This window comes from Streptomyces sp. SID5464 (assembly GCF_009862985.1).
GTDB lineage: Bacteria > Actinomycetota > Actinomycetes > Streptomycetales > Streptomycetaceae > Streptomyces > Streptomyces chartreusis_D.
On the sequence record NZ_WWIQ01000022.1, the window covers coordinates 182,380 to 239,063 of the forward strand.

Genomic DNA, 56,684 nt, shown 5'->3' on the forward strand with positions numbered 1-56,684 from the left:
GGACGTCCATGGCGAGCAGCGGGGCGTCGGCGAGCTGGAGGAAGAAGATCTTCTCGCCGGGGATGTCCTCGATGCCCTTGGGGTTTGAGCCGCGCGAGAGGATGTGGAAGCTGTCCAGGCAGACCCCGAGCGCGGGGTGGCCGGCCTGTTCGACGATGCGCCAGGCGTGGTCGTAGGTGCTGACGTGCCGCCCCCAGGCGAGCGCCTCGTAAGCGATCCGGATGCCGAAGTCCTGGGCCAGGTCGGCGAGTCGGGCGAGTTGCGCGGCGGCGAGGGCGTCGTCGTCCACGGCCTGCGGGGAGACGTTGGAGCACACCAGGAGCGTGTCGGCACCGAGCCTGCGCGTGACGTCGAACTTGCGCTCCGCCCGGCGCAGACTGCGTACGAACTCCGCCTCCGGAACGGCCTCGACGTCCCGCATGGGCTGGTAGAGGTCGATGGTAAGGCCGAGGTCGACGGCGCGGGCGCGGATCTCCTCCGGGGACAGGGGGCCGGCGAGCATGTCGTTCTCGAAGATCTCCACACCGTCGAAGCCGGCGCGGGCGGCGGCGGTCAGCTTCTCGGCGAGGGAGCCGCTGAGGCTGACCGTGGCGATGGACTTACGCATCCTGGTCGCACCCTTCGGCCTCTGCGATGCTGATCCAGGTCTTCCCGGCACGTTCGGCGGCGCCGGCGAACGCCTGCTGGGCCTTCTCGAGCGAGAAGCGGGCCTCGATGACGGCTCCGGGCCGGGCTGCGGGCAGCTCGGCGATCGCGGTGGTGAAGTCGCCGGGGTGGTCGTAGATCATCGATCCGCGGAGCACCAGCTGGCGCCGGACCACGTCGTCGGTGGTCAGCGGCAGTTGGTGGGGGTTGAGGCCGATCAGGACGAGGGTGGCACCGGGGGCGGCGCGGTCCACGGCCGGGCGCAGGGCGGGCGCGTGGCCGGACGTTTCGAAGACGTACGTGAACCCGGTGCGGCCGTCGTCGGGTGTCGCGCCCAGCCGCTCGGCGCGGGCGAGGCGTTGCGGGTGCGGTTCGGTGACGACCGGCCGGATGCCGAGGCGGGCCAGGATCAGGCAGACCAGCAGTCCCTGGGCCCCGGCGCCGACGACCAGACAGCGGTCGGCGGGGGTCACTCCGCTGCGCCGTACAGCGGCCCGGGCCACGGTGTACGGCTCGGTGGCGGCGAGGTCGGCGCCTGTGAGGCCGTCCGGGACCGGGTGGGCGAAGTGCGCGGGCAGGGCGACGCGTTCGGCGAGGACGCCGGGGGCGTTCAGCCCGACGATGGCCCGGTGCGGGCAGGCCGAGGTCAGGCCGGTGAGGCAGTCGGCGCACTTGAGGCAGGCGTAGTTGGGTTCGATGACGACCCTCTGGCCCACCTGGCGGTCCCGTACGTCGCTGCCGACGGCGGCGATCCGGCCGAAGCCCTCGTGGCCCATGACCCACGGGGTCGCGGGCGGCAGGCGCTTGCCGTGGAAGACGGCGAGGTCGGTGCCGCACAGGCCCACTCCGACCATCCGGACGATGACGTCGTGCGGGCCGCAGACGGGCTCCGGCCAGTCGTCGACGGTCTCGATCCTGTTCGGCCCCGTGAGGACAGCTGCTTTCACCAGAAACTCCTAGCGGTCCGCTAGACGGATCAATCAATCCACTGTGCGGTCAGAATAGAAGGCAGACGAGCCCTCAACAAGGCCGAGAGCCTCACAAGAACGAGGGCTGGACAAGAGCAAGGGGCCCCGGCGGCAAGGCGCCGGGGCCCAGAAAGCCCCCGACCCGCTCGGGGGGGGGCTCCGTCAGGCGGTCGCGTCCGCCGCCGCGGTCCGCTGCCGTACGGTCTCCGGGGCCCCGGCCACATCATCGTCGCCCCGCATGCGCAGCGCGACGAGGAAGGAGACGGCGCAGCCGAGGGCGATGTAGGCCGCCACCAGCGTCCAGCCGCCGTCCGCCCAGATCACCAGGGAACTGGCGATGAACGGGGTGAAGCCGCCGCCGACCGCGCTGGCGAGCTGGTAGCCGACGCCGGCACCGCTGTAGCGGTACTCGGGGCCGAACATGTCGGTGAACAGGGATTGCTGGACGGAGACCGCCATGTCGTGCGCGATGTTCACCAGCAGCACGGCGCAGGCGATGATCAGCACCATGGAGCCGGACTCCATCGCCCAGAAATACGGCCCCGCGCTCACGGCACCGACCAGCGCGCCCCAGCAGTACACCTTGCGCCGGCCGAAGCGGTCGGCGAGGTAGGCGAAGGCCGGGATGGTGAGGACGGCGAGTCCGCCGACCGCCAGGTTGACGTCGAGCAGGCTGTCGCGGTTCAGGCCGAGTTCGTCGGTGCCGTAGGCGAGGCCGAAGGTCGTCACGCCGTAGAAGGTGAACAGTTCGACGAAGCGCAGCCCGATGATGGCGAAGAAGCCCTTGGGGTTGGACTTGACCGCGGCGATCAGCGGCACCCGAGGCTTCTTCTCCTCGCTCATCGCGGCGACCTTCTTGGTGAAGACCTCGGACTCCTCGACCCTGGCCCTGATGATCAGCCCGACGATCACCAGGCCCGCGCTGACCAGGAACGGGATGCGCCAGCCCCAGACCCGGAAGGCCGCGTCCGAGGTCGCACCCGACATGATCTTGGTGATGAGGGTGGCGAGCAGCAGACCGACCGAGGCGCCGACCTGGACGCCGCTGCTGTAGAGGGAGCGCCACTTGGCGGGGGCGTTCTCCACCGCCATCAGCGCGGCGCCGCCCCACTCACCGCCCACCGCGAAGCCCTGCGCGGCGCGCAGCACCACCAGCAGCACGGGGGCCCAGATCCCGGCCTGGGCATAGGTCGGCAGGACACCGATAAGTGTGCTGGCCACGCCCATGATCAGCATGGTGAGGACGAGCATCCGCTTGCGGCCGAGCCGGTCGCCGAAGTGGCCGAACACGATGCCGCCCAGCGGGCGGAAGAGGAAGCCGACGCCGAAGGTGGCCCAGGCCGCCAGGGTGCCCACGGCCGGCGAAGCCCCCGGGAAGAACAGGTCGCCGAAGAGGAGGCCGGCGACGATGCCGTAGAGGAAGAAGTCGTACCAGTCGACGACGGCTCCCATGAAGCTGGCGATCGCCGCCCTTCTCGCGACGCCGGGGGCTCCGGCGCTGGTCGCGACCGGCTTCTGCGCTCTGCTCATCTCACGTACTCCCTTGGATGCTGCGGCTCCCGCGACCCGGTCGTGCCGTGCGAGCGGTGCGCGGCACGTCGGCGTCGGGACACGGATGGCTACGGTGGGGACAATTGCCTGGGCGACGGCGGCGCTCGGCGGGTGTGGAGCGGCGTCACCGGCAAACCGGGCCATCGCCACAGCGTGCGGGCGGCGACCCTCAAGACAAGGTCCATTGAGCGGACCGTTTGAACCAAGTAGCGGAAACATACGATGGGGAGTTTCCGCCATCAAGGGTCACACCAAGATTTCTTAGGCTTTACGGTTCCCGTGGTCCGCCTGGTGGACTACCGTCATGGGTGAGCGCAGCTGGCGGGCACCAGCAGGTGCCGCGCGGTGCCGACCAGTACGGGGAGGGATCCGTGAACGACAGGGATGCACAGACCGAGGCGGTCAGGGAGCAGGGCGGTACGGGCGTCCGCAGCGTGCGGCGCGCCCTGGACATCCTCGGCCTGCTGAGCGAGGAACGCCCCGTCATCTCCCTGCGTGAGATCACCGACGCCACCGGACTGGCCAAGACCACCGTCCTGCGCCTGGTCCAGACCCTGGAGGAGTGCGGCCTGCTGTGGTCGCATCCGGCCGGCTACACCGCCGGACCGGGCCTGTGGCGCTGGGCTTACCTGGCCCGCAGCCAGTGGGAGGTGCCGCACGAGACCCGCAAGGTCATGCGCGACCTCGCCGACCGGCTGGGCGAGACGGTCAACGTCTTCGTCGCCCGCGATGTGAGCCGTGTCTGTGTCGCGCACGAGGAGAGCCCGCACCCGCTGCGCCACGTCGTCGACGTCGGCGACGAACAACCCCTGTGGGCCGGCGCCTCCTCCAAGATCCTGCTGCGCGACGCCTCCGACACCCTGCTGCGCCGCATCGCCACGACCTCCCCACACGGGGAGGCGCACACCGACCAACTGCGCGCCTGGGCACAGGAGGCCGCGCACCGCGGCTACGCGGTCAGCAGCAGCGAGTGGGACGAGGGCCTGACCGCCGTCGCCGTCCCGGTGACCAGCCGCTCCGGCAAGGTCATCGCCTCCCTCTCGCTCAGCGGGCCCAGCCAACGCTTCCCCTACGAGGCCGTGGAACGCTTCGCCACCGACCTCGCGGAGTCGGCCGCGCTCATCTCCGCCCAGGGCTTCAGCCACCCGCTCAGCCAAGCCCACTGAACCCGAGAGGCGCCGTAGAGCCATGGGCCCGGTGACCCCGAACAACCGGTGCCCGGCCTTGGCACGGCGAGGAGCCCGGGCGTCGGGACTGGTGGCCGGGCTTTCGTCGGCAGCCGTGCCGGGAGGCCGGCTGCCTGTTCCTACTCGGACCGGCGCTGGGGCCTTCCGGTGTGCGGGACCCGGTTCGGACATGTTGATCACGCGGCTGAATCGGCGACGCCGCGCTCGGAACGGGCACCCGCCCGGCGTGTTCGTCAGAGGGCCGCGGCCGTAGTACTGGCGGACGAGAAGCTGGACCGTGCGGCGCGCGCGTCGCGGATCGACGAGCCGCGCCTCGCAGGATGAGGACCGGCCGGCTCAACGAGCATGCCGGTGGCGATGAGGGGTTTGCGGCCGATCCGGTCGGCGAGGTGGCCGGTGGGGCCTGTCCGGTGCCTCCACGAGATCGGGTGGAGGCCCTGTGGAAGGGAACCAGCGTCAGCACCTCGGCCGAGAGGTACGCGGCCAGGTCGCGTTCCGCGAGGTAGCGCCGATCCGCGTCGGCGGGTTGTGCTCAGGCGGGTCGGGTGGGGGCCCGTAGTTCGATCTTGTATCCGCCCTGTGGGGAGGGTTCGGCGGTGAGGGCGCCGCCCAGCAGTTCGGCGCGTTCCCTCAGGCCGATCAGGCCGTGCCGGGCGCTGGGCAGGGCGACGGACGGGCGGGTGGGGGCGGTGTTGGTGACGGTGACGCCGAAGTGCTGCGCGTCGTGCCACAGGCGCACCTCGGCGCGGGCGCCGGGGGCGTGCTTGCGTACGTTCGTGAGGGCTTCCTGGACCGTGCGGTAGACGGTGCGTTGGGCGGTGGTGCTGATGCCGGGCGGGAGCCCGCCGGTCAGGGTGGTCTCGATGCCGCTGTTGGCGATCAGCTGCTGGAGGTCGGCGAGGGTGGGCTGGGGGGTGAGTTCGGTTTCCTTGCCGCTGGAGGCGCGCAGCAGGGTGACCATGTGGCGGAGTTCGTCGAGGGTGTTCACGCTCAGGGTGCGGATGGTGCGGGCGGCGTCGCGGGCGTCGGGATCCTTGGCGGCGACCTGCAGGGCTCCGGCCTGTACGGCGATGAGGCTGACCTGGTGGGAGACGACGTCGTGCATCTCGCGGGCCAGTTGGGCGCGTTCGCGGGCGAGGACGGTCTGGGCGTACAGGGCGCGTTCGTGTTCGCGGGCCACTTCGACCTCGACGAGCTGCCGGGCCACGTCGTGTCTGGCCTGCACGAGCTGGCCGAACAGGATCGGGGCGAAGGCCGTGGCCAGCGTGTAGACGAACTGGATGAGCGTCCAGGTGCGCTCGCCGGGAAACGTGTCGCCGGAAAACGTGTCGGACAGGGGCCAGGCGAGGGTGCTCGCCGCCGCGTTCAGCAGGGCGCAACCGGCCAGCAGGGGGCGGTTGCGGGTGCGCGTGGCCAGCGTGTACAGGGCGGCGATCGGCGCGACCGCCACGTCCATGAACAGGGTCATGGGCAGGGTCGACAGGAAGACGGTCAGTGGAAAGCGCCTGCGCAGGAGCAGTCCGGCGCAGCCCAGAGCGGCGCAGGCCCACATGAACGGTGTCGCCTCGTCGTAGAGGTTGATCCAGGCGTCGAGGGCGGCCAGCACGACGAGGCCCGCGTCGACGGCCCAGGGCGGCACCCGCCGCCACCGTTCCTGAGCCGTGCTCATCATCTGTTGCCCCCTGCCCTGTCGGCGCCGCCGTCGCCGAGCAGTCCGGCCCGCTCCGCGAGGAGCGCCGCCTGGACGCGGCCGGCGACCCGGAGCTTGGTCAGGATCGAGCTGACGTGGTCCTTGACGGTGCCCGCGCTCAGATGGATGCGGGTGCCGATGTCGGCGTTGGACAGTCCTTCCGCGATCAGGACGAGGACGTCACGTTCGCGGTCGGTGAGCAGGTTCACGCGCGCCACGTCCTCCGCGACCCGGGGCGTGTCCGTCCCGGGATGGCCGCGCAGCAGAGCCCGCGAGGCCTTCGGGGACATCACCACGCCACCGGCGGCCAGGGTGCGTACGAGGTGGGCGAGTTGTTCGGGCTCGGTGTCCTTGAGCAGGAAGCCCGCGGCTCCCGAGCGCAGCGCGGTCAGGATGTACTCGTCGGTGTCGAAGGTGGTCAGCATGGCCACCGTCGGCGGCTCGGGCAGCGTCCGGATCTCCCTCAGGACGGTCAGGCCGTCCACATCCGGCATGCGGATGTCGAGGAGCACGACGTCCGGGTGCTCGCGCCGGATCACGTCGGCGGCCTGCGCTCCTTCCGCGGTCGCCACGACCTGGATGCCGTCGGCGGCGTTCAGGATCAGCTCGAACCCGGACCGCACCAGCGCCTCGTCGTCCACCACCACTACCCGGATCACCGGCGTTCCGCCTCACAATCGTCTGCTCTGTCCACCGCTGCCGTCGACACTACGTCCGGCACGGCGCGCGGCGATGCGACCGCTGTGGACACCCGCCACCCGGCAGGCCGGTTCCAGCCGGTCGGGGGGAGCGCTCCGGCCCGTCGGCGGGCGGGTGGGCGAGGCTCGGCGGATGGTGTCCGTGGTTGTCGTCCGGTGGGATCGGTCCGTGGGCCCGCCCGAGTCTGCGGGGCCGCAGTCGATTTTCCCACCACTCGAGGATCAGCCAGCCATGCCCCGCCTGTACCTGCGTCAGCCCGTCCGTGCTCTGCGCCGCTGTGCGGCGCGGCCCCATGTGCTGTTCGGAGGCGTGTACGGGGCGGTCCTGGCCAGCTCCATGGTGGCCGCCCTGACGGAGCAGGGTGAGACGGCGCCCGCCGACCGGTTCAGCAGCGCCCAGTGGCTCCTGGTCACGGCCGTCGCATCGGCCTTGGCGCACGGTTACGCACATCTGATCGCCTTGCGCGGCGACCGGACCCATCACGGTGTGCGCGCCGGGGTGCGGCTGTTGCTGTCCGAGTGGCCCTTGGTGGTGGCGACGGTGCCGACACTGGTCCTGCTGCTCGGCGCGGCCTGGGGGTGGTGGCCCTCGGCGGGCATCGAGTACGTGGCCTTCGCCGTGAACGTGGTGCTGCTGTTCGCCTGGGGCCTGCTCGCGGCCCGCGCCGCCGGTCGCACGTGGGGCTCCGCCTTGAGGATCGGCATGGTGGACGCGCTGCTCGGACTCGCGGTCGTGGTGGCCAACGCCCTCATCAAGTAGGGCAGTTGGCCGTTCGGGCCCGCCGACCGGCCGGTGCGGCGCTGTTCCGCCGGTCGGCGGGGCAGACCCGGCCGGTCGGCGGGGGTGTTACCGAAGCCTGCCGGATGGTCCGCCTCCTGACGGCACCGAAGCATTTTCCGTATGACACAGATACAGCCGTCCCAGGAGACACCGGCTCCGCAGGAGAACGCGCCTCCACGGTCCCGAACCTCGCCCGATTCGGCCGGGCAGGCCCCCGGCCGTCCCTCGATGGGGCGCCTCGTCGGGGTGGACCTGGCCCGCGCGCTGGCGGTGTTCGGCATGTACGTCGTGCACATCGGGCCGCCGCTGTCGGCCACACACGGCGTCGCCAGCTGGATCCGGTACATAGCCGACGGCCACTCGTCGGTCCTGTTCGCCACCCTCGCCGGCTTCTCGCTGATGCTGATCGCGGGCCGCTTCGAGCCGAAGACCGGCCTGGCGGGCCGGCAGGCGAAGGCCCGGATCGCGATCCGCGCCGTGATCCTCCTGGCGCTGGGCACCGTGATGGCGATGGAGTACGGGGGCGTGATCATCCTCGGCTTCTACGGCGTCTACTTCCTCCTCGCCCTGCCTCTGGTGCGACTGAGCGCCAGGACACTGGCGATCATCGCGGCGGGGCTCGCGCTCGTCACTCCGCAGCTGGCTTTCGTCCTGACCATGGGGTTGAGCGAGTCGGTCCAGCAGAGCATCAACGCCTACGACCCGCTCCGCCGCCTCAGCGAGGTGGGAGTGCTCGATCTGCTGCTCACCGGCTTCTACCCGGCGCTCACGTGGATGTCGTTCGTGATCGCCGGTATGGCGCTGGGTCGCATGGACCTGTCGGCGGCTGCCGTCCAGCGGCGCCTGGCGGCGCTCGGCGCAGGCCTCGTCGTGGGGGCCTACGGCTTGTCCCTGCTGCTGGCGGGCAAGAACGCGTTGCGGAGCACGGCCGAGGACATGTCGTCCTCCGGTGGCTCCGGGGCGGCGTCCATGGGCAGCGGGTCCATGGGCAGCGGGTCCATGGGGCCCCAGCGGTCGTTCTCGGAACTGTTGGCCGCCGGGCCGCACAGCGGCACCACGTTCGACATCATCGGCAGCGTGGGCGTCGCGATCCTCGTGATCGTGGGCGCGACGGTGCTGATGGACCGCCTGCCGCGACTGCGCCGCCTGGCGAAGCCGGTCATCGCCGTGGGCACGATGTCCCTGACCGCCTACGTCGGCCACTTCGTCGCACAGTCCGTGCTGTCCACGCCCGCCGGGACGGGGACCCAGCAGTCCTGGGTGCCGCTGCTCATGTACGTCCTCGGGGCGATCGTGTTCGCCACCGTCTGGTCCCGCTTCTTCCGGCGCGGCCCCCTGGAGCACCTGCTCAACACCGCCACCAAGCCCGCCAAGTACGTCCGGTGAGGTCCGGTCGGGGTGGCTCGGCTTCCTGCCCCACCCCGGCCTGAACGCTCTGCCGAAGCCCGCAGGGGATCTCCCTTGCGGGCTTCGGCTGTTGGGCGTACCGCGCGCACGATCCCCGCACCACTCGGCGCCCGCAGGCAGTCTCCAAGGTGCTGCCGTCGAGGGAGCTGACGGAGAAGACGGTGCGATCCACGTGGGGAGGCAGCCGGGACAGGCAGCGAAGAGCGACTCGGTGTCCCCTTCGCCCGAGGGTGTACTCCACCCTGAGGCCGGCGATGATGTGCTCGACGGGCTCGTCCGGGGTCGCGGGGACTGTCGGCGAGCAGAACGTCGAGGAACCGGCCGTGGCGGTACAGCACGGCGTATCCGGCAGATGTCCGACGCCACCATCCCGCCACCCGGCACGGCCGGCCCACGCCATGCGGCGGGGGCCGGCCGGTGGCCGACGGCCGATGGCCGACGGCACCGGCGAGCCCATGGTCAGGCCCGTCTCAGTCGCGGGGGCGTCCCGTCGAGGTCAGGAGCTGCGTCGCCGCGAGCTGCGCGTACAGCTCGTCCTTGGCCACCAGCTCCGCATGGGTGCCGACCGCGCGGACCCTGCCCGCGTCCATGACGACGATGCGGTCGGCGTCCGTGACGGTCGACAGGCGGTGGGCCACCACCAGCACGGTGGTCTCGCGTGCGGTGTCGGCGATGACGTCCCGCAGTGCCAGCTCGTTGACGGCGTCGAGCTGCGAGGTCGCCTCGTCCAGGAGCAGCAGCCGGGGCCTGCGCAGCAGCGCGCGGGCGATCGCGACGCGCTGGCGCTCGCCGCCGGACAGTTTCGTGCCGCGGTGCCCGACCGGGGTGTCCAGGCCGTGCGGGAGACGCTCGACGAGGGCGTCGAGCCTGGTCCGGGCGAGGACCTCGCGTATGGCGTCGTCGGTCGCGCCGGGCGCGGCGAAGACCAGGTTCTCCCGCAGCGTGCCGGCCAGCACCGGCGCGTCCTGCTCGACGTACCCGATGACGGACCGCAGCTCGGACAGCGGCCACTTGGTCACGTCCTTGCCGTCGACCAGGACACGGCCGCCGGTCGCTTCGTAGAACCGCTCGACGAGCGCGAAGACCGTCGACTTGCCCGCCCCCGAGGGGCCGACGAACGCGGTCATTCCGCCTCCCGGCACCTCGAAGTCCACCCCTTGGTGGATGTCCGGCAGCCGGGGCCCGTAACGGAAGGACACCCCCTCGAAGCGGACGGACGCCGGACGGGGCCGCACCGCAGGGGTCGCCGCGGGCCGCACCGACCGGTTCCGGTCCTGCTTCTCCGTCGCCAGGTGGTCCACCTGCGCGATGCGGGCGATCGCGGCCGCGCCCTCCTGGTAGTGGGACGCTGCCTCGACCAGCTTGTACACCGGCTCCATCAGGAAGAAGAGGTACAGCAGGAACGCGATGAGCGTGGACACGGGCATGTCCCCGGACGCCACGCGAGCCCCGCCGACGGCGAGTACCGCGAGGAACGCCAGCTCGACGGCGAGGTCGTCCGCCGAACCCAGCACGGCCTCCCACTTCGCGCTGCGCACGCCGTGGCGCCACGCCCTGCGTGCCGCCGCCTCGACGCGAGCGGTCTCCCGCTCCTCGGCGCCGGACGCCTTCACCGTACGGAACGCGCCGAAGACCCGCTCCAGGCCCGTGGACATCTCCCCGACAGCCGCCTGCGCGCGCTCGGCGGCCCGCCCGATCTTCGGCAGCACCAGCGCGGCAGCCACACCGACGACCGCGACCACGCCGAGCGTGACGCCCAGCAGGACGGCATCGAGGAACGCCATCACCACGACCGCCGCGACCAGCGTCACCGCCCCCGTCGCCGCGGAGACCACCGCCTGGGTGCTGACGGCCCGCAGCAGCGTGGTGTCCGAGGTCACCCGGGACATCAGATCGCCCGGTTGCATCCGGTCCACCTCCGCCAGCCGCAGCCGCAGCAACCGTCCGATGAGGCTGCGGCGGGCGGCGAGCACCACCGACTCCGCCGTCCGTTCCAGCACATAGGCGCCGAACGCCTCGGCCACCATGCTCAGCAGGACCAGAACGGTCATCGCCAGCAGGACGGTGCCGATCGTGCCACCGGACGAGAGCCGGTCGACCAGCGTCTTCGTCGCCAGCGGCTGCAGCAGCCCGCCGGCGGCCCCGGCCAGCGCGCACAGCAGACCGAGCGCGACGGCCCACCGGTGCGGACGGACGTACCCGTACAGCGCTTTGAGCGTCTCGCGGGCGCGCAGGGACTCGGCACCCGTCGCCTCCGGGGCGGATGCGGTGTTCACAGGATTCCTTTCCTATGTGTTCGGCCGCGCACCGCGTCAGCGGTTGCGGGGGGCATCGGCCCGCCGGGGGCCTTGGTGCGCGGAGATCAGGCGTACGACGGCCAGAGAGAGGCCGCCCGCGAGGCGAAGAGGTGCACCCCTGCTTCGTAGAACTCAGGACGGACGACGAAGAGGACACCGGCGCCCGCCACCAGCGTCAGGCAGATGAGTTCCAGCAATCCGCCTCCGCCAGGCTCGACGGCGGTCTCGGGCTCCTTGTCACGAACGTGCTGTGTCATGCCTTCAGGCTGGACGCCCGGCCGCTCGCCGCACATCCGGCGACTGTCCGGTCCTCCCCCGCCGATTGGCTGGAGAAGACCGGCCGGGGGCAGGAGGGGCAGCCGACGGGGGCGGGCCGGTCAGGGACCGGGCGATGACCGCCGAGCCGCCACCGTGGAGCAGCACGCTGCCGAGCACCGTCAGGGTCATGGCGTACAGGGCGGTCCAGTCGATGCCCTCGCCCACGGCGAGCACCACGGCGTTGCCGAGATCAGGCCCGGCTGACAGCACCGGCCCTTACCGCAGTCAGAGGCGTCGGGCCCCGCGCAGCCCCTGGGCGTAGTAGCCGTCGCCGTCGAGCCGTGAGGTGCCGCCCTTGTCACCCATGGTGGGGCCGCCCGCGTTCTTCCGGCTGGAGATGAAGCGCGGGTGGTCGGCGGTGTCCAGGCCGAGGTAGACACCGACGTGGCCGATCCGTTTGCCGGGCAGCTCCCGTGTTCTGAAGAAGACCAGGTCGCCGGGCTGGAGCTGCTGGATGACGGCGGGGCGGCGGTCGGTGAGGGGAATGACGGGTACGCCGAGCCGCCCGTGGGCGATCGCGTCGGGGGTCCGCTGCAGCCCGCTGCCCGCCGCGCTGTCCCGGCTGCTCAGCGGGAACTTGGAGCGGTATCCGTACACCAGCCGGACATAGCCGGAGCTGTCGACGGAGCGCGCGCGGTCCTTCTCGGGGCGGCGGGTGACCGTGTCGGGGAAGGTCCAGGGGATGCCCAGGTAGTCGTAGAAGTCCGAGCCCGTGCGCGGCTTCGCCTTCCCTTGCGCAGCACGCCCGGAGCCGCCGGCGGTGTCGGGTGTGTAGCGGGCGGCACCGCTGTATGTGACTCCCGCTGCCGTCGTCCGGACCGGGGCACCGGCGACGTAGTCGAAGGCCGTGGCGAGGATGTCGGGGTCGCGGCTGCCGAGCCGGGACGTGAGCCAGGTCCTGAACCAGCCGCTCCGCTCCGCTCCTCGGGCCCAGGGCTTGGGCAGCAACCGCACCCAGCTCTTGGTGACGACCTTGGCATCCGTCGTACGCGGCTCCGCGAAGGTCCTGCTGGGACCGGTCAGTACGGCCGTGCGGGCGCCGTCGGTGAACGTGGCGACGACGGTGCCGCTCGGGTCGCGTGCCACCGTGCGGGCGGGGTTGCCGATCCGCTCGAAGTGCAGCGGCCCGCTGCTGACCCGGATTCCGTCACCCAGTGATGCTTGCGCTGCCTGTGAAACCCTTGATGTCGTTGTTGCCGGTGAGGCATCAGGTTGGTCGGTACGGTGCTTGAGCTGCAGGGACAGCTCGCAGCTCGCCGCGAGCAGGACGGCTGTCACCAGGGACAGGACCGTGTTCCTGGTCAGGGAGAACCTACGGATTCTGGGCAGGAGGCGTTTCACTGGTCAACTCCGGATGGAGGGAAGGAGAGATGACGCCGCAGGTCGGTGCGGGGGCGGCTCATTTCGTGGGCAGGGCGCCCAGCAGCAGCCCGGACACCAAGATCACGTAGGTGGCGAAGGTGACCGCGCCGGTGGAGAGGACCGTCGCCGTCTTGGGCTGCCTCTCCAGCTGGTAGGCGATGAGCCCGGGCACGATGAACCCGAGGGCCTGATGGGCGAACAGCAGGGGGAACTCCTGCTGGAGCAACAGGGAGAGTCCGGCCTGGAGCAGGACGCCGATGAGCACGACGGCGGCGAACAGCCGCTTGCCGTAGAGGATGACGAAGCGTTGCAGCAGCTTGGTCAGCAGGTAGGTCAGGCCTGCCACGGCCGCGACCATGGCGGCGCGCCGCAGATCGTCGACGAGGGTGAGGGCGAGCCAGCCGGGGGTGATCATGCCGCCCGGTGAGAGGTTCGTGGTCAGGTAGCAGAGGAGGGAGAAGACCAGACCGAGTGCGATGCCGATGGCGGCGATCTGCGGGGTGACTACTGCGGGGATCAACGGGATGCTCCATGGGCGGAGTTGTGGTGGGCGCCGGGCGGTGTGAGGGCGTCGCTCGGATCGGCGGGGTCGGCGGCGGCGAGGTGGTCGGGCGGCAGTGCCGCGAGCCGCTCCAGGAAGAGTTCGCCCTGGCCGTGGATGTTGCCGATGGCGACGAGCGAGGAGTTGGGCCCCAGGTGAGCCAGCAGCTCCGTGGTGAGCCGGTCGGGGTCGCGGCGGTCGCCGCCGAGATCGACGACGTTCCCGGTCCAGTGCGCGGGGATGGCGTCGGCGGCCGACTTGGTGGGGTGGCCGATGAGGAACACCGTCTCCGGGTCTAGCTGGGGGATCAGCGCGCCCATCTGCCCGTTGCGCTCCACACGGTCGGGACGGCAGTTGATGACGACGTGCAACGGACGGTGGATCGCGGCCAGTTCGAGCAGCTGCTTGATGTTCATCAGCGTCGACTCGGGATCGTTGGCGGCGAAGACGTTCGCGAAGCGCAGCCGCTTTCCGTCCGGGGTGCGGTACCGCTCGACGGAGAGCACACCCGGGTCCGGGGGCGCCGCGTACATTCCCTTCAGCGCGGTCGCGCGGTCCACGCCGAGCAGTTCGGCGACCGCGATGGCGATGGCGACGTTCTCCTTGAAGGTGAACCAGCTGAAGCCGCGCAGTTCCTCGTCGGTGACGGTGTCCGGGTCGGCGTAGACCAGCTCGCAGTTCCGGGCGTCGGCCTCCTCCTGAAGGATGTGGAAGCGCTCCTTCTCGGCGGTGACACAGACGCCGCCCTCCGGCATCGAACGGCACAGGGAGCGGGCCACGTCGTCCAGCGTCGGGCCCATCTCGGCGAGGTGGTCCTCGCGGACGTTGCAGAGCACGCCGATGGTGGAGCGGATCAGCTTGGACTGGTTGATCTCCTGGAGCGCGGGCATGACGGCCATGCACTCCATGACCAGGACATCGGGCCGGTAGCCGGCGGCCCGCCGGACGATGCCGATCTGCTCCACGACGTTGGCGATGCCGAACTTGCGGTAGACCGGCTCCTCGGTGGCATCGGGGTGGATGAACCGGGCCGCGGTGCCCGTGGTCTTGGCGACGGTCACCAGGCCGCTGCCGCGCAGCGCGCCCGCGCACAGCCGGGTGATGGAGGACTTGCCCCGAATGCCGTTGACCAGCACTCGGGTGGGTATGGCGGCGAGGTTCGCGTCATGGCGGCGCTGTTCGACGATGCCTGCGACGAGCAAGCCGGCGCAGCACGCCGCGAGGACGCAGTACAGGAAGAGCATGGCAGGTCAGCTCCTGGGACCGGGGCCTGACGGGGAAGTGGAGGAGGTGGACGCCCCGTCCGGGGAACCGGGCACGGGCGGTGTGTCGGTGCGGAGAAGTCGCTGTCTGATCAGCTCGAGGCTGCGGGCGATGGATCCCACCTCGTCGTGGTAGCGCGGGTAGAGCACCGTTCGGCGGTCCCCGGCCGCCAACGCCTCGGCGCCCCGGGCGACTTCACGCAGCGGACGTACGACGACGAGGTACAGCCAGCCGATGCAGAGGGCGCCCGTGGTCACCCCCAGCAGACCGACGAGCATGATCCGCCGCTGTGCCTCGTACTCGGGCAGTCCGATCCAGAACACCGGCCTGATCGAGGCGACCTTCCAGCCGAGTGCGCCCGCGACGCCCAGCTTGTCGTTGAACGGCGCCACGGCGGCGACCGCCGGATCCCGCCGGCCGAGCAGCAGCTCGGCGGAGCCCTTGGTCGTGCGGTCGTCCTTCATCTGGGCCCGCAGCCGGCTGTCGGAGACCCGCCCGAAGGCCACGAACCCCTTGTTGGACGCGATGACCCGATGCTCGGAGTCCACCAGCCACACCGAGCCGAGACCGGGTCGGTCGAGGATGCCGGTCAGGTACTGGACCTTGAACTCGGCCACGACATAGTGGCGTCCGGATGCCGCCGTCCCACCCTTGACCGGCTGAGCGGCCACGGCGGCGAGCACCGGCTCCGTGCCGGAGGTGTTCGTCTGCCTGACCCCGGGCCTGATGCGGACCTTCGTCGGGGTACGGGGTTCGTCCCCGGCGCGGGCGAGGATCTTGCCGGCGCCGTCGACGACGTACAGGGACCGGTAGCGGCCGTGCTGCTCCAGGGACCTGTCGAGGACCTTGCGCGCCTCCTCCGACCGGGAAGCGTCGATCATGGTGGCCAGATGGGTGAGGTCCGCGTATCCGTCGTTGATCCCCCTGCGCACGCGATCCGCCGTCGTCTCGGTGCGTTGCCGCTGGTCGTCGGAGATCAGCCGGGGTACGACCGCAGCCGGGTGCGGCAAGGTGCTGCCGAGCGTCAGCAGCATCGACGCGGGCCAGGCCAGCAGAGCGAACGCGCACACCACGAGGACGGTGCGCAGTCCGAGCCGGCGCCGGCTCTTGCCGGTCCCGCGCGGAACACACGCCTTGGCCGGTGGCTGCGCGACCGTCTCCTGCGACGGCCCGCCCCTGCCGCGGAGTTGTAGGCGCAGCGCCTCCAGTGCGGCGCCGATCCGGGCGGGTTCTCCGAAGCGGGACACGTGGACGGGAGCCGTGAGGTCACCCGAGCCGAGCCGCTGCGCGTCGCGGCGCAACCGCAGCACAGGGCGCTGCACCAGCATGTGGAGGGCGGCGGTGACTCCGGCCGCGAGGGCCAGGAGCACGGCGGCGGCCAGGAGGGCGAGACGCAGGTCGCCGGTCCCTGCCCCATGGCGCTCGGTCTGCACCGTCGTGACGACCGTCAGTCCGAGTCCGCTGCTCGGACTCTCCTTCGAAGCAAGCCCCCGGGCCACTGCGGCGTACCCGACGGCGGTACGGGTGTTGCCTTCCGCCGCCCCGACGAGACTGCCGCTCGGACCGTTGAAGCCGCCGGCGGCGGTGTCCGACGGTCCCTTGCCCTGCGCCTCGCGGGCGGCGGTGCCGGCCAGCGCCTTGGCCTGCTCGGTGCCGGCTCCCGGCCCGGCCGAGGCGAGAGTGGCCCCGTCACGGTCCACGACGCCCAGCGTGTGCTGCTTGCCGACGGAGATGCCCGGCAGCTTCACGCTCTGGGAGGCGACGAGCAACTCCTGCCCGCCGCCTCGCGACAGCGTCGCGAAGGCCAGCAGCCGGGTGACGCCCGAGTCGTCCCGCACCAGTCTCGGTGGCGGGTTCGCCGGCAGCCCCCGAAGGTTCACCTTCCCGAGCGGTAGGGCCTCGCCCTGCGCGGCGAGCAGCCGACCGGTGGACTGGTCGACTACGGCGGTACCGCGCCACTTGGGGTAGGTCCGGTTGAGGCGGGTCAGCATTCCGTCCGCAGGTACGGACTTGGCGCCCGCGAAGTCCGCGGCCGCTGTCCGCAGATCGGTGACGCTCTGGTCGACGGCGCCCTGCAGCGCGACCGCCCCGTCCTCGGCGATGTGCTGCTGGGAGCTGAGGACGGCCTCGGGAACGCCGCGTTCGGCATCGCTCCCGACGGCGAACACCGTCAGGCCCGCGACGAGCGCCAACAGAACCGGCAGGGCCGCCAGTGGCGGCCGCACACCTCCTAACACCGCCATGTCCGCGCGACGCCGAGCGGAGCGCATTTTGGATATCGGGGATCGGGTGATGGTCAAGAAGAATCCTTTCCAGGAAAGAAGTTCTCGACCTGTCTGACGACGGGAATGCTTCGCCGGTTTATCGGGGAGGTGTGACGCTGCTCACCGAAAGAATTCACAGCCACCGTGACCTGCCGATTTGCACACCTGTGAGCATGGTGAATTTAGGCTTCACGAAATGCGAACAATTGCGATGGACCAACCCGAGAACAGGACGCCAATTACCCGCAAGGATTATTTTGCATTTCTTCTGCCTCGCCCATCCCGCAGTCGGCTGTTTCACCCCCGCCGATCGGCGGGGGTGCGGCAGTCGTAGAGGCCGAAGTTGCCCCTGGTGCGCCAGCCGTAGGCCCCGGAGCGGATGCGCTCGCAGTGGGACTTCACCCACGTCGTGGCGGGGGTGGTGGGTCGCAGGTGGGTGAGCAGCACGTAGCGGAGTTGGTGGGTGGCGATCAGGTTGCCGAGCTGCGGGGCGCTGGGGAAGGGGGTCTTCCCGGTGAATCCGCCCATGACGAGCACGGGTTGGGACTGAGCGCGCAGCAGACGTTCCGCGGGGTAGGCGGCCTGGGTCGCGAGCAGGTACTTCTCGCCTTTTCGGTGCGCGATGAGGTAGTCCAGCAGGGCGGCGTCGCGGGCGCTGGGCCGGCCGAGCTCGGCCCGGCGCAGGGCGCGCGGGTCGTGGAGGGCTCTGTGGTGGAACTCGCCGACCGGACCCGCTGTCGGGGACGTAGGGGCGCCCGCGTAGCGCGGGTCGAGGGACGAGACGGCCCAGCCGGCGGGTACGAGCAAAGTGGCCGCGATCCCGGCGGCCAGAGAGCCCTGGACCAGCCTCCGGGAGGCGCGTGACCCGCCGGACCACAGGCCGACGGCCCCGCACACCGCGAAGATCACGGCGAACGCCGGCAACCGGGAGACGAACCAGGTCGGCCTGTCGAGTACGAGCGCCCAGGCCACCGTCAGCACGATCGCCGACGGCAGCCACAGCCGTCGCCGGCCGCCCGCCTCGTAAGCGGACCGGAAGAGCGCGAGGCCGCCTCCGGCCAGCGCGGCGATCGCCGGTGCGAGCACGGCCGTGTAGTAGACGTGATTGCCGTTGGAGACGCTGAACACCACGGCATGGACGGCGAGCCAGCCGCCCCAGAGGAGGAAACCCGCACGCAGCGGGTCGGTCCGCGGCCGGCGGGCGCGCCAGATGAGAGCCGTGACGACGGCGAGCACGGCGAGCGGCAGGAACCAGGCGATCTGCGGGCCGACAGTGTGGTTGACGAGCATCCCCCAGCCGGTGTTCCCGGTCATACGGCCGGCGGCGGTGGCCGGAACGGCGCCGAACGCGGTGGCGTCCTCGCTGAAGCGGCTCAGGCCGTTGTAGCCGAAGACCAGGCTGAAGGGGTTGTTGTTCGACGTGGCATCGACATACGGGCGGTCGGCCGCGGGAGTCACCCACGCGATCAGCGCCCACGAGCAGGAGACGGTCAGCGTGACCGCACCGCTCAGCAGGAGGCGCAGAGCCCTCCGCAAGGGCAGGTCGGGCGCGGTGAGTTGATACACCGCGGCGAAGACCGGCAGGACGAGCCAGGCCTGCAGCATCTTCGTCTGGAAGGCGAGTCCGACCCAGACGCCACACGTGATCAGCGGGAGCAGCCGCCCGGTCCGTACCGCCTTCTGCAGGGCTCCGGCGGCTGCCACCAGCAGCAGCGTGAGTGCGGTGTCCGGGATGGTGGCCCTGTTCAGTGCCACGGTGACCGGAGTGAAGGTGAGCGTCAGCGCGGCGATCAGCGCGGCGAACGGCCCGGCCCAGGCCCGTACGATCCGGTGCAGCAGCCATACGGTGAGCACGCCCTCGATCACATGGGGCAGCGCGGCCGCCCACGTGTGCGGCCCGAAGATCCAGACGGAGACGGCGTCGGGCCAGAAGGCGCCGGGCACCTTGTCGAGGGTGATCGAACCGCTGGTGTCGAGACCGCCGAAGAAGAAGGCCCGCCAACTGGTGGCCATCGACCGTACCGCCGCGCTGTAGTAGGGGTGGATCGCGGCGTGCCCCATGCCCCAGGCGTACAGCAGTGCGGCGACGCCCAGCACCGCGGCCGGCGCCGGGCGTTCCCAGCGTGCCGGAGCTTCCAGCCGGTCGGCGCGGCGGTGCGATTCCCGGCCGAGGCCGGGGGAGCCGGTGCTCCGGGCTGTGGGGACGACGGCCATGGCGACGGTCCTTGACATCAGGGTCGAGGCGGAACACGCCCGGACTTCTGGTGGTGCCCGCCCGAGGCTCAGCGGACGCGATTCGCCAGTTTCGTGGCGCTGTTGAGCAGGTACTCCAGCGGTCCGCGTCGGAAGAAGCGGGACCAGATCGCCGCGAACACGGTGGCCCCGGCGATGAAGCAGAGCAGCAGCGCGGCGGAGGCGGACTGCGGCGGGGTGGCCGCTTCGCCGGGCAGGGCGAGGATCACCAGGATGTGGCCCACGTACAGGGTCAGGGACATGGTGCCGACGGCGATGACCGGCGTTGCCAGGCGACGCAGCCACGGCAGTCGGTCCAGGGCCACCGTCAGGCACAGGAGCACGGTGATCGCGATCCCGATGCTGCCGATGAGGTCGAACGTGGAACCGGTGTGCGGCTCGGCTGCCAGGAGCCCCCATGCGTCGGGGCCACCCAACCCACCACCGACGGGCGAGTCGAAGGATCCCGATGCCATGGCGGCGTCCTTCATGGCACCTGGGTCCTTCATGGCGCCGAAGTCCTTCATGTCAGGCATCCCGGCCATGATCTTCTGAGCACCACCGGTCAGCCGGAGCGCCAGCCACGAGACGCCGTATCCGAACGCGATCAGCGCGGGACCGACGACGGCCAGCCGCCGCTGGACCGTGCGGGAGGTCAGGTCCAGCCGGCCCAGCGCCATACCGGTGACCACGAACGTCATCCAGGTGATCGCCGGGTAGAGGCCGAGGAGCAGGAGGTCGAGCACGCCTACGCCGGACAGCCGCGCGATCGGGTCGTACGAGTCGATGCTGTTCACGATCGACTCGGTGAGCAGCGCCCGGATCACATACGCCACCTGCGGCGTGACGACCGCCAGCGTGACCGCGATGGCCGCGAGCGTCCTGGCCCGCAGCCGCAGCAGGGGCAGGGCCAGCAGGAAGTACAACGCGTAGAAGTTGAGGATCCCGGCACCGCCGAAGTTGGTCATCGCCAACGCGCTGCCCAGCACCAGCAGGATCACGGCCCGGATCACGATCCGGGCCCTCGCCTGCCGGCCGGCCAGTCCGGTCTTCGGCTCGAAGCGGCCCGCGATCAGCATCAACGAGAAGCCGGCGAGCGTGGCGAACAGCGCCGACGCCCGGCCGCTCGCCAGCTCCAGGAACCAGTCGCCGACGCCGCCGCCTGGCGTGGGTGCGGGGCCGACGTGCACGGCGAACATCCCGAACACGGCCAGTGCACGGGCGAGGTCCACCCCCACCAGCCGCGCCAACGGCGTGGGGCGTTCCATCGCCGTGTCGGACCCGGGTGAGGGTGAGGGCCGGGAAGACGTCTTCTTGGCGCTTTCGATCTCGGTCACCGGGACAACCCTGCCGAGGCGGTGGGCGGTCGACCATCCGCCGGGCTTCGGGAGGTGCCCCGCCGGTCGGCCGACCGATCCCCTCCGACTGGCGGGGGACGGTGGATGGGGCGCCGGCGCTGCCGTCCCTCCGGAGGCGCCTGCAGCTTCTGCTGCCCTCTTGTGTTCGATTCATCGACTCCTAAGGTCGTCGACGCTCCCGAGACCGCTGCTGATCTGCGGACTTACGCGCGGAAGCGCTTCGACAACCGTGTGCCGACCGGGCCCTCCGACTACCCCGCACGTCCTCGCCGCGCCCTCCCTGAGGGTCGACTGAAGCCTGGAGACCTCATGCAAATGTCCCGTCGTGGCGTTCTGATCCTCGGTGCCGCCGGCGCGGCCGCCGCCGGCGGCCTTCCCGCGGGCTCGGCCCGGGCCGCCGAGACGGCCGACGCAGCGGACGCCTCCGCGCGCACCGAGCGCCTGTATCTGTCCGGAGAGGACGCCGACCACCCGGTCGACTGGGACTTCCTGTGCACCAGCGGGCGGCGCAGCGGCAGTTGGGGCAGCATCCCGGTGCCGTCCAACTGGGAGTTCCACGGATACGGCACCTACAACTACGGGTGGAATCTGCGCCCGGAGGAAAAGGGCCGCTACCGGCACACCTTCACGCCGCCCGCCCACTGGCGTGACAGACGCGTCTTCCTCGTCTTCGAAGGGTCGATGACCGAGACCGAGGCGTGGATCAACGGCGAGTCGGCCGGGCCCGTCCACCGCGGCGGCTTCTACCGGTTCCGTCACGAGGTGACCGACAAGCTGCGTCCGGGCCAGGACAACCTCCTGGAGGTGACCGTCAGCAAGGAGTCCACCGACGACTCCGTCAACCGGGCCGAACGCCTGGGCAACTACTGGAACTTCGGCGGCATCTACCGCCCCGTTCACCTCGAGGCGTTCCCGCTCCAGCACATCGAGCGCATCGCCGTCGACGCCCGCGCCGACGGCACGCTGCGGATCGACGCCCATCTGTCGGGTACCGGTACCGCCGACCGTCTCGTCGCACGGGTCACCGACCTCTCCGGGCGCCCGGTCGGCGCCCCGTTCACCGCGGCCGTCGCTCCCGGCGACACGACGGTGACCCTCAGGACCGCTGTCGACTCCCCCCGCCAGTGGACGGCGGAGACCCCGCACCTCTACCGTGTCGAGGTCGCGCTCCGCGCCGACGACCACCGCACCGTCCACCGCGTCGACGAGAGATTCGGCTTCCGCACCGTCGAGGTGCGCCCCGGCGACGGCGTGTACGTCAACGGCGTCAAGGTCCTCCTCAAGGGAGCCAACCGGCACACCATCTGGCCCACGTCCGGCCGGGCGACCAGCGCCCGCATCAGCCGCAAGGACATCCTCCTGATGCGGGAGATGAACATGAACGCGGTCCGGATGTCCCACTACCCGCCGGACACGCACTTCCTCGACCTCGCCGACGAACTCGGGCTGTACGTGCTCGACGAACTGGCCGGCTGGCAGAAGTCCTACGACGAGGAGGCGGGCAGACCTCTCGTCGCCTCGATGGTCACGCGTGACGTCAACCACCCGTCGATCCTGTTCTGGTGCAACGGCAACGAAGGCGGCTGGAACACCGCCCTCGACGACGACTACGCCCGGCACGACCCCCAGCAGCGCACCGTTCTCCACCCCTGGGCGAACTTCGGCGGCATCAACACCGACCACTACGAGACGTACGACAGCACGCGCCGCATCCTCCAGGAACACGGCGACGTCTTCATGCCCACCGAGTTCCTCCACGGCCTCTACGACGGCGGCGCCGGCGCCGGGCTCGACGACTACTGGGAGCTGATGGGCCGTGAACGGCTCTCCGTCGGCGGCTTCCTGTGGTCACTGATCGACGAGGGCATCGTGCGCGACGACCTCGACGGTACCGTCGACGTGGCGGGCAACGCCGCACCCGACGGCATCCTCGGCCCCTTCCGCGAGAAGGAGGCCAGCTTCTACACGATCAAGGACATCTGGTCTCCGATACAACTCGCCGAACCGGAGCGGTTCACCTCCGGCCTGCCCAACGACTTCGACGGGCGGATCGCCCTCACCAACCACTACGCCTTCACCAACGCCCGTGCCTGCCGGTTCACCTGGCGGCTCCTGGACTTCCGCACCCCGTCGCAGCGGCGGGACGGCCACACGGTGCGTGCCCAGGGCACCGCCTCCGCTCCGGACATCGAGCCCGGCGCGCAAGGAGTGCTGCGCCTGCCCCTGCCGTCCGGCTGGCGACGCGCCGACGCCATGGCGCTCACCGTCACCGATGCCGACGGCCGCGAGATCCGCAGCTGGACATGGACCATCACGTCCGCCGCCGACCAGGCCCGACGGCTGGTACGGACGGGCCAGGGACCGGCCGTACGCGGCTCGCTGGTGGGCAACACCCTCACCCTCACGTCCCGCCACACCACGGTCACCCTCGACGCCACGACGGGGATGCTGGCCGGCGTCACCCACCGGGGGGCGGACTTCGCGCTGTCCCGCGGCCCGCTGCCCACCACCGGAACGGCCGACCTCACCCGCCTGACGCACGGGCCCGACGGCAACGGCTACACGGTGGAGGCCGAGTACTCCGGCGTCCTGCGCCACGTCCGGTGGCGGCTGCACCCCGGCGGCTGGCTGCAGTTGGACTACCGCTACCACCTCACCGGCGAGCACGACCTCTTCGGCGTCGGCTTCGACCACCCCGAATCGCAGGTGACCGGAGTGACCTGGCTCGGCCACGGACCCCACAGGGTGTGGAAGAACCGGCTGCGCGGCGTCGCGACGGACGTCTGGACGAAGCAGTACAACGACACCGCGACGGGTGCCGACGGCTGGGTGTACCCGGAGTTCAAGGGCTACCACGCGGGCGTCCGCTGGGCGTCCCTGCACACCACCGCCGGACGTCTCACCATGGTCTCCGAGGACGAGAACCTCTACCTCCGCCTCTTCACCCCCCGCTTCGGACCCGACCCCCGCCACACCGCGCCGCCCTTCCCGCAGGGCGATCTCTCCTTCCTCGACGCCATCCCGGCGATCGGCACCAAGTTCGACCCACCGGCCTCGCTCGGCCCCAGCGGCGGCCCCACCACAGCGACGGGCGACTACGGTCGAACCCTGTACTTCTCGTTCTCCCACTAGGCCCTTTTCGGTTGGATCAGGGCCTCTGTGAGGTGCGGTGCCTTCCGGCCGACCCGAGCGGGTCTGGTGCGTGCCAGACCCCGCGACGCCGGGCTGATCCAAACGACGGGGCCTAGCGCGCGCCGGTGGCGGCCAGGAACAGTCAGCTTTCGGCCGTGAGAGCGGTGGTGCGGGCGCTCGATCCCTCACTGAACGGATCCACTTGAGGAAGACGTCGCGGAGCCGATCGCGGTCGTCCGACTCGGGGACCATCTGTCACACCGGCCCCTCCACCTACGGCGGAAAAACTTCGGCTATGCGATGGATTGGATCGACTCCTCTTCACGCCAGGAGGCCACTTGGACAGGGAAAACGCAACTTCGACAGGACCCGCGGAGGCAGCTACCTTCACCTGGCCTTGGGCGATCGCCCACGGTCGCACAGGAGTTCCTTCAGGGAGAGACGCATGCCCCATCTTGCGCTGTACACATTCGGCGTCCTGAAGTCACCTCTCGCCGATCCCGCACCTCTCACGCGCGAGTTCTACGACGTTGGTGAGGCCGTCTACCGGAAGATCAGTCAGCACCCCGGGTACCTCGCGCGTGCTGAAGCGGCAGACGGTGACCGGGGCATGCTCTTCGAGGCGGACTGGGGTGCATGGGGAGAGTTCGCCGTACCGACTTGGTACGACAAGGGCCGTACGGTGGAAACCACCGCCCTGGCCGCGACCCTCTCACTCTGGACCGACCTGCGCCCCGCCTTCGACGCCGTCTACACCGGTCTGCACCGTGAGGCGCTGAACAGGCGTTACGACTGGTTCGAGAGGACAAGGCACCCGAATTACGTGATGTGGTGGGTCTCCGACGGCGTGATACCCACCTGGCAGGACGGGGTTTCCAGGCTGGAACACCTCCACGACCACGGCTCCGCGCCGCACGCCTTCACCTTCCACCACTCGTTCGCCCCGGAGGGAACGCCGACCAGGACCAAATGACGGCGAACAGATGCGTCTGCGGTACGGCGGATCCGCTGGATCTCCGCCATGCACTGCTCCTTGGGCCGGTGGTCCCGGGGCTCAGGCCACCGCGTTCAACAAGTCGGCCGGCACGTCGGGTCGTTCCAGGGTGATGAAGTGGCCGGCCTTCCGTACCTGCGTGAACTCGGCGGCCGGCAGCAGCCGCTTGTCGGCCTCCCGGTCCGAGGGCCGGGACCAGTCCTTCTCGCCGTAGACGAGGTGGACGGGCGCCTTGACCTCCGGGTAGCGCGAGCGGGCCGCGATGAGGCTGGGCAGGGCCTGGTACACACCCCGGGCGACGGTCGGGTAGCCGGGGCGGCGGCCCACCTGGAGGAGCTCGTCCACGTAGTCCTCCCGCAGCGCGCTCTTGTCGCCGAGGCCGCCCTGAAGGATCTTGCGGAGGGCGGGCTTGGGTTCCACCCCGGCGATCACCGGGCCGACTCCGGGGGTGAGGACACCGCTGACCACCACGCGGGCGAGGAGGCTGGACCGGGCGATTCCGCCGGGGAAGTCGTAGGTGTTGACCGCGACGACGCGCCGTACCCGCTCCGGGAGATCGGCGGCGGTGGTCAGGGCGAGCACCGCCCCCATGGACTCCCCTACCAGCGTCACGTCGTGGAGGTCGAGTCCGGTGAGGAGCCGCTCGACGCCCGCGCGCATGGCCGGCTCGTCGTACGACGCGCCGGGCACGATCTCGGAGTAGCCCATCCCCGGCAGGTCGAGGGCGTACACGGTGTAGCGGTCCGCGATCAGCGGGATGAGGAGTCGGAAGTGCTCGGCCTGGGTGCGCACGGTGTGCAGCAGGACCAGGGGAGCGCCGGTGCCCGCCGTGAGGTAGCGCAGGGTTCCCTCGCGGCCGTCACGTCCCGCGCGCGGGGCGATGGTGTGGCTGGTGGTCCCCGGAATGTGGATCGTGGGACGTGCCTCGTGGCTGGGCATCTCGCCGGCTCCTGGTGAGTGAAGGGGTTACTTCGCCAGCTGGGCGTACAGTCCCGCCAGGTCGCCGGCCAGGCCCGCCTTGACCTGCCGCGAGATGTCGTCGGCGAGCACCTCGTACGCGCCCGTCTCGACCCCGTCGAGGGCGAGGGCGGCGACGTCACGAGGGTCGGACTTGGGTGCGTCGACATCCGCCGCCAGGTCCGTGTCGACGTAGCCGACGTGCAGTCCGGTGACGGCGATGCCGCGCGGCTGAAGCTCCAGGCGCAGGGAGTTGGTCTGCGACCACAGGGCTGCCTTGGAGGCGCTGTAGGAGCCGCCGAGGGCGAGCCAGGAGAGCACGGAGTGCACGTTGAGGAGGTGGCCGCCGCCGTTGCGCTCGATGACCGGCACGAAGGCCCGGGCGACCAGGAGTGGACCGTAGAAGTTGGTCTCGAACTCCCGGCGGATGTCGTCGACCGGGGAGTCGAGGAAGGACGCGCCGACCGCGGCGCCCGCGTTGTTGATCAGAACGGTGACGTCTCCCGCCTGCGCTGCGGCGGCCGCCACGGAGGCCGGGTCGGTGACCTCCAGCGCGACCGGGACGGCGTCGGGGTGCGTCACTGCGCGCGGGTCGCGGGCCGTGGCGTAGACCTTGCCGGCACCGCGCGCGTACAGCTCCTCCACCAGCGCCTTGCCGATGCCGCGGCTGCCGCCGGTGACGAAGACGTTCGCGCCCTTCAAAACGGTCATGACTCTCTCCACAGAACGGGAAACCGATCGGTTTCCAACACCGTAAACCGATCGGTTTCCAGGCGCAAGTCGAGCGGAGCTCGGCGCGGCTCCGTCTGAGCCCGCGGCCGGGCGCCGACGGGGCACCGGACCCCGCTCGCAGGGTTCAGCCCACAGCGACGGCAGCAAGGTGCACACCCCCGGCGGGCACTGCCGGCCCCTGGCGCATCGGCGCCGCTGACCGGGCGGTTGAGGGACGGGGCGCTGAGCAGTGCGGAACACCTCTCAGCGTGCCCTGCTTTCACGCGAGCCTGCCTCACCGGGCCGAGGGATTCGCGCGGGGCGTGCGCGGCGTGCGGGCTGCCAGTTCCAGCAGTTCGTCGACCGACCACTGGTCGTAGACGTGCTCGCCGTACTTGGCGGCGAGCACGCGGCCGTCGGACGCGATGAGTAAGTCGGCGGGAAGCCCGAGCCGGCCGCCGTGCGGGCTGGTCGAGGGCAGGTGCTCACGCCCGCGGGCGACCTCCCGTACGCCGCTCAGGACGGCCCGGACGATCGCCCCCCAGGCGCGCGGGTCGAGCAGGGCGCGGGGTGACCGATCCACGCCGAACTCCGCGTACAGGCGCTTGCCGGGGTCCGCGACGACAGCGAACGGCAGGTCGGTGGTGTGGGGCAGCAGTTCATCCGCGGGCGAGTGGAAGACCACCACCTCGCGTACACCGGCCGCCTCTATCTCCCCGTGCCGCCGTACCACCGACCTCAAGTGCAGGTTGCAGACCGGACAGCCGGCGAACCGCCGGAACTGGAGGTGGGTCAGCCGGCCAGGAGCGGGAACGGCCACCTGGTCGCCCGAGACAGTGGTGACACTTCGCTCGTTCACGGTGGAACCGGGCTCAACGTGACTACGGGACATGCGCATGACGTTCCCCTCTGTAAGCGTACGACATACGCCTATGTAGGGTAGGCGTATGCCGTACGCTGTCAAGCGTCATGCCGCGCCCACGTTCACTCACCCAGGAGCAGCTGGCCTCCGCCGCTCTCGCCGTCATCGACCGCGACGCGCTCGCCGGACTGTCGATGCGCGCAGTCGCCCAGGAACTCGGCATGAGCACCATGGGGCTCTACCGATACGTCGATGACCGCGAGGAGCTCGAAAGGCTGGTCGTCGAGCTCGTGCTAAGCGCCGTGGACACCGAGCCGCCGGACCGCGACGCGTCATGGCGCGAGCGGATCGAGGTCATGGCGCGGCGCCTGCGTGACACCGTGGGCGCCCACCCCGCGGTGGTGCCCCTCACCATCACCCATCGGCACCGCTCCCTCGGAGTGCTGCGCTGGTCGGAAACCGTGCTCGGCGTCCTCACCGAGGCCGGCATCGAGGGCGAGCGGCGGGTCGTCGCCCTGCGCGGCCTGCTCAGTTACGTCATCGGGGCGATCCAGCTGGAACACCTCGGGAGCCTGTCCGGTCCAGGCACGGTGGCCATCAGCCAACTGCCCCCCGCCGACTTCCCGCACATGGCCGAGACCGCCCGGCACGCCCGGAACGTCGGCCCCGACCAGGAGTTCCTGGGAGGACTCGCCATGCTGCTCGACGGCCTCGGCGCGTGAAGCCGCGCCTCAGCCCGCTCACGCGCCGATCAATCCTGCCCGGCCTGCCTTTGCACCTGCTCCAGGACCTGTTTCGCGGAGCTCGCCCCGCTGAAGAGGTCGGGGCCGTACTGGTTGAGCAGTGCGTTGACCCGCTCCCAGTGTTTCGTCGTACGCAGCGGGGTCGCCGCAGCGTTGGCGGCTTCGAGAACCTCTCGGGCACCGGCGAGGCGGGCGTTCTCGTACCACGCGTGCTGTGCCGACTCACGTGACGGATAGGCACGTCCCACCCCGCCCAGCCATTCCAGTTGCTTCTTGGCGGTCATCAGCGTGATCGCCTTGAACGCCCGCTCCGGGTCCGGGCAGGACTTGGAGATACCGAACCCGGAACCGGACGAGTACGTCCTGCTGCCGTCCGGGCCGGCGGGAATCGTGGTCAGGCCCACCTGGAAGCCGGCCTGGTTCTTCAGGTTCAGCAAAGCCCACGGCCCGTTGGCGCCCATGGCCACGTTGCCGCTCAGGAACTCCCTGTCGGAGAACGCGGGATCGACCGCGGGCAGGCGGGGGGCGACCTTCTTCCTGGCCGCCAGGTCGGCGTACCACTGCACGCCCTCGGTCATGGCGGGGGTGGTGAGTCGCAGTTTGCCCGCCCCGTCGGTGGGCTGCGCCCCGGTCTTGGTCAGCACCATGGGGAACATCCACACATCCTGAGGCGCCGCCACGAACCCGTACCTCCGGTCCCCGGTCAGCTTACGGGCGGCCGACTCGAACTCGGCCAGAGTCCACCCGGGCCTGGGCTCCGGCACCCCCGCGTCCCGGAACATGTCCTTGTTGTACGTGAGGATCACCGGGCCGACGTCGTACGGCAGCGCGTACTGCTTCCCGTCGGCACTCAGCCCTTCCATGACGGACTTGTCGAAGTCCGACACATCGAACTTGTTCTTGGCGATCAGATCGTCGAGCGGCAGCATGCCCTGGGTGTAGCCCGTGGTGCGGAGCGCCTGCATCGAGACGATGCAGGGTGCGTCGCCGTTGCCGAAACGGGTGCCGAGCTTGGCGAAGTAGTCATCGAAGGACGAGGTCTCCAGTTTGATCGTGATCTCTGGATCCTCGTTGGACACGCGGTCCGCGAGCTCGTGCCAGACCTGCTGTTCCTCGCCACCGTTGGCCCACATCGACCAGGTCAACGTCTTCGAGCCGCCACCCTCGGCGCCGCACGCCATGACCAGCGTCCCGGCCAGCGCCAGGGCGACGGCTGCCCTCGCTGCGATGCGCGACCTCGTCATGAAACGTCCAGATGTTCCCTTTAATGGGCATATGCACGCATTATGACATGGTGCACCTGTGCACACCCGGCACTGCTGCACCGTCCGGGCTGGAGTGATCACCAGCGGGTTAGGCCCAGCTCCCCCGGTTCGTCCCGACCACGTCGCCGCAGTCCGAGTCAGCCGCGGGCGAGTTCCGCCGCGCCGAAGGAGACGTCGAAGCGGTCGCACCAGATGCTGACGCTGCTGTACCGGGCCGGGTCGACGTCTTGGGGCACGGTGTAGTTCTGGCTGCCCTTGTTGCCCTTGAGCTTGCCGAGGCTGACATGGTCGCCGTCGTCGAACACGTGCCAGCCGGCCCGGCCCTGCCTGACCGGCGCGTCGGTCAGCCAGACGCGCAGGTCGGGGCCGTTGCTGGTGTCGAGGTTCTCCAGCCGGACGACGTGGGAGCCGTCGGCCAGCCGTACGAGCCGCACCGTGCCGGACGTCGAGTGCTCGTGGCTGATCAGCTCGCCCCTCGCCAGGGTCACCGGTCCGGCCGGGGAAGGCGCGGAGGGTTCCCCGGCCTGCGCCTCGGCGGGCGGCTTGGAGACGTCCACGGTCACGGGCAGCGTCTCCTGGACCGTCTCGTCCTGCCACAGCTTCCACGGCTGGAACCAGTACAGCCCGAAGCCGGCCCCGGTGAACGCCACCACCAGCACGCCGACCATCCACGGCCTGGCCTTCGCGCGTCGTCCCCGCCCCATAGCGTCTACCTCCTGGGAGTCGTTCGATCCTCACTCCCATTCAACGGACGGGGCGGCCGTCCTGGGCTGCCTGGCGGATGACGAAACCCTTACGTCCGCGGCGGCCGGGTCAGCGGTGCTCGGGGTTGTCCGCACCCGGGCGGCAGCCGGCGTCCCACTCCGAGCGCTGGTTGCCGTGGGCGGGGACGCCTCCGGCCCGCTTCAGCAGGGCGCCGAGGTGCATCAGGTTCCAGGTCATGAACGAGGTGTTGCGGTTGGTGAAGTCGTTCTCCGGGCCACCCGAACCCTCGTCCAGGTACGACGGCCCGGGGCCGGCCGCGCCGATCCAGCCCGCATCCGCCTGGGGCGGGATCGTGTAGCCGAGGTGCTGGAGGCTGTAGAGGACGTTCATCGCGCAGTGCTTCACGCCGTCCTCGTTGCCGGTGATCAGACAGCCGCCGACGCGGCCGTAGTAGGCGTACTGCCCCTGGGAGTTGAGCAGCGAGGAGCAGGCGTAGAGGCGCTCGATCACCTTCTTCGTCACGGAGCTGTTGTCGCCGAGCCAGATCGGCCCGGCGATCACCAGGATGTCCGCGGCCATCACCCGCTCGTACAGCTCGGGCCACTCGTCCGTCGCGAAGCCGTGCTCGGTCATGTCCGGGTAGACGCCGGGCGCGATGTCGTGGTCGACCGCACGGATCTCGGACGTGGTGACGCCGCACGACATCATGATCTCCGCGCTCTTGTCGATCAGGCCCTGGGTGTGGCTGAGCTGCGGGGACGGCTTGAGGGTGCAGTTGATGTAGAGGGCCGTCAGGTCGTCGAAGCGGTACGGGTCATCGGTGGAGGATGGGGCTGCCATGGGGGCAGCGTCTCGCGTGGATCACGTTTTGTCCCGGTTCGACGCACCCGCGGGTGCCTTACGGAGTCATGACGCCGCCTGTGGCTGAAGGAAACGGGCCAGCAGGTCGTCCAGGCTCACCACACCGGTGATCCGGCCCGAGCCGTCGCGGACCACGGCGAGCGAGGCGCGGCGCCGGCGCAGCAGGTCGATCGCGTCGCCGACCGTGGCGTCCTCGGTCAGCTCGGGAACCGGGCGGGCCAGCGCACGGGCGCTGGTCGTCCGTCCCTGGGCGCGGGCCACCACGGCGTCACGGGCGTGCACCGAGCCGAGGACGGTGTCACGGTCGCGGACCAGGAGCCGGGTACGGTCACGGGCCGCGGCCAGGCGCAGGATCTCGTCGACATCGGCACCGCCGTCGACCGAGGTGATCTCGGCGGTCGGCACCTGGAGGTCCCGCACCGGGGTCTCCGGCTCGGTCAGCGAACGTGTCAGCAGCTCGGAGTCCGTCTCGCTGATCAGCCCGAGTCGCTCGGACTCCTCGACGAGGTGGGTGAGCTGCTCGCGGTTGTGGACGGCTGCCAGCTCGTCGCGCGGGGTGACCCGGCACAGTCGTACCAGGCCGTTGCTCATCCTGTTCAGCACCGAGATCAGTGGCCGGACGGCCTTCACCACGGCCCGGAAGAGCGGCGACAGCAGCATGGCCGAGCGCTCGGGGTGGGCGATGGCCCACGACTTGGGGGCCATCTCGCCGACCACCATGTGCAGGAACACCACGACGATCATCGCGACCGCGAAGGCGATCCCGTAGCTGAGCGCACTGGGCAGGCCCAGCTGGTGCAGCAGCGGGTCGAGTTCGTGCGAGATCGCCGGCTTGGACACCGAGCCCAGGCCCAGCGTGCACACGGTGATGCCCAGCTGGGCACCGGCCAGCATCAGCGACAGCTCCCGCATGCCGGCCAGGGCCGCCTTGGCCCCGCCCCGGCCCTCGGCCGCGGCCTTCTCCATGCGGTGCCGCTTGGCGGCGACCAGCGCGAACTCGGCCGCGACGAAGAACCCGCTGCCGATCAGCAGCAGCACGGTGACGAAGAGCGCCATCGGGAAACTCACGCCTGCTCCTCCGTCTCCTGGGCCAGTCGCTCGATCCGCACGCGTTCGGGCACGTGCCGGTCGAGGGTCCGTACGCCGATCAACGCGGTGGCACTGTCCGGCAGCTCGACGGTGAGCCGGTCACCGATGGTCGGGAAGCGGCCGAGGCGGTCGACGATCAGGCCGGCCACCGTGTCGTAGTCCTCCTCCTCGGGCAGCTCGATGCCGGTGGCCTCGGCCACCTCGTCCAGGCGGCGTCCGGCGTCCACCAGCCAGCCGTCGCCGTCCGCGACGGCGACCTCGGTGACGATGTCCGACTCGTCCGCGATGTCACCGACCAGTTCCTCGGCGATGTCCTCGTACGTGACGATGCCCGCCACCCCGCCGTGCTCGTCCAGCACGACCGCGAACTCGTCGTCACGTTCCCGCATCTGGGTCACGGCGTCGGGCAGGGGGAGGGTGTCCGGCAGCAGCAGTGGGCGCCGCGCGAGCGCGCCGGCCGTGGTGCCTCGCAGGCGGTCGGCGGGCAGGCGCATCAGCTCGGCCACGCCGAGGACGCCGTCGACGTCGTCGGGGTGGTCGCCGAGCACCGGGTAGTTCGAGTGTCCGTGCTTGGCGATCAGGTCGACCGCTTCGGCGGCGGTGGCGTCCTTGCGGACGAAGACGGCGTCGGCGCGCGGCACCATCACCTCGTCCAGCGTCCGCTCGGAGAACTCCAGCGCGTGGTCGAGCAGGGCGGCGGTGTCCTTCGGCAGGGCGCCCTGTTCGTGCGACTCGCCGATCAGGTGGCCCAGCTCCTCCAGCGTGGCGCCGTGGTGCAGTTCCTCCACCGGCTCGATGCCGGCCTTGCGCAGCAGCCTGTTCGCCGCGCCGTCGAAGATCCGCACGAGCGGGCCGACGACCTTCAGGTACGCCAGCGTGGACGCGGCCAGTGACTTCGCCAGCCGCTCCGGCACGGCGATGGCGAGGTTCTTCGGGGCCAGCTCGCCCAGCACCATCTGCACGACCGTGGCCAGCACGAAGGCCAGGACGACCGAGATTCCGCTCACGGCCGCGTCGGGGATGCCCAGGCCCGACAGCGCGGGCCGGAGCAGCGCGGACACCGACGGTTCGGCGATGAAGCCGACGACCAGCCCGGTGACGGTGATGCCGAGCTGCGCGCCCGAGAGCATGAACGACAGCCGCTCCAGCACCTTCAGGGCCCGGGCGGCCTTCCGGTCCCCGGACTCCGCCTCACGGGCGAGGGCGAGGCGGTCGGCGGAGACGTAGGCGAACTCCTGGGCGACGAAGTATCCGGTGCCGGCGGTCAGGACGAACACGGCCAGCAGCCCCAGGAGGGCGCTCGCGGCACTCATCGGCGCGTTGCCTGCGAGGGGGCGTCCCGCCGCGTGCCGGGCTCAGGACATGCCTGGCGGTACGGCCGGGGACTGTGCCCCGAGGGGTCCGTCGATCTGGCGGACAAGGGGTGGCTCCTTATCTGGTGGTACGTCCGGACAACGATTCTGGCCGGAATCATGTTCCCGGCGCCTGCCCGGGTACTGCGCCGGTGGGCGGTCACGCGGTGGCCGGAGCCGCCGGTCCGACCAGTTCCGACAGCACGTCCTCCATGGTCACAAAGCCGATGACCTTGCCGCTCTCCCCGACGACGGCGGCCAGGTGGCTGCCCTCGGCGCGCAGGGCGGTGAGGGTGTCGTCGAGCGGGGTGTCGATGCGCACCCGGGTGACGCGGTGCAGGGCCGTGCGCGGGAAGGGCCGGTCGCGCTCGGCCAGGCCGAGGGTGTCCTTGATGTGCAGGTAGCCCAGGACCGTGCCGTCGGGGCCGGTGACCGGGAAGCGGGAGAAGCCCGCCTCGGCGGCCAGTCGTTCCAGCCGGGCCGGGGTGATCGTGTGGTCGACGGTGCGCATCCGCCGGGCCGGGACCACGATCTCGCCCACCGGCCGGGTGCCCAGCTCCAGTGCGTCCCGCAGCCGTTCGCCGTCGGCCGGGCCGAGCAGTCCGGCCGCGCTGGAGTCGAGGACCATGCGGGCGAGCTGGTCGTCGGTGAAGACCGACTCGACCTCGTCCTTCGGCTCGACGCGCAGCAGCTTCAGCAGGGCGTTGGCGAAGGCGTTGATCCCGAACACGAACGGCCGCAGAGCACGGGTGAGCGCCACCAGGGGCGGGCCCAGCAGCAGCGCGCTGGGCACCGGAGCGGCCAGCGCGATGTTCTTCGGAACCATCTCGCCGATCAGCATGTGCAGATACGTGGCGAGGGTGAGCGCGATGACGAACGCGACCGGGTGCACCAGGCCGTGCGGGATGTGGACCGCTTCGAAGCCGGGCTCCAGCAGGTGCGCGATGGCGGGCTCGGCGACCGCGCCCAGCACCAGCGAGGAGACGGTGATGCCGAGCTGGGCGGTGGCCATCATCGCCGAGAGGTGTTCCAGTGCCCACAGCGTCATCCGGGCCCGCTTGTCGCCCTCCTGGGCGAGCGGTTCGATCTGGCTGCGGCGCACCGAGACCAGGGCGAACTCGGCGCCGACGAAGAACGCGTTGGTCAGCAGCGTCAGGGCGCCGACGGCCAGTTGCAGCGCGGTCATCGGACCTCCTCCACGATCCGGGCGGCCGGTGCGGCGGCGGGCTCGGTGATGCGTATCCGGTCGGCGCGGTGGTGCTCGACCTCCAGCACCTCGAGCCGCCAGCCGTCGAGTTCCACGACGTCCCCCTTGCCGGGGATGCGGGCGAGGCGGGTGGCGATCAGCCCGGCCACGGTCTCGTACGGTCCCTCCGGCGCGGTGAGTCCCATGTCCGTGAGCTGGTCGATGCGGACACTGCCGTCCGCCTCCCACACCGCGCGCCCGTCCCGCGTCGCCGGGGCGGGTACCAGGTCGGGCGCCTCGAAGGGATCGTGCTCGTCGCGGACCTCGCCGACGACCTCCTCGACGATGTCCTCCACGGTCGCCACGCCCGCCGTGCCGCCGTACTCGTCGATGATCACGGCCATGGTGCGGTGCGCGCGCAGCCGCTCCAGCAGCCGGTCGGCGGGGAGGCTGTCGGGCACCAGCAAGGGCTCCGCCGTCAGTTCCGTCACCGGCGTGGCGGCCCGCTGCTCCGGCTCCAGGGCGAGCACGTCCCGGATGTGGACGGAGCCCACCACCTCGTCCAGGCTGTCGCGGTAGACGGGAAAGCGGGACAGCCCGGTCGCGTGGGAGAGATTCGCGGCGTCGGCGGCCGTCGCGTGGACCTCCAGGGCCTTGACGTCGACCCTCGGCGTCATCACGTTCTCCGCTGTCAGCTCGCTCAGATGCAGCGTCCGTACGAACAACTCCGCCGAGTCCGCCTCCAGGGCCCCTTCGGCGGCCGAGTGCCGGGCCAGCGCGCCCAGTTCCTCGGCGGTGCGGGCGGAGGCCAGTTCCTCCGCCGGCTCCAGCCCGAAGCGGCGTACGAAACGGTTCGCGGTGCCGTTCAGGTGCCCGATGAACGGGCCGAAGGCGGCCGTGAAGGCACGCTGCGGACCGGCGACCACCTTGGCGACCGCCAGTGGACGTGAGATCGCCCAGTTCTTCGGCACCAGCTCACCGACGACCATCAGCACGACGGTGGAGACGACCACGCCCAGCACGGTCGCGACCGAGGAGGCGGCACCGCCCAGGCCGATCGCCCGCAGCGGGCCACGCAGCAGCGCGGCGAGGGACGGTTCGGCGAGCATGCCGATCACCAGAGAGGTGACGGTGATGCCCAACTGAGCGCCGGAGAGCTGCGTCGTCAGACGCCGTACGGCCTTCAGCGCACCCTCCGCGCCCCGCTCGCCCGCCTCGGCGGCGCGCTCCAGGTCGGCGCGCTCCACGGTGGTCAAGGAGAACTCGGCCGCGACGAACACCGCGCAGGCCAGTGTGAGGAGGAGGGCCAGCAGGAGCAGCAGGATCTCGGTCACCGCGCCACCCCCGCTCCCTCACGCGCATGAGTCCAGCGGGGAACGGCACGGCTGGTACTGGGAGGCTCACCCATCGGGGGAACGTCGCTCCTTCTCGAAACACACATGCAGACAGTGGGTGGAAACAGGATTGCCTGCCTCTACACCAACTGTAAAGGAGGAGCAAAAACCCCTATGCTTCTACGTGTCTGTAGAAGGTCCGCTCGAGCGGACCTCACACCGCGAACACGCACGTTTAAGGAGTGGACGCCACCATGGTGTTCAAACGACTGCTCGGCTCGCTCGGCGTGGGCGGCCCCACGGTCGACACGATCCTCGACCCGGGGCCCGCGCGGCCCGGCGGCACGCTCACCGGCCAGGTCCGTCTCGAGGGCGGCAAGGCCGACTTCGACATCGAGCACATCACCCTGGAGCTGATCGCCCGGGTCGAGGCCGAGCACGCTCACGGCGAGAGCGAAGGCGTCGTCGCCTTCGACCGGTTCACCGTCGGCGGCGGCTTCCGGCTCGCCGAGGGCGAGCAGCGCAGCGTGCCGTTCAGCGTGACGCTGCCGTGGGAGACGCCGATCACCGAACTGCACGGGCAGGCGCTGGGGATCGTCCTCGGCGTGCGTACGGAACTGTCGGTGGCCGGCGCCAAGGACAAGGGCGACCTGGACCCGCTGACCGTCGGTCCGCTGCCCGCCCAGGAGGCGATCCTCGAAGCGCTCGGCCGGCTCGGCTTCGGCTTCAAGTCCGCCGACCTGGAGTACGGACGCATCGGCGGCACCGGTCAGCAACTGCCCTTCTACCAGGAGATCGAGATCACCCCGTCGCCGCAGTACGCGCACCGGGTGAACGAGATCGAGGTGACCTTCCTGGCCAACCCGGCCGGCCTGGAGGTCGTCCTGGAGGCCGACAAGCGCGGCGGCTTCTTCTCCGGCGGCCATGACGCGCTGACCCGCTTCACGGTCGGGCACCAGGACGCGCGCGACTGGGACGCCGAAGTCGACGGCTGGATCCGCCAGTTGGTCGAGCACCGGGCGTCGCAGGGCTCCCACGGTGCCTACGGCCACGGTGACCCGTACGCCGGGCAGGGGCACGGCGGGCACTACGGGCACGGTGACCACCACGACGACCACCGCCGTTCCGGCCCCGGCATGGGCACCGCCGTCGCCGCGGGCGCCGCCGGACTCGCGGTCGGTGTCGTCGGCGGCATGGTCGCCGGCGAAGTCGTCGACGAGGTCGGGGACTTCTTCGAGGGCGACGAGGAGGACGAGGGCTGACAGCGGGCCCCGGCAGACGCTGAAGGACACCTCGGCAGGGGGCGGGCGGACGCACCGGCAGGGGGCGGGCGCACGGCTCCGCCCCCTGCCGATAACTTCTACAGTATTGTAGAAGAAACGCAGTCCGGGACGCCCCGGCCCGGGCGTCCTGCCGACACGTACGGAGTTCTCATGGCCCTGTGGGACCGCCTCAAGGAATCCGCATCGACGATGCAGACCCAGCTCATGGCGAGGAAGAACGACCTCAAGAGCGGCGCCTTCCGCGACGCGAGCATGGCGATGTGCGCCCTCGTCGCCGCCGCCGACGGCACCGTCGACCCCTCCGAGCGGCAGCGCGTGGCCCAGCTCATCGCCACCAACGAGGTGCTGCGGAACTTCCCCGCCGACGACCTGCGCCGCCGCTTCGAGGAGAACCTCGACAAGCTCACCACCGACTTCGACTTCGGCAAGGTGAGCGTCATGCAGGAGATCGCCAAGGCCGGGAAGAAGCCCGCCGAAGCACGGGCCGTCGTCCAGATCGGCATCGTCATCGGCGGCGCCGACGGCGACTTCGACAAGGACGAACAGGCCGTGGTCCGCGAGGCGTGCTACGCCCTCGGCCTCCCGCCCCACGAGTTCGACCTCTGACCCACCCGGGCCGTGCGAGGGGCCGGCTGGTGTCGCCGGCTCGCGCGGCTCAAAGGGGCGTGGCCGCGTGCAGGATGAGGACCATCGTCACCGCGGAGTTCGCCGACGACATCGCTGACACGGCGGCCCCCACCGCCGCTCCCCACGCCGCCGCACCCACCGACGTGAACAACGACGGCCAGCTGCGCACGGTCGGAGCGGGTCCGAGCAGGGCCGCCACCCGGCGCGGCACCGGTCCCGCCGCAGCCAAGCCGGCCAGGGTCGCCACCGGGGTGCCACGGGACACCAGGGCCGCCTTGCCGATCGCACACGCCACGGCCCGGCGGCTGCCGACCACCTGGGCCGCGTCCTCGTCGGCCCACCGTTCCGCCGTGTACGACACCGCCGTCCGCAGCGGACGCAGGAAGGGATTGGCCCGCGCGGCCAGCTGGACCGCGAGGAGGAAGCGGTGATGGCGGGCGGTCAGATGGGCCCGCTCGTGAGCGAACAGCGCCCGGCGCTCGGCCGGTTCGAGGCAGTCCAGCATGGCCGTCGTCACGACCACACGATCCCGCCGACCGCCCGGCAGCGCGTAGGCGTACGGCATGTCGTCCGGAAGGACGGCCACCTCCGTCTCACGCAGCCCGGCCAGCGCCCGGTGGGCCCGGCGGCGCACCCGGCCGTGCCGCCACACCGTCCGACCGCACGCCACCAGCACCACGACGAGCGCGGGGATCGCCGCCTTGCCGACGACCTCGTCGTAGGGGACCGCCGCGCGCACCTCGGGGTCCGACCAGCCGTCGGGCAGGGGGTTTCCGGGGAGTTGGGCGGTGCCGACCACCATCACCAGGCCGAGGCACAGCGTGCTGCACGCCGCCATCACCGCGGCCACCCCGGTCAGCAGCCGGGTCGCGGTCCGTGGATGCAGATGCTGCTCGGCCAGGCGCGCGATCGGCCACGCCGTCAAGGGCAGCACGAGCGGCAGAAAGACGAACACCCCCATGAGGCTTCAGTCTTCCCCTTCGTTCCTCGACTGACCCAGCAGCTCCCGCAGCAGCCGCTCGTCGTCCGGGCCCAGGCCGGTCACGAAGCTGGCCAGCACCGCCTCGCGGTCGCCCTCGGAGTCCAGCACCTTGCGCATCTTGTGGGCGGCCAGGCCCGCCTGGTCCGACGCGGGCGTCCAGGCGAAGGACCGGCCGGCGCGCTCCCGGGTGACCGCCCCCTTGGCGAGCAGCCGGGTCAGGATGGTGATGACGGTCGTGTAGGCGAGGTCTCCGCCCAGGCGCTCCTGCACCCAGCCGGCTGTCGCCGGGCCGTCCGCCTCCCGCAGCGCCGACAGGACCAGCGCCTCCAGCTCACCCTGCCCCCGCCGCCGGGGACGCTGCCGCTGCTCAGCCACGCCCGGTCTCCCTTCCACCGCCGTCCGTTTCCCGCGCGGACATCGTATGACGCACCGGACGCCGCTCCTTGACGGGCAAACGGTGCCTGCCGGGGCACTAGGGCCGGTCTGACAATTCCCGTCGTCGCCCGGAGGGCGGCCTCGCGGCGTCAGGCGCGTGCTCTCGGCGTGTCCGACCAGAGGGTGGCGCGGTGCTGGCGCCGGCGCAGCGGCCGGAGACGGAGTGGGTCCAGCTCGTCTCGGCGGAGATCGACCTGCCTGCGCCGCTGCCCGACCGCGTCGCGATGGCGCCGCTGACCCGCGCCGCGCCTACGGCGAGGGCCTGAGCGCCACCGAGATGATGGCCGAGTACTACGGCCGACGCGCCTCCGCCGGCCTGATCGTCTCCGAGTGCCTCCAGCCCGAGCCCGCGGGGCGGGGCTACACCGACACACCGGGCCTGCACGACGAACGGGGCGGGGTCAGCGACTCACCGGTCGATGTAGCTGAAGTCGCCCACGGTCCATGCGCTGACGTCCTTGATCGCGACTCGGTACATGCCACCCGTCTCGGGGATACCGAGACTGCCCTGCAAGATCCGGGCGAGATGGAAGTGCAGGTGCGTGGGCGCCTCGCTGCGGCCGGGCCGATGCTCTCGTGGGCCGCGGGCGAAGACGTCGGCGAACGGGCCGAGCCGCTCCGAGTCCTTCAGGACGTCCGCCACCCGCTCCCTCCACACGGCCTCGGGAGCGAGTCGGCCGGTGATGACGGCGCCGCCGACGACCACGGTCAGTGACATCTGATTGCTTCGCTCGGACTCAACCGCGGCGGAGATGGCGACGAGCAGCTCATCAGGGTTCGACATGAGTGCACATCCTATTCAGCTGCCTGCCCCGGAACGCCCCGAGGGCGTGAAACCGCTCCGCCGGCATCGCGCGGGACGAGGGCGGGATGATGGCCCGTATGCGCATCCGCATCGACGCCGTCGACCTGCCCGGCCTCACCCGCCCCGCCTCCGCCGACGGCGAAGGCCCCGCCCACGGCGACCTCCACGTCGCCGTGCAACGCCGCGACCGCCCGGCCGAACTCCTCGACCCACAGCCCGGCGACGCACCGTCCGCGACCTGGACCCTGGAGTGCACCACGAGCACCTCGACGACCGGCACCGAGGTCGAAGGCCCCTACGTGCAGGACCGTCTGGGCCGGCGGTTCGTCTACCTGTCCTGGGGCACGGTCGACGACTCGGGCACCTTCACGATGTTCCGCCGCGCCAAGCTCATGCTCGACGTCGTCCCCGCCGACGTACTCGCCGCCGCCGCACGCGAGGGACTGCTGGTCGGACGCCTCGGCCTGACCGACGCGCGGGGCGGGCCGCTGTGCGGACGCGTCGAGCCCCCGCACATCACGTGGACCGCCGCACGGGCCGGCTAGGAGGCGTGCCCTCGGCGACCGCGGTCAAGCCGGCCCCCGGGTGGCCCGGCCCGTGCGAGGATGCGCCCGTGACCGGATCGTCTTCCTCGTCTGTCGCCGGGGGCACGCCTCACAGCGACGGCCTGGGTTCCCGTGCCGCCGCCCTGCTGGTGTTCGGGTCGTCGGCCGCGGTCCTGGTGGTCGAGATCGTCGCTCTGCGGCTGCTGGCTCCCTACCTCGGCCTCACCCTCGAGACCAGCACGATGGTGATCGGCATCGCCCTCACCGCGATCGCTTTCGGCTCCTGGCTGGGCGGGCGCATCGCGGACCAGGTCGATCCACGCCGGCTCCTGGGCCCCGCGCTCGGAGTGTCGGGAGCGGTCGTCGCGCTCACCCCCGCCGTGCTGCGCACCAGTGCGGAGTGGGCGCCGGCGGTGCTCCTGCTGATCGCGTCGCTGACCATCCTCGTGCCGGGCGCGCTGCTCTCGGCGGTGACGCCGATCGTGACCAAGTTGCGTCTCACCAGCCTCGCCGAGACCGGAACGGTCGTCGGCCGGCTGTCCGGCGTCGGCACCGTCGGCGCCATCGTCGGCACCGTCCTCACCGGCTTCGTCCTCGTCTCGCGGTTGCCGGTCAGCGGCATACTGATCGGCCTCGGCGTTCTGCTGGTGGCCGGCTCGGCGGTGGTCGAGTGGCGCGCGCGTGGGTGGAGCGGCACCCCTGCCCTGACACTCGTGGTCGTGGCCGGCGGCCTCGCCACCACCGTCGCGCCCGGTGGCTGCGACGCGGAGACCAGGTACCACTGCGCACGGATCGTCGCGGACCCCGACCGGGACAGCGGCCGCACACTCGTCCTGGACGGCCTGCGACACTCCTACGTCGACCTCGACGACCCGACCTTCCTCGAGTTCGAGTACGTGCGCGCCATCGCGGCGGTGGTCGATGCCGCCTTCCCCGAAGGCGAGCCACTCGCCGCCCACCACGTGGGCGGCGGCGGGCTCACCTTTCCCCGTTACCTCGCTGCCACCCGGCCCGGGACGCGCAGCCTCGTGTCCGAGATCGACAGCGGGGTCGTGCGCATCGACCGCGACCGGCTCGGTCTGAAGTCGGACGCCGGTATCGACGTACGCGTCGAGGACGGCAGGCTCGGCCTGCGGCGACTGGACACCGGCAGTCGTGACCTCGTCGTCGGCGACGCCTTCGGGGGCGTCAGCGTGCCGTGGCACCTCACCACGGTCGAAGCGATGACCGATGTACGGCGGGTGCTCAAGGAGGACGGCCTGTACGTCGCCAACCTCATCGATCACGGTGGTCTGGCGTTCGCCCGGGCCGAAGTGGCCACCCTCCGCGAGACCTTCGAGCACGTCGCCCTCGTCGGCGAACCCGCCGACATCGGCCTCCACCCGACCGTCACCCCCCAGGGCGGCAATCTGGTGGTGATCGCCTCCGACCGGCCGGTCGACCCGCGCGCGACCCAGCGAGCGCTGAACGCCCGGCAGACCAGCTGGAAGATCACCACCGGCGACGACCTCACCTCCTGGACCGGCGACGCCCAACCGCTCACCGACGACTACGCACCCGTGGACCAGCTCCTCCAGCCGCACAGCCCGGGAAGCAGCGGGTGACAGGACCTCCGCCGCTCGCGACGGACTGCTGTCACCCGAACGCCGATGTGACCTTCCTCGCGATCGCGGGGTTCCGGCGCGTTCGCCGCGGTCCCGTCCGTCCCTGGGGACGGTCGCGGCGCAAGGCTCATCGAGGGAGGTCATGGCGCTGCACGCGGAGGCAGCGACAGGAACAGTGCATCCCCGCGGGGCCAATATCTGTTTTTGTGAGATGAGAAATTGGCGCGGCCCCCGGCGAGTATTCCTCGATCGCCGACCGGGGCGAAATCAGCGAACCGTACGGGGTCGGTCGCGCCATGCTACTGTCGATCTCAGTTGCAGGTGTGGTTGCCAAAAGGTTCATTTTCCTACGGGGTAATCAGCACGGCGACGCGGGATCCGCACAGGGCGAATTCCGAACATCGTCTCCGAAGGAGAATTAACATGGCTACTGGCACCGTGAAGTGGTTCAACGCGGAAAAGGGCTTCGGCTTCATCGAGCAGGACGGCGGCGGCGCCGACGTCTTCGCCCACTACTCGAACATCGCTGCCCAGGGCTTCCGTGAGCTGCTGGAAGGCCAGAAGGTGTCCTTCGACATCGCCCAGGGCCAGAAGGGCCCGACGGCCGAGAACATCGTTCCCGCCTGACATCGCGGCAGCAACGCATATTTCGCAGCTGGGGCCCGCACCTTGGGGTGCGGGCCCCAGCTCGCTGCTTTTCAGGGCGCGCGACAAGAACGCCGCGCTCAACATCTCAGGCTCGTTCTCGCGATTCTCTGCGCCGTTTGTTTTTGCTGCGGAAATTCCTTGCTACGTGCCTACGAGCTCCATCGAGGAAGGTTCCGCTTGAACCGCGCACGCACCACCCGCACGCCCCGCACCTACGACCGCTCCCGGGGTGCTGCCCCCAAGGGCTCCGGCGCTCCGCGGCGCTCCAGGGGCTACGACCGCCGACCGGCCGCTCCCCAGGGGGAGTTCGCGCTGCCGGTGACGACCACGCCGGCGCTGCCCGCCGTCGAGGCGTTCGCCGACCTCGCCCTGCCGGCGCCGCTGCTGGCCGCGCTCGGCCACGAGGGCGTGACCGTACCGTTCCCCATCCAGGGCGCGACCCTGCCGAACTCCCTCGCCGGACGTGACGTCCTCGGCCGCGGGCGAACGGGATCGGGCAAGACCCTCGCCTTCGGCCTCGCGCTGCTGGCCCGTACCGCCGGCCGGCGCGCGGCCCCCCGGCAGCCGCTCGCCCTGGTCCTCGTCCCCACCCGCGAGCTCGCCCAGCAGGTGACCGACGCGCTCACCCCGTACGCCCGCTCCGTGCGGCTGAAGCTGGCCACCGTGGTCGGCGGCATGTCGATCGGCAGGCAGGCGGGGGCGCTGCGGGCCGGCGCCGAGGTCGTCGTCGCGACGCCGGGGCGGCTCAAGGACCTCATCGACCGTGGCGACTGCCGGCTGGACGACGTCGCCATCACCGTCCTGGACGAGGCCGACCAGATGGCCGACATGGGCTTCATGCCCCAGGTCACCGCACTGCTCGACCAGGTGCGACCCGAGGGGCAGCGGATGCTCTTCTCGGCCACCCTGGACCGCAACGTCGACCTGCTCGTCCGCCGCTACCTGACGGACCCGGTGGTCCACTCCGTCGACCCGTCGGCAGGTGCGGTCACCACGATGGAGCACCATGTGCTCCACGTTCACGAAGCGGACAAGCACCGCACGACGACCGAGATCGCGGCGCGGGACGGCCGGGTGATCATGTTCCTGGACACCAAGCGCGCCGTGGACCGGCTGACCGAGCACCTGCTGAACAACGGCGTCCGCGCCGCGGCTCTGCACGGCGGCAAGTCCCAGCCGCAGCGCACGCGGACGCTCGCGCAGTTCAAGACCGGCCATGTGACGGTGCTGGTGGCGACCAACGTCGCGGCCCGCGGCATCCACGTCGACAACCTCGACCTCGTCGTCAACGTGGATCCGCCCACCGACCACAAGGACTACCTGCACCGCGGCGGCCGTACCGCCCGCGCAGGCGAGTCCGGCAGCGTCGTCACCCTCGTGACACCCGGCCAGCGCCGCGGCATGAACCGGCTGATGGCCTCGGCCGCCATCACCCCCCAGGTCACGCCGGTGCGTTCGGGTGAGGCGGAACTGAGCCGCATCACGGGCGCCCAGACGCCGTCCGGTGTCCCCGTCGTCATCACCGCACCCGCCCCGGCACATCCCCGCCGTGGCGCGTCGTCCGGGGCGCCCTCGTCCCGGGGCCGCCGCCCCTCCCGGGGGCGCCCCACCGGACAGGCGGGGCGGCGCACGGCGCAGCGGCCCGCCTACGACCCGGCGGCCTAGTGGCGTCGGTCGGCAGTCGCCCCGCAGCTCTTTCGAGGAGGCAGCTTTGACACCGGTTCAGACACAGCGCCGGCAGACGGATCCCTGCCCCGTGACCGTGATCGACGGCATGGACGCGTCCGGCCCCCGGGTCCGGGACGACATGACCGTCGAGGTCGCCCTGTCCGTCATGGCCGGCGCCCGGGTCGAGCACCTCCTCCTGTGCGACGCGGACGACCAGTGCACGGGCTGGGTCACCCGAGCCGAACTCGCCGTTCACCGCGGCAGCTCCGCGTACACGGACCGCACCCGGCTGCGTGACGTCCTCGGCGGGCCGCTCGCCTCGCCCGTCCCCCGGATCGCCGTCCTCGGGGAGCACGACCGGACCCCGGGCGTCCTCGCCCTCTCCGGCTGATCCGCCTCGCCCGTTCGGCCCGTTCTCCTTCTCCCTGAGGGGCATCATGCGCTGTGTCATCGCCCGGTACCCGTTCGACCTGACGAAGAACGGGGTGCTGGCCTCGATGAAGGGCATCACGCCCGAGCTCGTCACGGGTGAGTCCGTGACCATCGGCCGTCGCCGCTACCCCGTCAAGCAGGTGGGCCAGGTCATCACCCGGCAGGACCCCCGCGACTTCACCGCCGGCGAGGTCGTCCGGGCCATGACCCGCCTCGGCTTCACCTGCCACGCCCAGCCCGAGGCCGCGCCCGTGCGCGCGGCCACTCCGCTCCAGACCGCGTCGGCACTGCTCGGCGCCGCGTCCCTGGACGCGTGAGGACGGGCGGACGCCCCGCCCCACCCGATCCCGATGAGGGCCCTGCCGACGCGCGTCGGCAGGGCCCTCGTCGTCGTGCCGTCCCGCCGTCCTTGTGGGTCACAGGATGCGCCACAGGGAATCTGCGCCTCCAGCGAACAAAAATCTACTCTTGTCAGAGTAGACATTGGACACTGCCCCGGTTAGCCTTTTTCTCGTTGACACGGATCACTGATCGGAGAAGGACGGAGGAGCAGACGCCATCAGGATCGCCCGGCGCGAGCAGCGCTCGGCCGGGTACCGCAAGACCCCGGATTGGAAGGTGGTCCCCGGTCACGCAGCCGCGATCCCCGCACACCCCCTCCTGCAGGGCCGGTAGCGGAAACAGAAGGTCGGCGCAGCATTAGGGCCGACAGATGGTGTTCAATTTCCTTCGGGGCCCTGGTGCCGTACGGCACCAGGGCCCCTCGACGCGTTGTACTACGAGGTGACATGACAGCAGATACCCCGCTCAGCGATCGTCTGGACGACGACGACTACCCCGCGTACACCATGGGGCGGGCCGCCGAGATGCTCGGCACCACCCCGGCCTTCCTCCGCGCCATCGGTGAGGCTCGTCTGATCACTCCGCTGCGCTCGGAGGGCGGACACCGCCGGTACTCCCGCTACCAGCTGCGCATCGCCGCGCGCGCCCGCGAGCTCGTCGACCGGGGCACCCCGATCGAGGCCGCCTGCCGCATCGTCATCCTCGAGGACCAGCTCGAGGAAGCTCAGCGCATCAACGCCGAGTACCGCCGCCGTGCCGGTCACGACGCGCCCGAAGGGTCCGTCGCCGATCCCCGCTGATCACCTGACGAATTGCGCGAACCAGACAGGGGGCGCGGCATGATCCGTTCAGCTGACATCCGCGAATGGCGTGACCACGACGTGGTCGACCCCAAGCAGCACAAGATCGGCATGCTCGAAGCGGTCTACGTGGACACCGCCACCGACCAACCGGCCATGGCCACCGTCCGGACCGGGCTGCCCAGCCGCCGGCGCCTGGTCTTCGTCCCCCTCGACGACGCCGTTCTCGGGCCGGGCTACGTCCAGGTGCCCTACGCCAGGGGACAGGTGCGCAAAGCCCCCTCGATCGGCACGGACGACGTCCTGCCGGCCGAGCGGGAGGAGGAGATCTTCCAGCACTACGGCATGACGTACCAGGCGGGAGCAGGGGGCGAACGCCGGCTCGCCCGCCGTTGACCGCAGGCGCGTGGCACAGGAGAGGTGGTCCGCGGTGATGGCGCTCTTCCTTCTGGTCGTCCTCGTGGCCGTCGCCCTGGGAATCATCGGCGTGGCAGCGGACGGCCTCGGCTATCTCCTCGCCATCGGCATCGTGCTCCTCGCCGTCGACGTCATCTTCTTCGCGGTACGGCTGTCCCGGCGCGCGGGTCGGCGGCCCGTGCGCTGACGACGGCAGGCGTGCGACCGGGCATCCTGCCCGGCTGGACCAGCTCGGGCCCGGCCAGTCCATCGATACGCGAGGAGAGATATCCTTGGATGCATCGATGATATCCATGGAGGTGCATCCGATGAGTCGGACCGTGATCGACCTCGATGACCAGCTGGTGGCGGACGTGGCCAAGGCGCTCGGTACCAGCACCAAGAAGGAGACGGTCAATACCGCCCTGCGCGAAGTGCTCGAGAACCGGCGCCGGGCGCTGGCCCTCACCCGGCTGCGGGCGGCGGCGGAGGAAGGCGCCTTCGATCTGGACATCTTCGAGGACAAGGGGAACTACCGCCGGTGAACGCCGCGCAGTTCCTGATCGACACCAGCGCGCTCGCCCGGCTGCTGCGCGGCGACGCCGAGCAGTACGGGTGGGACCAGGCGGCGGCAGCCGGGCTCATCGCCACCTGCCCCGTTACCGAGCTGGAGTTCTTCTACAGCGCTCGCTCCGCCGCCGACCGCACACAGGGCATCGAGGACATGCGCCTGCTCTTCGGCTGGGTGCCGGTGGACGACCGCGCATACGACCGCGCCTGGCAGGTCCAGGAGATCCTCACCGAGCGCGGACAGCACCGCAGCGCCGGAGCCGTCGACCTCGTGGTGGCCGCCACAGCCGAGCTGCAAGGACTGACACTCCTGCACCGTGACCGGGACTTCGAGTGCATCGCCGCCGTCACCGGCCAGGCACTCCAGTGGTACGGCCCCGAAGCCGGTAAGTGAGCCGGGGGCGTCCTCGTTCCGGTCAGGAATCGAGAAGCGCGGGTCCCGAGCCGTGCCTAGCGTCGGTGTCATGACTTCCATCGAATCCGTCACCCTCGAAGTGGACGACCCCGCCGCCGCCCGCCGCTTCTACAGCAGCGCGTTCGGACTGGACGGACAGGTGCGCGTGCGGGCCTCAAAGGCTCCTGCGGCCGGCTTCCGCGGGTTCACCCTGTCGCTCGTGGTGTCCCAGCCGGCCGATGTCAACGCCCTCGTCGACGCCGCCGTGGAGGCCGGTGCCACGACGCTGAAGCCCGCCGCCAGGTCGCTGTGGGGTTACGGGGGTGTCGTGCAGGCACCGGACGGGACGATCTGGCAGGTCGCGTCGTCGTCGAAGAAGGACACCGGCCCGGCCACCCGGCGGATCGACGAGATCGTGCTCCTGCTGGGGGTCGCGGACATGGCCCGGAGCAAGCGGTTCTACGTCGAGCACGGCCTCCCCGTCGCGAAGAGCTTCGGCAGCAGGTACGTCGAGTTCGCCACCGGGCCGGGCTCGGTCAAGCCGGCGCTGTACAAGCGCCGGGGCCTGGCCAAGCTCGTCGGCGTCGCTCCCGACGGCACCGGATCGCACCGGCTCACGGTCAACGGCGACACCGGGCCCTTCACCGACCCGGACGGGTTCGCGTGGGCGACGGCTTCGCAGACCGTGTCGCCGTGACCGACCTTACGGAGTCGTGACGTACGGGCGCGGTCCCGTGGTGCGCCGGGGTCGCGGGCCTAGCGTGGCCGTATGCGTGTACTGGTCACCGGCGGTGCCGGGTTCATCGGGTCCCATGTGGTCGCGGCCCTGCGGGAGCGCGGGCACGAGGCGGTCGTGTTCGACGTGCGGGAGGACGCCGGTGCCGACGTACGGGTTCCGGCCGCCGTCGGCCGTGCCCTGGCCGGGGTGGACGCGGTGTGTCACCAGGCCGCGAGGGTCGGGCTCGGCGACGGGGTCGCCGACGCGGCGGAGTACGTCTCCCACAACGACCTCGGGACCGCCGTACTCCTCACCGCCATGGCGGAGGCGGATGTACGGCGTCTCGTGCTGGCCGGGTCGATGGTGGTCTACGGGGAGGGGCGGTACGAGTGCCCCCGGCACGGGGTCGTACGGCCCGGGCCGCGTGCCGTCACCGACCTCGGCGCCGGCCGGTTCGAGCCGCCGTGCCCGGTGTGCGGGGCGGACCTCGTCCCCGGGCTGGTCGGCGAGGACGCCCCGGCCGACCCGAGGAACGTGTACGCGACGACCAAGCTGACCCAGGAACACCTGGCCGCCGCCTGGGCCCGCTGCACGGGCGGCTCGGCGGTGTCGCTGCGCTACCACAACGTGTACGGGCCCGGCATGCCCCGCGACACCCCGTACGCCGGTGTCGCCTCCTTCTTCCGCTCGGCGCTCGCCCGGGGCGAGGCACCGCGCGTGTTCGAGGACGGGCGGCAGCGCAGGGACTTCGTGCACGTCCGGGACGTGGCGGCGGCCAATGCCGTGGTCCTGGAGGCGGAGGCCGCCCCGGGTGTGCTGACGGCGTACAACACCGGCAGCGGCGACCCGCACACCGTCGGGGAGATGGCCCGGGCGCTGGCCGCCGCGTACGGCGGGCCCGAGCCCGTCGTCACCGGCGAGTACCGGCTCGGGGACGTACGGCACATCACAGCGGACTCGTCGCGACTGCGAGCCGAGTCGGGCTGGAAGCCGGCGGTCGGGTTCGAGGAGGGCATGGCGGAGTTCGCGCGGGCCGGGATGCGGGAGGCGTAGGCCCCCCGATGGACCGGTGGTGCTGCCCGCGTTACGAAGCGGCCGCGGGCAGCACCACCTCGAAACGACAGCCGCCGGGGATGTTCCGTACGCTGGCCCGGCCTTGGTGCGCCTCCACGATCCCCCGGACGATGGCGAGGCCGAGGCCCGCTCCGGCCGGGGGCGTCCGGGCGTGTGTGCCGCGCCAGCCGGTGTCGAAGACGCGCGGCAGGTCCTCGTCGGGGATGCCGCCGCAGCCGTCCGTCACGGACAGCACCACGCCCTCGGTGGAGCGTTCCGCGCTGACGGCGACCGTGCCGTCGGCCGGGGTCCGGCGGATGGCGTTGACCAGCAGGTTGCCCAGCACCCGGCTCATCTCCTTGCCGTCCACCTCCACCGGCACCGGCTCGATACGGCCGCCCACCAGCCGCACCCCGTGCTCCCGGGCGAGCGGGTCGGCTCCCGCCAGCGCGTCGCCCACCAGGTCGTACAGGGAGATCCGGCTGGGTGCCAGGGCGAGCGCGCCGGCGTGGATGCGGGAGAGTTCGAAGAGGTCGCCCACCATGTCGTTGAGGCGTTCGACCTCGGTGCGGATCTGCTTCAGATAGCGGCCGGGGTCGGCGGCGACGCCGTCCTCCAGGGCCTCCGACATGGCCCGCAGACCGGCCAGCGGGGTGCGCAGGTCGTGCGAGATCCAGGCGACGAGTTCCCGCCGGGAGGTCTCCAACGCGCGTTCCCGCTCCCGGGATTCGGCGAGTCTGGCGCTGGTGGCGGCCAGTTCGCGGCTCAGGTGGTCCAGTTCGGCGGTCGTCGGGCCGACGGGGGCGGCGAAGTTCCCGCCGTCGCCGAAGGAGCGTGCGGCCACGGCGAGTGCGCGGCTGCGGGCGACGACCCAGCGGCCCAGCAGCAGCGCGGTGGCCAGGGAGACGACGGCCGCCATGGCGACGACGGTCGTGACGACGGTCAGGTCGTGCGGGGAGAGGAACATCGCCCAGGCGACGGCGAGCGTGCCCGCGAGCATCGCGACGACGCCGACCGCCGCGACCACGGCGAGCGAGGCGGTGAGCGACCGGCGCCGGATCAGGCGCAGCACCCCGGCCCCGGCCAGGCCGGTGGCCGCGGCACCGGCGAAGGCGTACAGGGCGATGAGGAGCGTGTCGTTCACGATCCGGCCTCCGCTCCCGTGGGGTCGAAGCGGTAGCCCACGCCCCACACGGTCTGGATCAGGCGGGGCCGGGCCGGGTCGTCCTCGACCTTGCCGCGCAGGCGGCGGACGTGGACCGTGACGGTCGACAGGTCGCCGAAGTCCCACCCCCACACCTCGCGCATCAGGTCCTCGCGGCCGAAGGCCCGCCCCGGGTGCCGCAGGAAGAAGGAGAGCAGGTCGAACTCGCGGAGGGTGAGGGCGAGTTCGGTGCCGTTCTTGGTGGCCCGGCGGGCTGCCGGGTCGACGGTCAGACCGGCTGCTCCCAGCCGGTGCCCGGGGGCGGCGGGCCGGCTGCGGCGCAGCACCGACTCCACGCGCAGCACCAGTTCGCGGGGGCTGAAGGGCTTGGTGACGTAGTCGTCGGCGCCGACCTCCAGGCCCAGGATGCGGTCGTCCTCGTCACCGCGGGCGGTGAGCATGACGACCGGGACCGGCCCGTGTCCGCGCAGCCGTCGGCACACCTCCAGGCCGTCCATCCCGGGCAGCATCAGGTCGAGGACGACCAGGTCCGGCCAGTGCGCGGCGGCGCGGGTGAGGGCGGCCGGGCCGTCGCCGGCGCGGTCGACGACGTAACCGGCGCGGTCCAGGTACCCGGCGACGACCTCGGCGACGGTCGGGTCGTCGTCGACGACCAGGACCCGCGGGGTCCCCTCCGGGGTCTCCTCGTGCTGTTGCGGCTGCTGCATGGTTCCAGCGTCGCACCGGGCCGCCGGCGATGGCCCGTCCGGACGCCCCTCGGCCGTCGACGTCCGCGTTTCGTAAGGAGCGGGAGTCCGGTATGCCCGTTTCGCGTTCGTAGGGTGAGACCGTGACGACGACTCCTTCGGACGTCGACGTGGTGCTGCCCTGCCTGAACGAGGCCGAGGCCCTGCCCTGGGTGCTCGAACGGATCCCGCCGGGCTGGCGCGCACTCGTCGTCGACAACGGTTCCACCGACGGCTCGGCCCAGGTCGCCCGCGCGCTGGGCGCGACGGTCGTGCACGAGCCGCGCCGGGGCTTCGGCGCGGCCTGCCACGCCGGGCTGATGGCCGCCACCGCCGACGTGGTGTGCTTCTGCGACTGCGACGCCTCCCTCGACCCTTCGCTCCTCGTCCCCTTCGTGCGCGAGGTGCGAGGCGGCGGCGCCGACCTGGTTCTCGGGCGGCGGCGACCGCGGGGGCGGGGCGCGTGGCCCGCGCACGCCCGTGCCGGGAACCTCGCGCTCGCGCGGATGCTGCGCCGCCGCACCGGGCTGCGGCTGCACGACCTCGGTCCCCTGCGCGCCGCCCGCCGCGAGCCGCTGCTCGCCCTCGGTCTCACCGACCGGCGCAGCGGCTATCCGCTCCAGATGGTGGTGCGCGCGGCCGACGCCGGCTGGCGGATCGCCGAGTACGACGTGCCGTATCTGCCGCGCACCGGTGCCTCGAAGGTGACGGGCACATGGCGGGGCACCTGGCAGGCGGTACGGGACATGAGCCGGGTGCTGGGCGAGGCGCCCGGCGAGGCTCCGGCCGTGGGGAGGGGCGTACGGTGACCGCGCTGCTCGTCATCGCCAAGGAGCCGCGCCCCGGCCGGGTCAAGACCCGGCTCACCCCGCCCTTCACGCCCCGTCAGGCCGCGTCCCTCGCCGAGGCGTCCCTCGCCGACACCCTGGACGCGGTGGCGGCGGCCCCGGCCGGGCGCAGGGTCCTCGTCCTCGACGGGGAGCCCGGCCCCTGGCTGCCGCCCGGCTTCGACGTCGTACCGCAGTGCGCGGGCGGTCTCGACGAGCGGCTGGCGGACGCGTTCGCGCGCTGTGCCGGTCCGGCCCTGCTCATCGGCATGGACACGCCGCAGGTGACGCCGGAGCTGCTCGCCGTGGACTTCACCGGCTGCGACGCCTGGTTCGGCCCGGCCGAGGACGGCGGCTTCTGGGCCCTCGGCCTGGCCCGCCCCGACCCGGCGCTGCTGCGGGGCGTGCCCATGTCGACCTCCGCGACGGGGGCGGTCCAGCGGGACCGGCTCGTCGCGGCGGGCCTGCGGGTCCGCGACCTGCCCCGCCTGCGCGACGTCGACACGGCGGCCGACGCCCACGCGGTCGCCGCGCTGGCCCCGGGCGGCCGGTTCGCGGCGCGGCTGGCCGGTTGTGCGGCGCCGGCCTCCCGCACGGACGGGGGTGCGGGGCGGCTTTCTCCGTGTGCGGCGCCGGACTCCCGCCCGGCCGGGCCCCGATGAGCGCCCCGCCCGTCACCGCCGTCGCCTGGGCAGCCGCCGACCCCTACGCCGCTGCCCTGCGCGCCGGTCAGGGGCCGCTGTTCCTGCGGCGGGCCGACGGCTGGCTGCTGCCGCTGGAGGTGGAGCGCTGGTGTGCGCGGGCCGATGCGGTGGACCGGGGCGTGCTGGACCGGTGCGAGGGGACCGTGCTGGACGTGGGATGCGGGCCCGGGCGGCTCGTGGCGGAACTCGCCGCGCGGGGCCGGGCCGTACTCGGCATCGACGTCAGCGCCGCCGCCGTCGACCACACCGTACGGATGGGGGGCCAGGCGCTGCGGCGCTCGGTGTTCGAGCCGCTGCCCGGCGAGGGCCGCTGGGACACCGTCCTGCTCATGGACGGCAACATCGGCATCGGCGGCGACCCGCGCGCCCTGCTGGACCGGGTGGCCGGACTCCTGCGCCCCGGCGGTCTGTTGATCGCCGAGACCGCGCCGGTGGACATCGACGAACGCGCCCACGTGCGGGTCGTCGGCCGCACGGACGCGCGCGGCACCGGCGATCCCTTCCCCTGGGCGCGGCTCGGCACGCCCGCCCTGCTCCGGTACGCCCGGGGTTGGACACGGGCCGGTCAGTGGACGGCCGACGGCCGCCGCTTCGCCGCCCTGCGCAGCCGCAGCAGCCGCACCGCCAGCAGCAGCGCCGAGCCGCCGAAGAGGACGGCGGTGATCAGCAGCCAGCGGGCGGCGAACACGTCCGCGGGCAGCCCGGTGGCGGACCGGTAGCGCCGCTCCACCATGCCGCTGACCAGCGGGAACCATACGAGGAGCAGCAGCCCGGAGAGAGCCGCCGGTACGCGCACGTAACGCACCCACTCGCGGCGCGTGCCGAGCCCCCGTACGACCGCCCGGTCCAGGGCCGCGTACAACGGCAGCAGCACGAGGTCGTGCAGCAGCGCCGCGCCGACGAACCACAGCGCCACGCCGAGCCAGTCACCGGCGAGCAGCCGTACGCCCGCGTAGGCGGCCAGCGCGAACGAGCAGGTGAGCAGGAGAAGTTGGAAGGGGCTTCCGACGGGGAAGCGCGGCCGGCGCATCACAGGTCTCCGAACGTCATCCGGGCCACCCACTTGGTGTTGAGCACACCGGGTGCCGCGGGCACGATGATCCGCGCCGGGTAGCCGTGGTCGGGGGACAGCTCCTCGCCGTTGACGTACAGGGCGAGGAGGGAACGCGGGTCGGCCACCTGGTTGGCGCGCAGGGCGGCGCTGCGGAAGGCGCCGTGCCGCTGGAGGGACTCGACGAACACGTCCGGCGGGTTGTCGCCGTCGTAGCCGACGAGCGCCGCGAGATCGCGCAGCCGCACCCCGCGCCACCACTGGTCCGACGTCGACCAGCCCTCCACACAGGCGATGGGCAACGCCGAGCTGTGCAAGGGGAGTCCGGCGAGCAGGGCGCGGCTGAGGCGGACGGTGCCCGTGCGCCCGGTGACGACGAGCCGCCATGCCTCGTCGCTCGTCTCGGCCCTGCTGATCCCCCTGGACGCGGCGGTCTTGTTGATCTGGAAGCCGTTCGGTCCGCTGCCGGGATCGCCGCCGCCGTGCGGTGCGAGGAGGGCGGTGCGCCGCAGCGGACCGTCGAAGTTCTGGCCGACCGTCGTCGCGAACAGCAGCAGCGAGCCGCCCCCGACGAACCACAGGGCACCGCGCCGGGAGACGGTCGGCTCGGCGGGGCGCGGCGACACGAGGTCGTTCCGCTCCTCCCGCAGGTGCCGCAGATTGCGCAGTGCCGTGGGCGTCTTCAGCAGCGCGTGGGCGACGAAGGCGGCGAAGAACACCCAGGCTCCGTAGAAGTGCAGCGGGTAGAAGGAGCCGGGGAAGACGTAGTCGAGCTGGACGTTGAGCACACCGGTCACGAACTCGAACAGCGCACCGCCCACCAGGAGCAGCAGCGAGATCCGCTCCAGGGCGTGCGTGAGCGAGCGGGCCGGCGGCAGCGCGAACAGCCTCGGGATCACCGACCAGAGCTTGGCGAGCAGGACGGGGATCAGCGTGATGCCGAGGGTGACGTGGACGCCCTGGTTGAGCCGGTACAGCCAGTGCGGGTGTGTCGGCCAGGCGAAGAGGTAGAAGCCGAGGATCCCCTTGTCCGGGGTCTTGTCGTTCACCGGCGACAGGTCCGGGTTGTAGGCGGCGTACGAGACCAGGCCAGTCACGAACAGCACGGTGATGCCGGCGAGCAGGACGACGCCCAGCACGGAGGTGAACCAGGGACCGCGCAGGGGGCTGCGCCAGAAGCCGGGCGAGGAGGGAAGCCGGGGGGCGTCTCGCGAGGGATGCCGTGGAGCGTCGGGGTCGCGCATGTCCCGACGGTAGGCCGGGACCACCCCATGAAAGGGTGCGCAACCCATGACGAAACGCTGACGTCCGGCCCGGACGGCGGTCCGCGCCCGCTCTGTCGGCCTAGCGTTCCGACGTGACCCGCTCCCTCCGCCGTGACCTGTACGCCGCCGGGGCCGCTGCCCTGCTGGTGACGGCCGCCGTCCTGATCGGCCGCCACATCCAGGGCACCAGCCGCACCCTGTTCGTCGACTGGCCCCCGCTGCTGGCGTCCTGGGGCCCCCACCTGGGCCCCGGCACCCCGGCGGCCGTGGTCCTGGCGATCGCCACCGTGGCGTACGGCCCCACGCTCGCGGCCCGACTCCCCTGGCGGGCTCTGCTCGCCCTGACCTGGGGCACGGCCACGGCGTGGATCTGCTCCCTGGCCCTGATCGACGGCTGGGACCGGGGCATCGCACGCCGGCTCACCACCCGCTACGAGTACCTCCAGGTCATCGACCGCTTCGAGAACATCCCGGCAGCGCTACGAGACTTCACCCACCACATCCTCCTCGACTCACCCGACAACTGGCCCGCCCACATCGCCGGCCACCCGCCCGCGGCCACGCTCACCTTCGTCCTGCTCGACCGGATCGGGCTGCGGGGCGGCGGCTGGGCGGGAATGTGGTGCATCACCGTCGGGGCGACGGCCTGCCTCGCCGTGCTGGTCACGATCCGCGTTCTGGCCGACGAGTCCCTCGCGCGCAGGGCGGCCCCCTTCCTCGTCCTCGCCCCGGCGGCCGTGTGGATGGGCACCTCGGCCGACGCGTACTTCGCGGCGGTGGCGGCGTGGGCGGTGGCGCTGCTGGCCCTGGCGGTCACGAGACGGTCGCTGTGGTGGGCCGGGGCATCCGGCCTCCTCTTCGGCCTGACCTGCTACCTCTCCTACGGCCTCACACTCGTCGCGCTGATCGCGGCGGCGGTACTGGTGCTCGGCCGGCACGGCATCCGGGAGCGCCCCGCTCTGCTGGTGCCGCTGCTCGCCGGAGCGGCCGTGGTCCCGGCGGCGTTCACGCTCGCCGGGTTCGACTGGTGGGAGGCGTACCGCCTGCTGGTGACGCGCTACCACCAGGGCGCGGGCGGCATCCGTCCCTACGGCTACTGGGTGTGGGCCAACCTGGCCTGCACGGTGCTCATCACGGGCCTGGCGACGGCGGCGGGCCTGCGCCGGACGGGAGCGGTGCTGTTCCGCCGCCGCGCCGGCACGCCCCACCCCCGTGCCGAGCCCCGCCTCGCACTCCTCGTCTCCGCCGCGCTCCTCGCCCTGCTGGTCGCCGACCTGTCCGGCATGAGCAAGGCGGAAACGGAACGCATCTGGCTCCCCTTCGCGCTGTGGCTCCTCCCGTCCTGCGCGCTGCTTCCCCACCCACGGGCGTGGCTCACCGGGCAGGTGGTGCTGGCGTTGCTGCTCAATCATTTGCTGTTGACGGGGTGGTGACCCGGACAGTTTCTACGACAGGAAACGGCCCGGCCGATGGAGGGAACTGCTCCAGCGCCGCCGGGACAACGACCTGTGAGCCCTGCCCGGCGGCGGCATGGAACCTGGGGTAGACCTCGCACTCGCCCGCACCGGTCCGCAACGCCCGCACGGCGGGCTCGACGCACGCCCTCCCCATGATCTGGGTCCGATCGTGATCAAGACTCCCCAGCCCGGTTGCCGGCACCCCAGAAGAACGGGCCGGCTGTCGGCGTGACCGTGATGTCCCAGCCGAGCTCGCGAAGCCGCCTTTCCAGTTGTGCCGGCTCATACGGAACTTTGACGATTCGGTACGCCGTGCCATCAGGGATGCGCCGCTGGATGGTGGACGATGCCGGGCCCTCGACGAGCTCCTCCGGCGTGCGGTAGTGGTCATCGACGAAGAACACCCGGCCCTGCGGCGCGAGGGCAGTGGTCACC

General features: G+C 71.4%; 54 protein-coding genes and 2 pseudogenes (1 of these 56 running past the window's edge). 26 read left to right on the forward strand and 30 right to left on the reverse strand.

The window, feature by feature from the left end; all coding sequences use genetic code 11:
* The 3 genes from GTY47_RS40965 to shiA all read right to left on the reverse strand — a co-directional run.
* The coding region (locus GTY47_RS40965; RefSeq protein WP_010032205.1) for a sugar phosphate isomerase/epimerase family protein at positions 1-607 on the reverse strand (607 nt) is incomplete at its 3' end.
* A complete protein-coding gene (locus tag GTY47_RS16380; RefSeq protein ID WP_010032206.1) occupies positions 600-1,592 on the reverse strand; it encodes an alcohol dehydrogenase catalytic domain-containing protein in 993 nt (330 codons plus the stop codon). The genes GTY47_RS16380 and GTY47_RS40965, both read right to left, overlap by 8 nt.
* A gap of 183 nt (positions 1,593-1,775) precedes the next feature.
* Positions 1,776-3,143: a shikimate transporter gene (gene shiA, locus GTY47_RS16385; RefSeq protein WP_010032207.1), complete on the reverse strand. Its 1,368-nt coding sequence runs from the start codon at positions 3,141-3,143 to the stop codon at positions 1,776-1,778.
* A gap of 392 nt (positions 3,144-3,535) precedes the next feature.
* On the opposite strand from shiA, the gene GTY47_RS16390 reads away from it, so the two are divergent.
* Positions 3,536-4,330, forward strand: coding sequence for an IclR family transcriptional regulator (locus GTY47_RS16390; RefSeq protein ID WP_050810142.1), 795 nt, complete (start codon positions 3,536-3,538; stop codon positions 4,328-4,330).
* A 553-nt stretch (positions 4,331-4,883) separates the two neighbouring features.
* Here GTY47_RS16390 and GTY47_RS16395 read toward each other — a convergent pair.
* Positions 4,884-6,020, reverse strand: coding sequence for a histidine kinase (locus GTY47_RS16395; protein WP_040902390.1), 1,137 nt, complete (start codon positions 6,018-6,020; stop codon positions 4,884-4,886).
* Positions 6,020-6,700, reverse strand: a complete 681-nt coding sequence (locus GTY47_RS16400; protein WP_086012445.1) for a response regulator transcription factor — start codon at positions 6,698-6,700, stop codon at positions 6,020-6,022. The genes GTY47_RS16395 and GTY47_RS16400 overlap by 1 nt, the downstream gene beginning before the upstream one ends.
* Before the next feature lie 271 nt (positions 6,701-6,971).
* Here GTY47_RS16400 and GTY47_RS16405 point away from each other — a divergent pair, with 271 nt between their 5' ends.
* Both GTY47_RS16405 and GTY47_RS16410 read left to right on the forward strand, forming a co-directional pair.
* Positions 6,972-7,499 (forward strand): hypothetical protein, encoded by a 528-nt coding sequence (locus GTY47_RS16405; protein ID WP_010032215.1) that lies wholly within the window; start codon positions 6,972-6,974, stop codon positions 7,497-7,499.
* Positions 7,500-7,640: 141 nt separating this feature from the next.
* Positions 7,641-8,906, forward strand: a complete 1,266-nt coding sequence (locus GTY47_RS16410; protein WP_029180634.1) for a DUF418 domain-containing protein — start codon at positions 7,641-7,643, stop codon at positions 8,904-8,906.
* Positions 8,907-9,397: 491 nt separating this feature from the next.
* On the opposite strand, the gene GTY47_RS16415 is transcribed toward GTY47_RS16410, so the two are convergent.
* From GTY47_RS16415 to GTY47_RS16450, 8 genes and pseudogenes are all read right to left on the reverse strand, one after another.
* Positions 9,398-11,203, reverse strand: coding sequence for an ABC transporter ATP-binding protein (locus GTY47_RS16415; protein ID WP_010032219.1), 1,806 nt, complete (start codon positions 11,201-11,203; stop codon positions 9,398-9,400).
* 86 nt (positions 11,204-11,289) lie between these two features.
* Positions 11,290-11,481: a hypothetical protein gene (locus GTY47_RS16420; RefSeq protein ID WP_158688374.1), complete on the reverse strand. Its 192-nt coding sequence runs from the start codon at positions 11,479-11,481 to the stop codon at positions 11,290-11,292.
* A gap of 286 nt (positions 11,482-11,767) precedes the next feature.
* Positions 11,768-12,883 carry an NlpC/P60 family protein gene (locus tag GTY47_RS16425; protein WP_231911144.1) on the reverse strand — a complete coding sequence of 372 codons (1,116 nt, stop codon included), beginning with the start codon at positions 12,881-12,883 and terminating at the stop codon, positions 11,768-11,770.
* Between the two features lie 58 nt (positions 12,884-12,941).
* Positions 12,942-13,424 (reverse strand): poly-gamma-glutamate biosynthesis protein PgsC/CapC, encoded by a 483-nt coding sequence (locus GTY47_RS16430; protein WP_010032222.1) that lies wholly within the window; start codon positions 13,422-13,424, stop codon positions 12,942-12,944.
* 86 nt (positions 13,425-13,510) lie between these two features.
* Positions 13,511-14,689: pseudogene (gene pgsB, locus GTY47_RS16435) on the reverse strand (poly-gamma-glutamate synthase PgsB); the annotation flags it as partial.
* 6 nt (positions 14,690-14,695) lie between these two features.
* Positions 14,696-16,933: a HAMP domain-containing protein gene (locus GTY47_RS16440; protein ID WP_010032224.1), complete on the reverse strand. Its 2,238-nt coding sequence runs from the start codon at positions 16,931-16,933 to the stop codon at positions 14,696-14,698.
* 336 nt (positions 16,934-17,269) lie between these two features.
* Entirely contained in the window at positions 17,270-19,186 is a 1,917-nt protein-coding gene (locus GTY47_RS16445; protein ID WP_010032225.1) for a glycosyltransferase family 39 protein, read from the reverse strand.
* Positions 19,187-19,254: 68 nt separating this feature from the next.
* Complete coding sequence (locus tag GTY47_RS16450; RefSeq protein WP_010032227.1) at positions 19,255-20,541, reverse strand: DUF418 domain-containing protein; 1,287 nt, start codon at positions 20,539-20,541, stop codon at positions 19,255-19,257.
* 336 nt (positions 20,542-20,877) lie between these two features.
* Here GTY47_RS16450 and GTY47_RS16455 point away from each other — a divergent pair, with 336 nt between their 5' ends.
* Together GTY47_RS16455 and GTY47_RS16460 are read left to right on the forward strand one after the other, a co-directional pair.
* Positions 20,878-23,694, forward strand: a complete 2,817-nt coding sequence (locus GTY47_RS16455) for a glycoside hydrolase family 2 (protein ID WP_010032228.1) — start codon at positions 20,878-20,880, stop codon at positions 23,692-23,694.
* 445 nt (positions 23,695-24,139) lie between these two features.
* Positions 24,140-24,667, forward strand: a complete 528-nt coding sequence (locus GTY47_RS16460) for a DUF3291 domain-containing protein (protein WP_010032230.1) — start codon at positions 24,140-24,142, stop codon at positions 24,665-24,667.
* 81 nt (positions 24,668-24,748) lie between these two features.
* Here GTY47_RS16460 and GTY47_RS16465 read toward each other — a convergent pair whose 3' ends face one another.
* The 3 genes from GTY47_RS16465 to GTY47_RS16475 all read right to left on the reverse strand — a co-directional run bounded on the left by GTY47_RS16465 (position 24,749) and on the right by GTY47_RS16475 (position 27,215).
* Positions 24,749-25,627, reverse strand: a complete 879-nt coding sequence (locus tag GTY47_RS16465) for an alpha/beta hydrolase (RefSeq protein WP_010032232.1) — start codon at positions 25,625-25,627, stop codon at positions 24,749-24,751.
* A gap of 27 nt (positions 25,628-25,654) precedes the next feature.
* Complete coding sequence (locus GTY47_RS16470; RefSeq protein WP_010032234.1) at positions 25,655-26,356, reverse strand: SDR family oxidoreductase; 702 nt, start codon at positions 26,354-26,356, stop codon at positions 25,655-25,657.
* A 295-nt stretch (positions 26,357-26,651) separates the two neighbouring features.
* Positions 26,652-27,215, reverse strand: coding sequence for a peroxiredoxin-like family protein (locus GTY47_RS16475; protein WP_010032237.1), 564 nt, complete (start codon positions 27,213-27,215; stop codon positions 26,652-26,654).
* A 110-nt stretch (positions 27,216-27,325) separates the two neighbouring features.
* On the opposite strand from GTY47_RS16475, the gene GTY47_RS16480 reads away from it, so the two are divergent.
* Entirely contained in the window at positions 27,326-27,940 is a 615-nt protein-coding gene (locus GTY47_RS16480) for a TetR/AcrR family transcriptional regulator C-terminal domain-containing protein (protein ID WP_010032240.1), read from the forward strand.
* Positions 27,941-27,969: 29 nt separating this feature from the next.
* Here the strand turns inward: GTY47_RS16480 and GTY47_RS16485 are convergent, their stop codons facing one another.
* From GTY47_RS16485 to GTY47_RS16515, 7 genes are all read right to left on the reverse strand, one after another.
* The gene (locus GTY47_RS16485) at positions 27,970-29,205 is read right to left on the reverse strand and encodes a sugar ABC transporter substrate-binding protein (protein ID WP_010032242.1); all 1,236 of its coding nucleotides are present in this window, start codon (positions 29,203-29,205) and stop codon (positions 27,970-27,972) included.
* A gap of 158 nt (positions 29,206-29,363) precedes the next feature.
* Complete coding sequence (locus tag GTY47_RS16490) at positions 29,364-29,930, reverse strand: DM13 domain-containing protein (RefSeq protein ID WP_029180637.1); 567 nt, start codon at positions 29,928-29,930, stop codon at positions 29,364-29,366.
* 109 nt (positions 29,931-30,039) lie between these two features.
* Positions 30,040-30,771 carry a flavodoxin family protein gene (locus GTY47_RS16495; protein ID WP_010032245.1) on the reverse strand — a complete coding sequence of 244 codons (732 nt, stop codon included), beginning with the start codon at positions 30,769-30,771 and terminating at the stop codon, positions 30,040-30,042.
* Positions 30,772-30,837: 66 nt separating this feature from the next.
* Positions 30,838-31,860 (reverse strand): hemolysin family protein, encoded by a 1,023-nt coding sequence (locus GTY47_RS16500; protein WP_010032246.1) that lies wholly within the window; start codon positions 31,858-31,860, stop codon positions 30,838-30,840.
* A complete protein-coding gene (locus tag GTY47_RS16505; RefSeq protein WP_010032248.1) occupies positions 31,857-33,194 on the reverse strand; it encodes a hemolysin family protein in 1,338 nt (445 codons plus the stop codon). The genes GTY47_RS16500 and GTY47_RS16505 overlap by 4 nt, the downstream gene beginning before the upstream one ends.
* A 199-nt stretch (positions 33,195-33,393) precedes the next feature.
* Positions 33,394-34,419, reverse strand: coding sequence for a hemolysin family protein (locus GTY47_RS16510; RefSeq protein WP_010032250.1), 1,026 nt, complete (start codon positions 34,417-34,419; stop codon positions 33,394-33,396).
* Positions 34,416-35,753 (reverse strand): hemolysin family protein, encoded by a 1,338-nt coding sequence (locus GTY47_RS16515; RefSeq protein WP_010032252.1) that lies wholly within the window; start codon positions 35,751-35,753, stop codon positions 34,416-34,418. Before GTY47_RS16515 ends, GTY47_RS16510 begins: the two co-directional genes overlap by 4 nt.
* A 254-nt stretch (positions 35,754-36,007) precedes the next feature.
* On the opposite strand from GTY47_RS16515, the gene GTY47_RS16520 reads away from it, so the two are divergent.
* Together GTY47_RS16520 and GTY47_RS16525 are read left to right on the forward strand one after the other, a co-directional pair.
* Entirely contained in the window at positions 36,008-37,015 is a 1,008-nt protein-coding gene (locus GTY47_RS16520; protein WP_010032253.1) for a sporulation protein, read from the forward strand.
* A gap of 171 nt (positions 37,016-37,186) precedes the next feature.
* A complete protein-coding gene (locus GTY47_RS16525; protein WP_010032254.1) occupies positions 37,187-37,642 on the forward strand; it encodes a TerB family tellurite resistance protein in 456 nt (151 codons plus the stop codon).
* A gap of 49 nt (positions 37,643-37,691) precedes the next feature.
* Here GTY47_RS16525 and GTY47_RS16530 read toward each other — a convergent pair whose 3' ends face one another.
* Together GTY47_RS16530 and GTY47_RS16535 are read right to left on the reverse strand one after the other, a co-directional pair.
* Positions 37,692-38,624 (reverse strand): M56 family metallopeptidase, encoded by a 933-nt coding sequence (locus GTY47_RS16530; RefSeq protein ID WP_010032255.1) that lies wholly within the window; start codon positions 38,622-38,624, stop codon positions 37,692-37,694.
* Between the two features lie 6 nt (positions 38,625-38,630).
* Positions 38,631-39,020 (reverse strand): BlaI/MecI/CopY family transcriptional regulator, encoded by a 390-nt coding sequence (locus tag GTY47_RS16535; protein ID WP_010032258.1) that lies wholly within the window; start codon positions 39,018-39,020, stop codon positions 38,631-38,633.
* Positions 39,021-39,304: 284 nt separating this feature from the next.
* Here GTY47_RS16535 and GTY47_RS40970 point away from each other — a divergent pair.
* Positions 39,305-39,465: pseudogene (locus tag GTY47_RS40970) on the forward strand (alkene reductase); the annotation flags it as partial.
* A gap of 24 nt (positions 39,466-39,489) precedes the next feature.
* On the opposite strand, the gene GTY47_RS16545 reads toward GTY47_RS40970, so the two are convergent.
* Positions 39,490-39,864, reverse strand: coding sequence for a hypothetical protein (locus tag GTY47_RS16545; protein ID WP_010032259.1), 375 nt, complete (start codon positions 39,862-39,864; stop codon positions 39,490-39,492).
* Positions 39,865-39,962: 98 nt separating this feature from the next.
* Here GTY47_RS16545 and GTY47_RS16550 point away from each other — a divergent pair, with 98 nt between their 5' ends.
* The 13 genes from GTY47_RS16550 (at position 39,963) to GTY47_RS16605 (ending at position 49,055) form a co-directional block, all read left to right on the forward strand.
* The gene (locus tag GTY47_RS16550; RefSeq protein WP_010032260.1) at positions 39,963-40,430 is read left to right on the forward strand and encodes a DUF5990 family protein; all 468 of its coding nucleotides are present in this window, start codon (positions 39,963-39,965) and stop codon (positions 40,428-40,430) included.
* A 68-nt stretch (positions 40,431-40,498) separates the two neighbouring features.
* Entirely contained in the window at positions 40,499-42,034 is a 1,536-nt protein-coding gene (locus tag GTY47_RS16555; RefSeq protein WP_010032262.1) for a fused MFS/spermidine synthase, read from the forward strand.
* Positions 42,035-42,457: 423 nt separating this feature from the next.
* Positions 42,458-42,661 carry a cold-shock protein gene (locus GTY47_RS16560; protein ID WP_004986771.1) on the forward strand — a complete coding sequence of 68 codons (204 nt, stop codon included), beginning with the start codon at positions 42,458-42,460 and terminating at the stop codon, positions 42,659-42,661.
* A gap of 198 nt (positions 42,662-42,859) precedes the next feature.
* Positions 42,860-44,347 (forward strand): DEAD/DEAH box helicase, encoded by a 1,488-nt coding sequence (locus tag GTY47_RS16565; RefSeq protein WP_010032267.1) that lies wholly within the window; start codon positions 42,860-42,862, stop codon positions 44,345-44,347.
* A 109-nt stretch (positions 44,348-44,456) separates the two neighbouring features.
* On the forward strand, positions 44,457-44,741 hold the full coding sequence (locus GTY47_RS16570; protein ID WP_050810143.1) for a CBS domain-containing protein: 285 nt from the start codon (positions 44,457-44,459) through the stop codon (positions 44,739-44,741).
* Positions 44,742-44,787: 46 nt separating this feature from the next.
* The gene (locus GTY47_RS16575; protein ID WP_010032269.1) at positions 44,788-45,099 is read left to right on the forward strand and encodes an SCO5918 family protein; all 312 of its coding nucleotides are present in this window, start codon (positions 44,788-44,790) and stop codon (positions 45,097-45,099) included.
* 471 nt (positions 45,100-45,570) lie between these two features.
* Entirely contained in the window at positions 45,571-45,924 is a 354-nt protein-coding gene (locus GTY47_RS16580) for a MerR family transcriptional regulator (protein WP_010032270.1), read from the forward strand.
* A gap of 39 nt (positions 45,925-45,963) precedes the next feature.
* On the forward strand, positions 45,964-46,320 hold the full coding sequence (locus tag GTY47_RS16585) for a PRC-barrel domain-containing protein (protein ID WP_010032272.1): 357 nt from the start codon (positions 45,964-45,966) through the stop codon (positions 46,318-46,320).
* A gap of 37 nt (positions 46,321-46,357) precedes the next feature.
* Positions 46,358-46,528: a hypothetical protein gene (locus GTY47_RS40265; RefSeq protein ID WP_010032273.1), complete on the forward strand. Its 171-nt coding sequence runs from the start codon at positions 46,358-46,360 to the stop codon at positions 46,526-46,528.
* 121 nt (positions 46,529-46,649) lie between these two features.
* Positions 46,650-46,865: a type II toxin-antitoxin system VapB family antitoxin gene (locus tag GTY47_RS16590; RefSeq protein ID WP_010032276.1), complete on the forward strand. Its 216-nt coding sequence runs from the start codon at positions 46,650-46,652 to the stop codon at positions 46,863-46,865.
* On the forward strand, positions 46,862-47,284 hold the full coding sequence (locus GTY47_RS16595) for a PIN domain nuclease (protein ID WP_010032278.1): 423 nt from the start codon (positions 46,862-46,864) through the stop codon (positions 47,282-47,284). The genes GTY47_RS16590 and GTY47_RS16595 overlap by 4 nt, the downstream gene beginning before the upstream one ends.
* A 70-nt stretch (positions 47,285-47,354) precedes the next feature.
* Complete coding sequence (locus GTY47_RS16600) at positions 47,355-47,981, forward strand: glyoxalase (RefSeq protein ID WP_010032281.1); 627 nt, start codon at positions 47,355-47,357, stop codon at positions 47,979-47,981.
* A 72-nt stretch (positions 47,982-48,053) separates the two neighbouring features.
* The gene (locus GTY47_RS16605; RefSeq protein WP_010032284.1) at positions 48,054-49,055 is read left to right on the forward strand and encodes an NAD-dependent epimerase/dehydratase family protein; all 1,002 of its coding nucleotides are present in this window, start codon (positions 48,054-48,056) and stop codon (positions 49,053-49,055) included.
* A 31-nt stretch (positions 49,056-49,086) separates the two neighbouring features.
* On the opposite strand, the gene GTY47_RS16610 is transcribed toward GTY47_RS16605, so the two are convergent.
* Positions 49,087-50,199 (reverse strand): HAMP domain-containing sensor histidine kinase, encoded by a 1,113-nt coding sequence (locus tag GTY47_RS16610; RefSeq protein WP_010032285.1) that lies wholly within the window; start codon positions 50,197-50,199, stop codon positions 49,087-49,089.
* Positions 50,196-50,927, reverse strand: coding sequence for a response regulator transcription factor (locus GTY47_RS16615; protein ID WP_010032287.1), 732 nt, complete (start codon positions 50,925-50,927; stop codon positions 50,196-50,198). Before GTY47_RS16615 ends, GTY47_RS16610 begins: the two co-directional genes overlap by 4 nt.
* A 122-nt stretch (positions 50,928-51,049) precedes the next feature.
* On the opposite strand from GTY47_RS16615, the gene GTY47_RS16620 reads away from it, so the two are divergent.
* From GTY47_RS16620 to GTY47_RS41865, 3 genes are read left to right on the forward strand one after another with little or no spacing between them, the layout of a single operon-like run.
* Entirely contained in the window at positions 51,050-51,754 is a 705-nt protein-coding gene (locus tag GTY47_RS16620; protein ID WP_010032289.1) for a glycosyltransferase family 2 protein, read from the forward strand.
* On the forward strand, positions 51,751-52,434 hold the full coding sequence (locus GTY47_RS16625) for a DUF2064 domain-containing protein (RefSeq protein WP_010032290.1): 684 nt from the start codon (positions 51,751-51,753) through the stop codon (positions 52,432-52,434). The genes GTY47_RS16620 and GTY47_RS16625 overlap by 4 nt, the downstream gene beginning before the upstream one ends.
* Positions 52,431-53,195, forward strand: a complete 765-nt coding sequence (locus GTY47_RS41865; RefSeq protein ID WP_029180640.1) for a methyltransferase domain-containing protein — start codon at positions 52,431-52,433, stop codon at positions 53,193-53,195. The genes GTY47_RS16625 and GTY47_RS41865 overlap by 4 nt, the downstream gene beginning before the upstream one ends.
* A 310-nt stretch (positions 53,196-53,505) precedes the next feature.
* On the opposite strand, the gene GTY47_RS16640 is transcribed toward GTY47_RS41865, so the two are convergent.
* A complete protein-coding gene (locus GTY47_RS16640; protein ID WP_010032293.1) occupies positions 53,506-54,771 on the reverse strand; it encodes a molybdopterin-dependent oxidoreductase in 1,266 nt (421 codons plus the stop codon).
* A gap of 113 nt (positions 54,772-54,884) precedes the next feature.
* Between GTY47_RS16640 and GTY47_RS16645 the strand changes: the two genes are divergently transcribed.
* On the forward strand, positions 54,885-56,225 hold the full coding sequence (locus tag GTY47_RS16645; RefSeq protein ID WP_010032297.1) for a hypothetical protein: 1,341 nt from the start codon (positions 54,885-54,887) through the stop codon (positions 56,223-56,225).
* Positions 56,226-56,422: 197 nt separating this feature from the next.
* On the opposite strand, the gene GTY47_RS16650 is transcribed toward GTY47_RS16645, so the two are convergent.
* Positions 56,423-56,684 carry the end of a class I SAM-dependent methyltransferase gene (locus GTY47_RS16650; protein ID WP_010032299.1) on the reverse strand. 401 nt of this gene lie beyond the right edge of the window, so 262 of the gene's 663 nt are visible here — the last part of the coding sequence; its start codon lies beyond the right edge, outside the window — the gene reads right to left on this strand; its stop codon occupies positions 56,423-56,425.

Coding starts and splice junctions, on each gene's coding strand:
- GTY47_RS16570 (WP_050810143.1), top strand. CDS start 44,457: ATGGACGCGTCCGGCCCCCGGGTCCGGGACGACATGACCGTCGAGGTC.
- GTY47_RS16585 (WP_010032272.1), top strand. CDS start 45,964: ATGATCCGTTCAGCTGACATCCGCGAATGGCGTGACCACGACGTGGTC.
- GTY47_RS16480 (WP_010032240.1), top strand. CDS start 27,326: ATGCCGCGCCCACGTTCACTCACCCAGGAGCAGCTGGCCTCCGCCGCT.
- GTY47_RS16615 (WP_010032287.1), bottom strand. CDS start 50,927: ATGCAGCAGCCGCAACAGCACGAGGAGACCCCGGAGGGGACCCCGCGG.
- GTY47_RS16640 (WP_010032293.1), bottom strand. CDS start 54,771: ATGCGCGACCCCGACGCTCCACGGCATCCCTCGCGAGACGCCCCCCGG.
- GTY47_RS16485 (WP_010032242.1), bottom strand. CDS start 29,205: ATGACGAGGTCGCGCATCGCAGCGAGGGCAGCCGTCGCCCTGGCGCTG.
- GTY47_RS16395 (WP_040902390.1), bottom strand. CDS start 6,020: ATGAGCACGGCTCAGGAACGGTGGCGGCGGGTGCCGCCCTGGGCCGTC.
- GTY47_RS16505 (WP_010032248.1), bottom strand. CDS start 33,194: ATGAGTGCCGCGAGCGCCCTCCTGGGGCTGCTGGCCGTGTTCGTCCTG.
- GTY47_RS16495 (WP_010032245.1), bottom strand. CDS start 30,771: ATGGCAGCCCCATCCTCCACCGATGACCCGTACCGCTTCGACGACCTG.
- GTY47_RS16405 (WP_010032215.1), top strand. CDS start 6,972: ATGCCCCGCCTGTACCTGCGTCAGCCCGTCCGTGCTCTGCGCCGCTGT.
- GTY47_RS16510 (WP_010032250.1), bottom strand. CDS start 34,419: ATGACCGCGCTGCAACTGGCCGTCGGCGCCCTGACGCTGCTGACCAAC.
- GTY47_RS16560 (WP_004986771.1), top strand. CDS start 42,458: ATGGCTACTGGCACCGTGAAGTGGTTCAACGCGGAAAAGGGCTTCGGC.
- GTY47_RS16470 (WP_010032234.1), bottom strand. CDS start 26,356: ATGACCGTTTTGAAGGGCGCGAACGTCTTCGTCACCGGCGGCAGCCGC.
- GTY47_RS40265 (WP_010032273.1), top strand. CDS start 46,358: ATGGCGCTCTTCCTTCTGGTCGTCCTCGTGGCCGTCGCCCTGGGAATC.
- GTY47_RS16445 (WP_010032225.1), bottom strand. CDS start 19,186: ATGGCCGTCGTCCCCACAGCCCGGAGCACCGGCTCCCCCGGCCTCGGC.
- GTY47_RS16465 (WP_010032232.1), bottom strand. CDS start 25,627: ATGCCCAGCCACGAGGCACGTCCCACGATCCACATTCCGGGGACCACC.
- GTY47_RS16460 (WP_010032230.1), top strand. CDS start 24,140: ATGCCCCATCTTGCGCTGTACACATTCGGCGTCCTGAAGTCACCTCTC.
- GTY47_RS16420 (WP_158688374.1), bottom strand. CDS start 11,481: ATGACACAGCACGTTCGTGACAAGGAGCCCGAGACCGCCGTCGAGCCT.
- GTY47_RS16590 (WP_010032276.1), top strand. CDS start 46,650: ATGAGTCGGACCGTGATCGACCTCGATGACCAGCTGGTGGCGGACGTG.
- GTY47_RS16455 (WP_010032228.1), top strand. CDS start 20,878: ATGTCCCGTCGTGGCGTTCTGATCCTCGGTGCCGCCGGCGCGGCCGCC.
- GTY47_RS16580 (WP_010032270.1), top strand. CDS start 45,571: ATGACAGCAGATACCCCGCTCAGCGATCGTCTGGACGACGACGACTAC.
- shiA (WP_010032207.1), bottom strand. CDS start 3,143: ATGAGCAGAGCGCAGAAGCCGGTCGCGACCAGCGCCGGAGCCCCCGGC.
- GTY47_RS16600 (WP_010032281.1), top strand. CDS start 47,355: ATGACTTCCATCGAATCCGTCACCCTCGAAGTGGACGACCCCGCCGCC.
- GTY47_RS16525 (WP_010032254.1), top strand. CDS start 37,187: ATGGCCCTGTGGGACCGCCTCAAGGAATCCGCATCGACGATGCAGACC.
- GTY47_RS16520 (WP_010032253.1), top strand. CDS start 36,008: ATGGTGTTCAAACGACTGCTCGGCTCGCTCGGCGTGGGCGGCCCCACG.
- GTY47_RS16575 (WP_010032269.1), top strand. CDS start 44,788: ATGCGCTGTGTCATCGCCCGGTACCCGTTCGACCTGACGAAGAACGGG.
- GTY47_RS16545 (WP_010032259.1), bottom strand. CDS start 39,864: ATGTCGAACCCTGATGAGCTGCTCGTCGCCATCTCCGCCGCGGTTGAG.
- GTY47_RS16605 (WP_010032284.1), top strand. CDS start 48,054: ATGCGTGTACTGGTCACCGGCGGTGCCGGGTTCATCGGGTCCCATGTG.
- GTY47_RS16550 (WP_010032260.1), top strand. CDS start 39,963: ATGCGCATCCGCATCGACGCCGTCGACCTGCCCGGCCTCACCCGCCCC.
- GTY47_RS41865 (WP_029180640.1), top strand. CDS start 52,431: ATGAGCGCCCCGCCCGTCACCGCCGTCGCCTGGGCAGCCGCCGACCCC.
- GTY47_RS16530 (WP_010032255.1), bottom strand. CDS start 38,624: ATGGGGGTGTTCGTCTTTCTGCCGCTCGTGCTGCCCTTGACGGCGTGG.
- GTY47_RS16490 (WP_029180637.1), bottom strand. CDS start 29,930: ATGGGGCGGGGACGACGCGCGAAGGCCAGGCCGTGGATGGTCGGCGTG.
- GTY47_RS16410 (WP_029180634.1), top strand. CDS start 7,641: ATGACACAGATACAGCCGTCCCAGGAGACACCGGCTCCGCAGGAGAAC.